Source organism: Pseudomonas sp. GL-B-19 (assembly GCF_019956415.1).
GTDB lineage: Bacteria > Pseudomonadota > Gammaproteobacteria > Pseudomonadales > Pseudomonadaceae > Aquipseudomonas.
The window spans coordinates 57,215-113,190 of the sequence record NZ_JAHBDK010000017.1; the positions used below are offsets into that span (position 1 = coordinate 57,215).

Genomic DNA, 55,976 nt, shown 5'->3' on the forward strand with positions numbered 1-55,976 from the left:
TTCGCTGCGGGGGTCAGGTCAGATTGGTTGGTGGCAAACAGCACATCGCCCGCATCGCTGAGGGTGATGACTTCCGATTGCACAACAGGTTCTTTCACGCCGCCGGGGTATTGCGGCTGCGGACAACCATGTTGTTCGACGGGCGTATTGGCAGGAGTATCGGGGCAACGATCACGTCGATCGAAGACACCATCGCCATCTTGGTCGCCATCCTGGGCGTAACAGATCAAGCCGCCGGTCAAGATTCCGAGCGCTGCGCCTCCGGCCGCCCATGCACCACTTTCGATGGCGCCCAAACCTCCGCCCACAAGACCGCCAATGACGCTGCAGATCGGCCAGTTTTCTTGATTGAGAGGGGCAGTGCCATCACTGTGAGTTGCGCAACCGGTCAACAGGCTGCCAAGCAGCAGAACCGGCAGGACGGTCCTTGTGAGAACGCTCATATTGAAAGCTCCTGTGTTACCGGTTTATACCGGTTACACAGGAGTAAAGACCCGCATCCGCGACTGCACAAGCCGCGGAGCGGAGGGGCTTAGCGAGTGATATGGATTTCCGTGCGACGGTTCATCGCGCGGCCGTCAGCAGTTTTGTTATCGGCGACCGGATTGCTTTCACCCGCACCGACCACAGACACGAAGCTGCTGCGTGGCACGCCTTCCTCGATGAGGTATTCAACCACCGAGTGAGCGCGTTTATCCGACAGTTTCTGGTTGTAGGCATCGCTGCCCACGCTGTCGGTATAACCGGTAACAGTCAATTGAGCAGTAGGTGCTTCCGCTTTCAAGCGAGTGGCAATCTTGTTGAGTACCTCTTTGTCAGATGCGGTGAGCGTAGCTTTGTCAAACTGGAAGTGAACATCGCGGATGACGATCGTTTCTTCCTTGACCACAACGGCCTCTTCGACCACTGGCGCAGGTGGAGGGCAACCGTTGGCATCGACTTTCACGCCGTGAGGTGTGCCTGGGCACTTGTCGCGGCTGTCCGGTACACCATCGCCATCTTCGTCGCCGTCACCGTGCACCCAGCAATAGGCCGCTGCCGTGCCGCCGACAAGCAGCGCACCATAGCCTGCCCATGCCGAGCTCTCGGTCGCGCCGATACCCGCACCCACGACACCACCGACCAACGCACAGGTCGGCCAGTCGGTTTTCTGCAAACCTGCGCAACCAGTCAACACACTGGTTAGCAGAACCAAGGGTAATGCTGTCCGAACTATGCTCATCTAGTTTTCTCCTGAGGGATCGGCTTAGAACCGATTCTGGTAGTAAAGACCCGAGTATTAATCTGCGCCAGCAACAGGCCATGGCTGTTTTAAAGGTGTTCACCACGGATTGGCGTATTTGCTATAAACCTGCGCTAGGCCCGCACGTTCAGGCAGGCTAGTCTTGGCGCTCTGATTGAGGATCTTTGATGATTGCAGGTATTTCTTCGCGCACGCCGCAGCAGGCGCTGGCTGCTTTGCTGGACCGTTACGCCCCCGCGCAGCTCTTGTTGATCGGCGCCAGTGAGTTCCCCGCGCTGGAGGCATTCAAGCTTGCCCACCCGGATACGTGTGTGGCCCATGCGGCACCGGGGCCGTTGCCGGAGGAACTGGCGGCGCGCCGGTTTGACCTGGCGCTGGCGGTCGATTGCCTGGAACATCTGCCCAAGCGCGATGGCCTGAACCTGCTCGGCGGGATCCGCAACCTCAACGCCAGCCGCATTGCCGTGCTGGCGGACCTGTCGGCCAGCGGTTGGCAGGAGACGGATTTCTTCTCCCTGGCCCTGCAAGCGAGCGAGCGCTTCCAGCGTGACGAGCAAGTGTTGACCCTGTTCACCTACGATCTGCTTGAATACAAGCAAGTACCCGACTGGCTCAACTCACGTTTTTGGGCCAATCCGGAAAACTTCGGGAAATATTGGTGGTAATGCAATGAGTACATCCATTTGCCCTTGTGGCAGCGGCACCCTGCTCGATGCCTGTTGCGGTCATTACCATGCCGGGCATCCGGCGCCGTGCGCCGAAGCCTTGATGCGTTCACGCTACAGCGCCTACGTGTTGGGGCTGATCGACTACCTGGTGGCGACCACCCTGCCGGCGCAACAGGCCGGCCTGAATCGTCAGTCCATCAGCGACTGGAGTGCGCAAAGCACCTGGCTGGGCCTGGAAGTCGAAAGCTCCGAAGTCTTTGGCGGCCAGCCGGAACACGCCTTCGTGACCTTTACCGCGCGCTGGCACGATGGCAGCGGCGAACACAGCCACCGCGAGCGCTCGTCATTCGTGCAGAACGCCGGCCACTGGTACTTCATCGACCCCACCGTGCAACTCAAGGCCGGGCGCAATGACGCTTGCCCATGCGCCAGCGGGCAAAAATTCAAGAAGTGTTGTGCGGGTTATTTCAACAATTGAGGTGACGCCCTGTAGCAGGTTGAAGGGAGATACACGACCATGATCACCCGGCGACACGCACTTTATCTGCTCAGCCTGCTTCTGTTTTTGGGGCTCACCAGCTGTGCGTCCTGGTTCGAAGATGATGAGCCGGACCCCGAGGTACATCTGGTCAAAGTTGAAGTCGTGCGGGCAAAACTGCTGGAACAGCAATTTCTCCTGCACTTTCGTATCGACAACCCCAACGACAACGACTTGATCGTGCGCAGCCTCGAATACCGCATTCACTTGGGCGACATCCTGCTGACCGAAGGCGAGTACGACAACTGGTTCACGATCGGCCCCAAACACAGCGCCTACGTAAAAGTGCCGATCCGCACCAACCTGTGGCCCAAGGTACGAGACCTGGTGAAAATGCTGAAAAAACCCGACCAACCCATTCCCTATCGTCTGGAAGGTGAACTGAAAACCGGTTTTTTCATCCCTCATGACGTGCACCTGGCGCGCAATGGCGTGATAATCGCCGCCGATTTAATTCCGGAGCAACCCCGATGACCCAGCAACCCCACGTCCATGGCCCTGACTGCAACCACGATCATGACCATCACGACCACCATGATCACGACCATGGCCATGTTCACGGCCCGAACTGTGGCCACGCCCCCCAGGAACCGGTGCGCAACGCCCTTAAAGACGTCGGCCGCAACGACCCTTGCCCATGCGGCAACGGCAAGAAATTCAAGAAGTGCCACGGCGCTTGATGCTTCGGGCGAAGATATTTTTCGCCTGTTGAATCGCCTTCGCGAGCAGGCTCGCTCCCACACTGGACCGCGTTTCCCTGTGGGAGCGAGCCTGCTCGCGATGACTGACTTGAAGTCACCCCTTCAGGATCTGCGCAGTGCTGACGACCGTCGCATATTCCCCGTGCAAATTCCCCAGCGACATCGCATGCACGTCTTCGGCTGATCGGGCATTACCAAAATAATCCGCCTTATCGAAGGTAAAACACGCATCCTCCGCCACCCACGTTTCAAACCCCAGATTCCCGGCTGTTCGCGCAGTGGACTCCACCGAGTTGTTGGTTGCGACGCCAACAATCACCAATTGATCAATTCCCGCCTCGCGCAAACGTGCCTCCAGCCCCGTTGCACAAAAAGCATCCGGCACCTGTTTCTGGATCAGCTGTTCGCCAGTCATTGGCTCAAACCGTTGCTGAAATTCCACGCCTGATTGCTGCGGCCAGAACACTGAGTCCGGCGAGCGCGACAGGTGCTGCACATGAATCACCGGTCGCCCGGTTCGACGCCAAAACGCCAACAAATCAAGGATTCGTTCCTCGGCCTGTGGATTATTTCGGCGACCGAGTCGCGGATGCAGAATGCCTTTTTGTTGATCAATGATGATCAGCGCTGCGTGGGTCTTGAGCTCCATGCCGGTTTCTCTCATGCGGGGGATCATTGAATTTCACGCACTTCAGCATCACCTCCTCTAACAGGCAAGTCATTGAACACTGGAGGACTTCCCGACCGTATTGCGACAGTTCAATCAGACAAATCCTGAAATAACCCCGCCCGCCGCTTGCGCGCCCTCCTCCTGCTCACTAACGTAGCGCCTTTATTGCGCCTCTACCCCCGCAGGAGCTTTGCCATGGCCTCGCCAGCCCTTACACATTTTCTTCCCCGGTTCGGCGTTGCCGCAGCAGTAGCCAGTGTTTTGAGCCTGACCGGTTGTCAGACCATGAACGCTCAGGACACCCTTCCGCCGACCTCCGGTGTGCAGCCGCTCAAGGGCTTGGCGCAGAACGTTTCGGTACGTCGCAATGCCATGGGCATGCCGCTGATCGAAAGCAACAGCTACCACGACGCGTTGTTCGCCTTGGGTTACGTCCATGCCAGCGATCGCATTACGCAAATGGTGACGTTGCGCCTGTTGGCCGAAGGTCGTCTGGCGCAAATGTCCGGCGCTGACTTGCTGGATGCCGACCGCTATATGCGCGCGGTCAACCTGAAAAAAAATGCCGGCGAGCTGTATAAAGCTTCTTCGCCACGCCTCAAACGCTTCTTCGAAGTCTATGCTCGCGGCGTCAACGCCTACCTGTTCCGCTACCGCGACAAGCTGCCGGCGGACCTCGCGGCCACCGGTTACAAGCCGGAATACTGGAAACCGGAAGATTCGGCGCTGATTTTCTGCCTGCTGAACTTCAGCCAATCAGCCAACTTGCCGGAAGAAATTTCCTCGTTGATGCTGGCTCAGACCGTCACCACCGACAAACTTGCCTGGCTGACGCCGTCCGCGCCCGATGAAAAGCTGCCGCTGGCTGAAGCCGAAAAACTGCAAGGCATCAAGCTCAATGGGGCCATCCCTGGGTTGGCCGAGATCAATAAAGCCACGGGCCAACTGTCCGACCTGAATCTGTTGGGCGCCGGCTCGTCAAACAACTGGGCGATCGGCCCGCAACGCAGCCGCAGTGGCAAAAGCCTGCTGGCCAGCGACAGTGATGGTTCGCTCGGTGTGCCGTCATTGTTCAGTTACGTGCAGATCCGCGCGCCGAAATATCAGGCCTCGGGCGTGACCATTGCCGGATTGCCAATGGTGCTCGGAGGTTTCAACGGCAAAGTGGCCTGGAGCATGACCGCGGTCATGGGCGACAACCAGGACCTGTTCCTGGAAAAAATCAAACGCCAAGGCAACGGCCTCACGTACGAAGTGGCCGGCAAATGGCAGCCCGCAGTCGTGCGCAACGAAACCTACTTTGTCAAAGGCCAGCGGCCAGTTCGCGAAGCAGTGTACGAAACCCGTCACGGTCCGCTGCTCAACAGTGCCCAAGGCACGACACTGGCGAACGGTTTCGGTCTGGCCCTGCAAATGCCGAACTTCACCGACGACAAAACCCTGGACGCTTTTTTCGACCTGTCCCGGGCCCAGACCGTCGAGAAAGCGTCGGATGCCAGCCGCGAAATCCGCGCCATCGCACTGAACCTGGTCTTCGCCGACGCCAGCAACATCGCCTGGCAAGTCACCGGCCGCTACCCGAACCGCCGCGAAGGCGAAGGCCTGCTGCCGTCGCCGGGTTGGGAAGGTCGCTACGATTGGGACGGTTACGCCGACCCGATGCTGCATCCCTACGACCAGGACCCGGCCCAAGGCTGGCTCGGCACCGCCAACCAGCGCGTCATTCCCCATGGCTACGGCATGCAATTGTCCAATTCCTGGGCGGCACCGGAGCGTGGCGAACGCCTGGCCGAACTGGCGGGCGCGGGCAAACACGACACGCGTAGCGTGATCGTGATGCAGTATGACCAGACCACCACTTTCGCCGCCAAACTGAAGAAAATGTTTGAAGCCCCGGGCATGGCCCAGCCACTCAAGCAGGCGATTGAAGCGTTGCCGGTTGCCGATCGAGCTAAGGCTCACGAGGCGTATACGCGCCTGATAGCGTTCGACGGCAAGCTCGCCGCGACCTCCGCCGATGCAGCGATGTATGAATTGTTCCTGCAGGAAAGCATGAAACAAATCTTCCTCGACGAACTCGGCCCGCAAAGCAGCCCGGCGTGGAAAGCCTTCGTGGCCAACGGCAAGTTGTCCTACGCCGCTCAAGCCGATCATCTGCTGGGGCGCGAAGACAGCCCGTTCTGGGATGACGCGCGCACGCCGCAAAAAGAAGACAAGCCTGCGATTCTCGCACGCAGTCTGGCAGCGGCGATCAGCACCGGTGACAGTCAGTTGGGCGGCGATCACAAAGCCTGGCAGTGGGGCAAACTGCACCGCTACGAATGGAAAAACGCCAACGGCCAGACCGTTCGCGGGCCGGTCGCGGCGGGCGGTGACCACACCACGCTGAACACGGCGGCCTTCGCTTGGGGTCAGGACTTCAATACCACGCTGGCACCGGCCATGCGCTTTATCGTGGACTTCGGCCAGGCAGAGCCGCTGATGGGCCAGAACAGCACCGGTCAATCGGGCAACCCTGCCAGCCCTAACTATCTCAACAGCATCGAGCCTTGGCTCAAAGGGCAATACATGAGCCTGCCGATGCAGCCACAGAACTTTGACAAGGTGTACGGCAAGACGCAATTGACCCTGACACCCGGCAAATAACCCCCCGATCCTGTGGGAGCGAGCCTGCTCGCGAAGAGGCCCAGTCAGCCACCATTTCTGGTGACTGACACACCGCCTTCGCGAGCAGGCTCGCTCCCACATGGGAATGTGATTGTTCAATGAAATTCAGATAGAACTTCTGGCTTCACGCCAACCTCATAGCTAACAAGCCCCCCCATCTTGGCAACGACATGGATCTTGTTATCGCGCGTCCTGAAGGTCTGTATTGCCCGGCCGGGGATTTCTATATCGACCCGTGGCGGCCTGTCGAGCGCTCGGTCATCACCCACGCTCACAGCGACCATGCCCGCAGCGGCAATCAACATTACCTGGCGGCATCAGCCGGCGAAGGCATCCTCCGTGCCCGCCTCGGTGCAGACATCAACCTGCAAACCCTGCCGTACGGTCAGCCCCTCAAACATCATGGCGTCACCCTGAGTTTTCACCCCGCCGGCCATGTGCTCGGTTCGGCCCAAGTGCGACTGGAATATGGTGGCGAAGTCTGGGTCGCCTCGGGGGATTACAAGACCGAAGCCGACGGCACCTGTGCGCCCTTTGAACCGGTGCGTTGCCACACCTTCATCACCGAGGCGACCTTCGGCCTGCCGATTTATCGCTGGCAACCTCAGGCGCAGGTATTTGCCGAGATCAATCAGTGGTGGCAGGCCAACGCCGCCGCCGACATGGCCAGCGTGCTGTTCTGCTACTCGTTCGGCAAAGCGCAGCGAATTCTCCACGGCATCGACCCCAGCCTCGGCCCCATTCTGGTGCATGGCGCCGTGGAACCGCTCAATCAGGTCTATCGCCAGAGCGGCGTTTACCTGCCGCCAACGATCTATGCCGGCGAGGTTCAAAAGAGTGACCCGATGATGCGCAAAGCGCTGGTTATTGCACCACCGTCAGCGGGCGGTAGTACCTGGATGCGTCGTTTCGGCGAGTACAGCGACGGCTTCGCCAGCGGCTGGATGCGCTTGCGCGGCACCCGCCGCCGGCGCGGTGTCGACCGGGGATTTGTGCTGTCCGACCATGCCGATTGGCCGGGTCTGCTCTGGGCCATTGAACAAACCGGCGCTGAGCGGGTAATGGTGACCCACGGTTCGGTCGCCGTCCTGGTGCGCCATCTGCGTGAACAGGGCCTTGATGCACAGAGTTTCAACACCGAGTACGGCGACGACGAGGAAGAAAACGCCAGGGTCGAACCCGAGCAAGACAAGGTGTTGCCATGAAGGCGTTCGCCGAGTTGTATGCCGAACTCGACACCACCACGTCGAGCAACGCCAAACTGGCCGCCATGCAACATTACTTTTCCCAGGCTGCACCGCAAGACGCCGCGTGGGCGGTTTATTTTTTGTCCGGCGGACGACCTCGGCAATTGGTGCCCGTGCGTGTGTTGCGTGAGCTGGCGGTAACGTTTTCCGGCCTTCAACCCTGGCTGTTCGAAGAGAGTTATCAAGCGGTGGGCGATCTCGCAGAAACCATCTCGCTGGTGCTGCCCGAATCACCGTATCGTTCCACCGACGGATTGGCGGTATGGATTGAAGACAAGCTGCTGCCCTTGCGCGGTGAGCCCCCCGAAGTGCTTGCCGAACAATTGCCCAGCCTCTGGTCGCAACTGGACCGCACCAGTCTGATGCTCTGCATCAAACTGATCACCGGCAGCTTTCGTGTGGGTGTCTCCAAGCTGCTGGTGACCCGCGCACTGGCGGCCATGGCCGGGCTCGACAGCAAGCGCGTGGCCCAGCGAATGGTCGGTTACACCGACCTGTCCCATCGGCCGAGCGCTGCCAGTTACCTGAAATTGATCGCGGCTGAATCCAGTGATGAACACGCCCAGCGTGGAGGGCAGCCTTATCCGTTTTTCCTGGCTCATGCGATGTCGCAACCGGTCGAGCAATTTGAAGTGCTGCTCGGCCCCGCGAGCCAATGGCTGGTGGAATGGAAATGGGATGGTATCCGTGCTCAGGTGGTCAAGCGCGACGGGCGTCTGTGGATCTGGTCGCGGGGTGAAGAGTTGGTGACCGAACGCTTCCCCGAACTTGAGCATCTGGTGCATGGTTTGCCCGACGGCACCGTGATCGACGGCGAAATCGTTGCCTGGAAAACGGCCGGATCCGACACCGAGGATGCATTTGATCCAACCGTACCTGCCACGCCAGCCGCGCAACCGTTTGCCCTGTTGCAACAGCGCATCGGACGCAAAATCCTCAGCAAAAAAATCCTCGACGATGTACCCGTGGTGGTCCTCGCTTACGACCTGCTGGAATGGCAAGGCGCCGACTGGCGCAATCGACCGCAGGCCACGCGTCGCACTCAGCTGGAAACGGTCGTCGCCACCTGCAACAGCCCGGCGTTACTCGCCTCACCGATACTCACCGGCGAAAACTGGTTCGACCTCGCTCGCCAACGGGAAGCCTCGCGCCGTCTCGGCGTCGAAGGCATGATGCTCAAGGCGCGGGATGCGCTGTACGGCGTCGGCCGAACCAAAGACATGGGTGTGTGGTGGAAATGGAAAGTCGACCCGTTCAGCGTCGACGCGGTGCTGATCTATGCGCAACGCGGCCACGGCAGACGGGCCAGTCTCTACAGCGATTACACCTTCGCGGTGTGGGACGCGCCGCCCGATGCCAGCGAACGCAACCTGGTGCCCTTCGCCAAGGCCTATTCCGGGCTGACGGATGAAGAGATCCGTCAGGTCGACAACATTGTGCGCAAAACCACCGTCGAGAAATTCGGCCCGGTCAGCAGCGTGAAACCGAGCCTTGTCTTTGAGTTGGGGTTCGAAGGCATTGCCCGGTCAAAAAGACACAAGAGCGGGATCGCCGTGCGTTTTCCGAGGATGCTGCGCTGGCGTCAGGACAAGACGGTTGAAGAGGCTGACGACCTCGGCACATTACAGAATTTACTGAGCTGACCTGATCTCTTTGTGGGAGCGAGCTTGCTCGCGAAGAGGGCGCATCAGTCGAGATGGTTGTGGCTGACACTCCCTCTTCGCGAGCAAGCTCGCTCCTACAGGGATTTGTGCCATCCTGAAACAACTTGGTGCAGCGCTTTCATGGCGCCCGTTTTCGTGCACAATTGCCGCGCAGTCATTTCTTGTATGACCTTTTAAAACGCTTGTTCGGGACTCTGGTTCGGAAATTGCTACTTTCATCAGGTCTTACGCTTTCCAGTAACAATAATTCTGCGCCACAAGCGCTCATATTGGTTCTTAAGGGATTGAATAATGAAAAAAGCATTGCTGACCTTTTCTGCACTGGCGTTGTGCATGGCTGCGGGCTCCGCGCTGGCCAAGGAATACAAAGAATTGCGTTTTGGCGTTGACCCTTCCTACGCACCGTTCGAGTCCAAAGCGGCCGACGGTAGCCTGGTCGGCTTCGACATCGATCTGGGGAACGCGATCTGCGCCGAGCTGAAGGTCAAGTGCAAATGGGTCGAAAGCGATTTCGACGGCATGATTCCGGGCCTCAAGGCCAATAAATTCGACGGTGTGATCTCTTCGATGACCGTCACCCCGGCCCGCGAAAAAGTCATCGACTTCTCCAGCGAGCTGTTCTCCGGCCCAACCGCCTACGTGTTCAAGAAAGGTTCTGGTGTGACGGCGGACGTCGCTTCGCTCAAGGGCAAAACCGTCGGCTACGAACAAGGCACCATTCAGGAAGCCTATGCCAAAGCCGTTCTGGACAAGGCCGGCGTGAAAACCCAGGCCTATGCCAACCAGGACCAGGTCTATGCCGACTTGACTTCCGGTCGTCTCGATGCAGGGATTCAGGACATGCTGCAAGCCGAACTGGGCTTCCTGAAGTCGCCACAGGGCGCCGACTATGATGTCAGCAAGCCAGTCGACAACGAACTGCTACCAGCCAAAACTGCCGTCGGCATTAAGAAAGGTAACACCGAGCTGAAAGCACTTTTGGATAAAGGTATCAAAGCGTTACACGATGATGGCACCTACGCCACCATTCAGAAGAAACACTTTGGCGATCTGAATCTGTTCAGCGGCAAATAATGCCCGGCGCCCATCTCGCGATGGGCGCTTTTTTCATCCGATCAGGTTGCTGATTTATGTTCGAAAACCTATTACAAAATCTGGGGCTCTCTGCCTTCAGCCTCAAGGGCTTCGGTCCGTTGCTGATGCAAGGCACCTGGATGACGATCAAGTTGTCGGCATTATCGCTATTGGTAGCCGTGTTGCTCGGGCTACTCGGCGCCAGTGCCAAGCTGTCAAAAGTCAAACTGATGCGCGTGCCTGCCCAGCTTTACACCACACTTATTCGCGGCGTTCCGGACCTGGTCCTGATGCTGCTGATTTTCTACAGTCTGCAAACCTGGCTGACGTCGCTGACCGATTACATGGAATGGGAATACATCGAGATCAACCCATTCAGCGCCGGGGTCATCACCCTTGGCTTCATCTATGGCGCGTATTTCACCGAAACCTTCCGTGGTGCGATTCTCGCCGTCCCACGGGGCCAGGTCGAAGCGGCCACCGCTTATGGCCTCAAGCGCGGCCAGCGTTTCTGGATCGTGGTGTTCCCGCAGATGATGCGTTATGCCCTACCGGGTATCGGTAACAACTGGATGGTGATGCTCAAGGCCACCGCGCTGGTGTCGATCATCGGCCTTGCCGATCTGGTCAAGGCTGCGCAGGACGCCGGTAAAAGCAGCTATCAGCTATTTTACTTCCTGGTACTTGCCGCGCTGATCTATCTGGTAATCACCAGTGCGTCCAACTTCATTCTGCGCTGGCTTGAACGTCGTTACTCCGCCGGTACCCGGGAGGCCGTACGATGATCGAACTTCTGCAGGAATACTGGAAACCTTTCCTCTATAGCGACGGCAACAACATCACCGGCCTGGCCATGACGATGTGGCTGCTCAGCGCCTCGATCTTCATCGGTTTTCTGGTGTCGATCCCGCTGTCCATCGCCCGGGTATCGCCGCATTTCTACATCCGTTGGCCGGTGCAGTTCTACACCTATTTGTTTCGGGGTACGCCGCTCTATATTCAGCTACTGATTTGCTACACCGGGATTTACAGTCTGGCTGCCATTCGCGCCCAACCGGTGCTGGATGCGTTCTTTCGCGATGCGATGAACTGCACCATCCTGGCCTTCGCCCTGAACACCTGTGCCTACACCACGGAGATTTTCGCCGGGGCGATTCGCAGCATGAACCACGGTGAAGTCGAAGCCGCCAAAGCGTATGGTCTGACCGGCTGGAAGCTGTATGCCTACGTGATCATGCCGTCGGCCCTGCGTCGCTCGTTGCCTTATTACAGCAACGAAGTGATCCTGATGCTGCACTCGACGACCGTGGCGTTCACCGCGACCATTCCGGACGTATTGAAAGTCGCTCGGGACGCCAACTCGGCGACCTTCCTGACCTTTCAGTCGTTCGGCATTGCCGCACTGATCTACCTGACCGTGACCTTTGCGCTGGTTGGCCTGTTCCGTCTCGCCGAACGGCGATGGCTGGCCTTCCTCGGGCCGAGCCACTAGGACCCGCTTTAGGAATAAAGAGACATGCGCCACCAGATTCATGACCTGCTGGCCCCGGTGCCGGGGACCGCACGACAGATTCACAGTTTTCATTACGGCCCCACGTCGGCCAAAGGCAAGATCTACATTCAGTCGTCACTGCATGCCGATGAGATGCCTGGCATGTTGGTGGCCTGGCACCTCAAGCAACGCTTGGCCGAACTCGAAGCCGCCGGCCGGCTGCGCAGCGAAATCGTGTTGGTCCCCGTGGCCAATCCGATCGGTCTGGAACAAGTGTTGTTGGAGGTTCCGCTGGGGCGCTTCGAACTCGAAAGCGGTCAGAACTTCAATCGCTGGTTCGTCGATGTGAGCGAAGCGGTCGGCAATGAGATCGAAGGCCAACTCGGTGACGATCCACAGCGTAACCTCGGGCTGATCCGCGACAGTTTGCGCAACGCCCTGGCCAAGCAAACCGCCAGCACCCAACTGCAATCCCAGCGCCTGACCCTGCAACGCCTGGCCTGCGATGCGGACATGGTGCTGGACCTGCATTGCGATTTCGAAGCCGTCACGCACCTTTACACCACACCGGAAGCCTGGTCGCACGTCGAGCCCTTGGCGCGATACATCGGTGCCGAGGCGAGCTTGCTGGCCACCGATTCCGGCGGCCAATCGTTCGATGAATGTTTCACCCTGCTCTGGTGGCAGTTGAGGGAGCGCTTCGGCGATCGCTTCGACATTCCGCTGGGCAGTTTATCGGTGACGGTCGAATTGCGCGGCCAGGGTGACGTCAATCATCCGCTGGCCAGCCTCGATTGCCAGGCGCTGATCGATTACCTGATTCACTTCGGTGCCATTGCCGGCGAACCGGCGCCACTGCCTGAGCTGCCCTACCCGGCCACGCCGCTGGCGGGAGTGGAACCTGTAGCCACTCCTGTCGGTGGCTTGCTGGTGTTCACCGCGCTGCCGGGGGAGTACCTGGAAGCCGGGCAACTGATCGCCGAAATCATTGACCCGATCAATGATCGCGTCACCCCCGTTCATTGCACCGCCGCCGGGCTGATGTACGCCCGCTCGCTGCGACGCATGGCCACTGCCGGCATGGTGATCGCGCACGTCGCGGGCGCCGAAGCCTATCGCAGCGGCTACCTACTTTCGCCTTGAGGATGCATGCCACATGTACAAACTGACCATCGAAGGCCTGCATAAAAGCTATGGCGATCATGAAGTCCTCAAAGGCGTTTCGCTCAAGGCCAACACCGGTGACGTCATCAGCCTGATCGGTGCCAGCGGCTCGGGCAAAAGTACGTTCCTGCGCTGCATCAACTTTCTGGAACAACCCAACGACGGCGCCATGAGCCTCGACGGGCAGAACATCCGCATGATCAAGGATCGTCACGGCATGCACGTGGCCGATGACAATGAGCTGCAACGGATCCGCACCCGCCTGGCCATGGTGTTCCAGCACTTCAACCTGTGGAGCCACATGACCGTGCTGGAAAACATCACCATGGCCCCGCGCCGGGTGTTGGGTTGCAGCAAGGAAGAGGCCGAAGACCGTGCCCGACGTTATCTGGACAAGGTCGGCCTGGCCCCGCGCGTTGCCGATCAGTACCCGGCGTTCCTGTCCGGTGGCCAGCAACAGCGGGTAGCCATTGCCCGGGCGCTGGCCATGGAACCGGAAGTCATGCTGTTTGACGAACCGACGTCGGCGCTCGACCCGGAACTGGTAGGTGAAGTATTGCGAGTGATCCAGGGCCTGGCCGAAGAAGGCCGGACCATGATCATGGTGACGCACGAAATGAGCTTCGCCCGCAAAGTCTCCAGCCAAGTGCTATTCCTGCACCAGGGGCTGGTGGAAGAAGAAGGCGCGCCGCAAGACGTGCTGGGCAATCCGAAGAGTGAGCGGTTGAAGCAGTTCCTGAGCGGCAATCTGAAATAATCCATCACCCGTAGGAGCAAAGCTTGCTCGCGCAGAATGCGACTCGGTTAATTAACGACCGCGTTTTCGTTCATCGCGAGCAAGCTTTGCTCCTACTTTTGGGTATCAGACAACAGGCGCCGGAGGCGGCTCATCCGGCAAGGTGGGTTCGCCAGGTTCTGTCGGTTGTTCGTTCGGGGTATCGGGGTCTGGTTGACCGGGAATGCCCCCCGCCATGTTGACGGGCGGATGTGCCAACAAGGACCAGGCCAAAACGCCAACCTGATTGGGCTCAAGCCTTGCCAGTTCGGCACTTATTCGCGGATCGATCTTCATAAAGCACTCCTGGGCGATGGCCCGACCCGCCTTGCGCGAATCGGAACGTACACTCCATAGAGTGTACGCTCGCTCAGGAATTCCCACGGTTTGTCAGACGGCTGACTCAGGTCCGCGGCAGGGTTACGCCACGCTGGCCCTGATACTTGCCGCCACGGTCCTTGTAAGACACTTCACATTCTTCGTCAGACTCAAGGAACAGCATCTGTGCCACGCCTTCGTTGGCGTAGATTTTCGCCGGCAGATTGGTGGTGTTGGAAAACTCCAGGGTCACGTGACCTTCCCACTCAGGCTCGAGCGGCGTGACGTTGACGATAATGCCGCAGCGCGCGTAAGTGCTTTTACCCAGACAGATGGTCAATACATTGCGCGGAATACGGAAGTACTCGACGGTGCTGGCCAGGGCGAAAGAGTTTGGCGGGATGATGCACACGTCGCTGTGGATGTCGACGAAACTGCCGGCATCGAAGTTTTTCGGGTCGACGATGGCCGAATTGATGTTGGTGAACACCTTGAAATGATTAGTGCAACGTACATCGTAGCCGTAGCTCGACACGCCATAGGAGATCACACGGCTATCGTCGCTGCCACGCACCTGGCGCTCAACGAAGGGTTCGATCATGCCGTGCTCTTGCGCCATGCGGCGAATCCACTTGTCCGATTTGATGCTCATGGCGGGTGTCCTGAATAGCGAGGTGGAAAAATTCTGTCCGGCATCTTACCGGGCGCGCGCTCCGGGTTCAAAGTCTGGGGCGCAATTCTCGCGGATCCCCCCTGAATTCAGGGCCTTTCCCCAAATTCGATAGACCGTCAGTCCTGAATTCAGAGAAACCTTCGCAAGAAGCATTGGCACGTTCGGGAAAAAGGGTTAAGGTGGCGCCACTGTGCTGCTTGTGTCACTGAGAATCTCTACACGATATGTTGAATTTCGATCCAACCATCTACAAGAATTTTTCCTGCTCTTTGCACTCAGTCTCGGCCAGGGTTCTTCCTGAGTCGCAGTTATCTTTGTTCAAGGAGTTACACCATGTCTAATCGCCAAACCGGTACCGTTAAGTGGTTCAACGATGAAAAAGGCTTCGGCTTCATCACTCCACAATCCGGTGACGACCTGTTCGTTCACTTCAAAGCTATCCAATCCGACGGCTTCAAAAGCCTGAAAGAAGGCCAACAGGTTTCTTTCATCGCTACCCGCGGTCAGAAAGGCATGCAAGCTGAAGAAGTTCAAGTTATCTAACTTGTACTTGCTTTAGTAAAAAGCCCCGCCCTTAAAAGCGGGGCTTTTTTGTGCCTGAATGTTTTGTATCGCCCCATCTCAGCTTCACCTCTATATGATTCGCGCCCTGGAAAATCACATGGAAGAAGCAGGATGCAATTCATCTCTTGGAAGTCAATCAGCTCCGCGCTGCTCGTACTGACGCAGCCACTCACAACCTACGCTGAAACACCCCCCGACCACCCAACAGTGATCGTCGGCATGAACCCTCGCGCAACCTATTTGGCGAAGGGTCCCGAGGTCAATGGTCACGCCGCAATTCAGCTTAGAGCTGCAGCGCTCCTGACGCTTTCAACTCCTCACGCTTGCGGGAGTAATGAGATCTACCTCACTCCGGAGTCCGCAGGCATCCCAGACGAGTCGTTTCGTCGCGCCCTCGACGAAGTCCAGGAACTGATTGACCAAAAAATTCCACTCTTGATAACGCTTTCGGCTTGCGAACGTAAACGAGCGTTTTTTGAGAAAGTGCGCCCCTGCACTCCAGAAGAGTGCGGCGAACTGATGACACCTTTGGTCAATGGCAAGCTCTATCTCGACGAGCATTTTGCGCCGATCGGCAAAGGCCAAGCGTCCTTCTATTTGAAGATGCCAATGCCCTACGACACTGACCTTAAGGCATGGAAAGCGGAAATTTTCTACATCGACACCCAAACTCTACGTCGCGACTATTTCGTCAACGCCGAGGATTTTGTTTCAGGCAGTCCCGTCTTCATCTCCAAAGCGTACTACCCAAGCGGAAAACTCCGTCGGGTCCAGCAGAACGATGCAAATGGCTTGCGCCAAGGCGAAGCCATTACACAATCCGAAAACGGTATCGTCATCAAGCGTGAAAACTATCTGAACAACAAACTGGAAGGCTCGCAGACTATTTATCACGACAATGGCAAGATCGCAGAGTCGTACAACTGGTACCAAGGCAAGCGGGTGGATGGCGAATACCCGGAATACGACGAAAACGGAGCACTGATCGGCAGCACCAATTACAAAAATGATGTCTGGGACGGCCCCGCCTTCAGCTACTACCCTAGCGGGAAGCTGAAAAGTCGAACAATTTTCGTCTCAGGCAAAGCTCAAGGGCCAAGCCCTAGGTACTTTGAAAACGGCGCCATCGAAACCACCCGAGACTATCTGGACGGCGGCCCTGACGGTTGGCTGATTGACTATTTCATCAGTGGAAAAACCAAAGAAAAGGCGTTTTATCAGAATGGAACTCGGCGTAGCTATGCCCGCTGGAACGAGCAAGGTATACAAACGTTTCAATGGCAACGGGACGAAAAAAATAGAAAACAGGGCGACTTCAAGGAATGGTTCAGCGATGGCCAATTAAGGGACCATAAAATCTATAAGGACGACAAATTAGAAGGACTCGCCCTCACCTGGCACGATAACGGCCAGCTAGCATCATCCTCGCCCTATTCGGACGGAAACCCTCACGGCCTGAGTCAATATTGGAAAAGAGACGGAAGTCTTAGCTCTGAATGTCGGTACGAGGCCGGAGTTCGCCAAGGGAAATGCACCTACCCGGGCAGAAGCTGATAATCCGCTCACTCCAAACATTGAAAAACGCAGAACGGATTGACTACCGATCCAAGAAAAAGCCCCGCAACCTGATTGGTTCGGGGCTTCAATGCAAGCGATACAGTTCTTACCAGGCCACGCCAAACCCTGCGGTGTAGCGGGTCTGATCCAAATCAGCGTCTTCGGTACCGCTGACGACGTCGCGCTCGGCCTTCAGGTTAAGCGACGCCCATTCGGTCACCTTGTAGCGCAAACCCATTTCAGTATCGAGTGCGTAATTGGCCACGTCTGACAACGGCTTGCCCACTTCACCATTGGTGAAGAACTCCACCTTCTTGCCAATCAGATAGCGGTTGTAATCCCACGTCATCGCCAAGGCATAGAAGTTGTCCTTGTTGCCGTCCGTGAACTCATAGTCCGTACGATTGACCAGCGAGCCCAGGGAGAATGCGCCCAATTCGTCGTCCCAGAACTGGTAACCCGGACCGGTACCCAAGGTGCGCTGACGGGAAAGGTTTTCGACTTTGTCGCGCTTATAGACTGCCCGGCCTTGCCAGAACCATTTCTCGGTCAAGAAGCGGTCGAGCGAGTATTCAGCCCGCCAGTTGTCAGTCGTAACGACGCCATCCTGGAATTCGCGGTTGTACTCGCCTTCCGCTGTGTGCCGCCATTTACCATGGCGCGCAGTCGTCTTGAAGTTGATGCCGTAGTCATCTGTATCGTTTTCCGCCCGCTGGTAATCCAGCGCTGCGTCGATGTTCCCCTTCCACACCAGATCTTCGACCACCGGCTTGGGCTTTAGAATCTGCTGAATACTGGCCAGTTCCACCGTCTTGGGAGCCTCGCCATTTTCCAGCGTCACCTTGCCGTCGCCGGCAGCATGCAGTGACTTGGCCTTCTCGCCCGTGTACGCATCCTGCTTGACCAGCAACTCCTGATCGCTTTCCAGGGTTTTGACCTGTTTCCAGTCGATCGGGACCGCGCCGGCGTACTCCGTCTGGATCACCAATTTGCCGCCATCGAACAACGTGATCTTGCCGCTCAACTTGTCACCGTTCTTCAACCAGACGGTATCGGCGAGCAAGGGTGTGGCAGCACTCAGGACTGCGAGGCAAAGCAGGGTTCTGGACAACATAAGCAAAAACAGACTCAAGTTTGCGATAAAAAGTCGGCATTATCCTCTGGAATAAGACCCTAGCAAGGACTGACTCGACTATTTCTATTGAGTTCATTTCTCAAACAGTGATCCGGGATTTACTCTACAAACGGCAATGCGACCTTTTTTCAGGAATTGCGGACGTGACCGAACCAACCTCTGAATCCGACAATGCGGCGCAAATCCGACGCACGGCGCTCTACCTGACCCTGGCCCAAGTGCCTGAAGGCAAAGTGGTGAGCTATGGTCAACTCGCGGAGCTGGCCGGACTCGGTCGCGCTGCCCGCTGGGTCGGACGCACGTTGAGCCAATTGCCGGGCGACACCAAACTGCCCTGGCATCGGGTTCTCGGTGCCGGCGGTCGGATCAGCCTGCCTGTGGGCAGCCCTTCGGGGGATGAGCAGCGCGCGCGATTGCGCTCGGAAGGTGTCAGCATCCAGAATAATCGTGTTGATATTCAGCGCCATGGCTGGCGCCCGGTAGAGCACAGCGGTTAGAGTGCGCGCTTTGTTTCCGTAATTCTTGAGGCAGACTCCAGCCCATGCCCCGTAAAACCTGGCGCGCCGCGCTCGCCGCCTATGCCAGCCCCTCGACGCTTGTGTTGTTGCTGCTTGGTTTCGCCGCCGGCCTGCCCTACATGCTGGTGTTTTCGACGCTTTCCGTCTGGCTTCGCGAGGCAGGTGTAGCTCGCGAAACCATTGGTTATGCAAGTCTCATTGGCTTGGCCTACGCCTTTAAATGGGTCTGGTCCCCCCTGCTCGATCAATGGCGCCTGCCATTTCTCGGCAAGCTGGGGCGACGACGCTCTTGGCTGGTGCTATCGCAGGCGCTGGTGATTCTCGGCCTGGTAGGCATGGGTTTTTGCGACCCACAAAAGCATTTGTCCTGGCTGATCGCCATCGCGGTGGTGGTCGCCTTCGCCTCGGCGACGCAGGACATTGCGGTCGACGCCTATCGCCTGGAAATCGCCGAAGACAGTCGCCAGGCGGCACTCGCCGCCAGCTACATGTCGGGTTATCGGATCGCCGCGCTGCTTGCGACTGCCGGCGCGCTGTTCTTCGCCGAGGGCTTCGGCTCCACCGGTTTCAATTATCAGCATTCGGCCTGGGCGGGTACCTACGTGCTGTTCGGCGCCCTGATGGTTCCAGCATTGATCACCTCGGTGTTCATGCGCGAACCACCCGTGCCACTGCGCACACAGCTTCAGGCCGGCCGTTACAGCTTTGTGCATCAACTGGCGTCAGTGTTTGTGCTGATCGTGTTGCTGGTGTCCGTGCCCGCCATGTTCACTCAGCTCTACTACACCGACTTCGCCAGCGTCCTGTTCGAAGGCGTGAGCCTGCTCGACCTGGTACTCGAAGACCGGGCGCTTCTGCGGGCGATCCTCTACATCACGCTGACCGCCCTGTGCCTGTCGAGCATGGGCCGCCGCGGACTGGCGCCGGTGCTGACGCCGGTCAACGACTTCATTCTGCGTTACCGCTGGCAAGCCTTCCTGCTGCTGGGGCTGATCGCCACGTACCGGATGTCCGATACGGTCATGGGCGTGATGGCCAACGTGTTCTACATTGACCAGGGTTTCACCAAGGATCAAATCGCCAGCGTCAGCAAAATCTTTGGCTTGATCATGACCCTGGTCGGCGCCGGCATGGGCGGCCTGCTGATTGTGCGCTTCGGCATTCTGCCGATTCTGCTGATCGGCGGCATTGCGTCGGCCGGCACTAACCTGCTGTTCCTGATGCTCGCCGACATGGGCGCCAACCTGAACATGCTGATCCTCACCATTTCCCTGGACAACTTCAGCTCGGGCCTGGCGACATCGGCGTTCGTCGCCTACCTGTCGAGCCTGACCAACCTCAAGTTTTCCGCCACCCAGTACGCCCTGCTCAGCTCGATCATGCTGCTGCTGCCACGCCTGATCGGCGGCTACTCGGGGGTCATGGTCGAGAAGTTCGGCTATCACAATTTCTTCTTGATCACCGCCCTGCTCGGCGTTCCGACACTGCTGTTGATCGCCCTCCACTGGTTCCAGGAGAGCCGTCGCGCAGGTCCGACACCGACGCCAGAGCCCGCTCCGCCCCAAATCGTGGAAGAATCGCAGGAATCATCGCAAAGGGCGGTGTGATTCCCGCCCTCCTGCCACACCACCGACCGCATGCCTGTACGCCAGCGGATCTCGCCCGTACAATGCTCCGTCATTTCTCGTCATCAGCAACCGACAACGGCCAACCATGCGCACCAGTCAATTTTTGCTCGCCACACAGAAAGAAACGCCTTCCGACGCGGTCGTGATCAGCCATCAGCTGATGCTGCGCGCCGGCATGATCCGCAAACTCGCCTCGGGCCTCTACACCTGGCTGCCGATGGGCTTGCGAGTGATGCGCAAGGTCGAAGCCGTCGTTCGTGAAGAAATGAACGCCGCGGGCTCTCTTGAAGTGTTGATGCCGAGCACACAACCGGCTGAGCTGTGGCAGGAATCCGGTCGTTGGGAAGAGTACGGCCCTGAATTGCTGCGCTTCAAGGATCGCCATGGTCGTGATTTCTGCGCAGGCCCGACCCACGAAGAAGTGATCACCGATCTGATGCGCAACGAGTTGAGCAGCTACAAACAGCTGCCGATCAACCTGTACCAGATCCAGACCAAATTCCGCGATGAAATCCGCCCACGCTTCGGTTTGATGCGCGGTCGTGAATTCATCATGAAAGACGCCTATTCGTTCCACGCTGACCAGCCTTCGCTGCAAGTCACCTACGACCGCATGCACCAGGCTTACTGCAACGTGTTCACCCGTCTGGGCCTGAAGTTCCGCCCTGTAGAAGCCGACAACGGCTCCATCGGCGGTGCCGGCTCCCACGAGTTCCACGTACTGGCCGAATCCGGCGAAGACGACATCGCCTTCAGCAATGGCTCCGACTACGCCGCGAACATCGAGAAAGCCGAAGCCGTGCCACGGGAAACTTCCCGCCCAGCACCCGCCGAAGAGCTGCGTCTGGTCGATACACCAGACACCAAAACCATCGCCGCGCTGGTGGAAAAATTCGATCTGCCGATTGAAAAGACCATCAAGACCCTGATTGTGCGCGCCGAAGAAGCAGGCAAGCTGATTGCCCTGGTCATCCGTGGCGACCACGAGCTCAACGAAATCAAGGCTGCCCAGCAACCTGGCGTTGCCAGCCCGCTGGTCATGGCCACCGACGCTGAACTGCGCGACGCCATTGGCGCCGGCGCTGGCTCTCTGGGCCCGTTGAACCTGCCACTGCCGATCATCATCGACCGTTCCGTCGAACTGATGAGCGACTTCGGCATTGGCGCCAACATCGACGACAAACACTACTTCGGCGTGAACTGGGAGCGTGATCTGCCGGTTCCGACCGTTGCCGACCTGCGTAACGTGGTGGCCGGCGACCCAAGCCCTGATGGCAAGGGCACCTTGGAAATCAAGCGCGGCATCGAAGTCGGGCACATCTTCCAGCTGGGCAACAAGTACAGCAAAGCGATGAAGTGCGAAGTGCTGGGCGAGAACGGCAAGCCGGTCACCCTGGAAATGGGCTGTTACGGCATCGGCGTTTCCCGCGTGGTGGCGGCCGCCATCGAGCAAAACAACGATGCCAACGGGATCATCTGGAGCGACACGCTTGCGCCGTTCCAGGTTGCGCTGGTGCCACTGCGCTACGAAACCGAACAGGTTCGCGAAGCCACCGACAAGCTCTATGCAGAACTGACTGCAGCCGGCTTCGAAGTTCTGCTGGACGACCGCGACAAGAAGACCAGCCCGGGCATCAAGTTCGCGGACATGGAGCTGATCGGCATTCCTCACCGGATCGTGGTCAGTGATCGTGGCCTTGCCGAAGGCAATCTGGAATACAAGAGCCGCACCGAACCTGAAGCGCAAGCGCTGCCGGTCGCCGACGTGCTGTCTTTCCTCCAGGCCCGTATCCGCCGCTGACACCAGATAGAGAAGTCATGTTCAAGCGAAACACCTTAGGCCTCGGTGGTGCCGCCCTGTGCGGCACCCTGCTGGTCAGCGGCTGCGCCAATCAGATGTCGCAACGTAGCGAGCACGAGGAACGTGTCGAGCGCAAATTGCTCGATCACAGCCTGCAGATCGATGTCGGTGATCCCAAGGTGCTTGATCTGCCGCAACGTCGGGTGAAAATCCACGAGCAGAAGACCTTCGAAGTCACCGAATTCGAAGTCACTCGCAACTATGATCGCTACACACCTTACCAACCCTGGCGGGAGGTCTATGAGATCCCGCTGGGCGCGGTGGCTGTAGTGGCCGGTGTCGGCGCGAACGTGGTCAACGTGTTTACGCTTGGCAACCTGCCGGACAGCGTGACCAAGGATTGGCTGAGCTACGGTTTCGCCGGGCTCAACCCGTTCATGAACGTGCAGTCTCACGGTCGTGCGCAACAAAACCTGGCCGGCATCGACGAAGTTCAGCTCGACAAACGCACCGAATACTCGAGCCTGCCATGGAGCGAGCGTCCGGTGGAGGTCAAGGCCGGCAAGGAAACGTTCGAGCTGAGCACCGACAAAAACGGCGTTTTGCGGGTGAATCTGCTGGACAGCCCGTTTGCCGAACATGACATCAACCATTTAACCCGCCTGCTGATCAGCGTCGAAGATGGCAACGACGATGTGCACACCAACACATCCCTGGAAGTCAGCAGTTCTTTGCGTGGCAAGTTGCTCGAAGCCCACGGGCTGATTTACGACGATCTCGAAGACGACGAAGTGAGCCAGTGGGTACACCGGGTCAAGCGCCTGTCGGAACTGGGTCTGGAAGAAGAAGCCAGCGAGCTGGAGCAAAGCCTGATCGAACTGACGCGCAACGATCCCGAGTTGCAGACCGAATTCCTCAAGTCGTTGACCAAGGATGCCGGGCGCCTGGTTGCGGATCCGGGGCCGAATTAAAAGCTAAAGCTAAAAGCTTCGCGAGCAGGCTCGCTCCCACATTAGTCCGCGTTCGTCTGAACAACTCGGTCAACTGTGGGAGCGACGGTGCGACGATTCGACCTGCTCGCGAAGGCGGCCTGACATTCACTTCAACATTAAGATCTGCCCACTACCGCTCAAACAACTCCATCTGCTCAAACCCGCCCCGCAAATCCTCAAGCCTTACCCCAACCCCCAGCAACCGCACCGGTTTCCCGCCGCGATTGAACGCCTGGGTCAGCAGCAACTGATAACTCCCCAAATCCCGCCCTGCCCCGGCCTGCTCCAGTGTGGTCTGGGTAAAGTCATGGAATTTCACTTTGACGAACGGCTTGCCCGGCCGATAGCTGCTGTCGATTCGCGCCATGCGGCCCGCAAGGGTTTCCAGCAGCTCAGGCAATTTATCCAGACAGCTCACCAGATCCGGCAAGTCCACGTCGTAGGTGTTTTCAACACTGATCGACTGCCGACGACTGTCGTTGTGGACCAAACGCTCATCGATCCCACGGGCCAGGCTCCAGAGTCGTTCGCCGAAACTGCCGAATTCGCGCACCAGCGCCAATTTGTCCCACTCGCGCAAATGCGAGCAATCAACAATGCCGAGTCTGCCCAGTTTGTCGGCAGTGACTTTGCCTACACCGTGCAACTTGCTCACTGGCAAGCCGCTGACAAAGTCTTCCACTTGATCCGGGGTGATGACGAACAAGCCATTGGGCTTTTTCCAGTCACTGGCGATCTTGGCCAGAAACTTGTTCGGCGCCACACCGGCCGACACGGTGATGTGCAACTGATTGGACACTCGCCGACGGATGTCCTGGGCGATACGCGTAGCACTGCCGCCGAAATGCGCGCTGTCCGATACGTCGAGGTAGGCCTCATCGAGGGACAGCGGTTCGATCATGTCGGTGTAATCGCGAAAGATCGTGTGAATTTCCTTCGAGGCTTCTCTATAAGCCTCCATGCGCGGCTTGACGATGGTCAGGTCCGGGCACAGCTTCAACGCATGCCCGGAAGACATGGCCGAACGTACGCCATAGGCCCGCGCTTCATAGTTACAGGTTGCGATCACCCCCCGTCGATCCGCCGAACCACCCACTGCCAACGGTTTACCGGCCAGGCGCGGGTCGTCACGCATCTCGATGGCGGCGTAGAAGCAGTCACAGTCGACGTGGATGATTTTTCGCTGGGTCATATAAAAGCGCAGTTCGAGACGAAGAAAAGGAGCGTTGGCGAGTCAGATAGGCAGTATCTCACCGACACCTGTATATAGCACCAGTACTCGGAATGTTCTTTTTCACTCGTAGGAAAGTACGCCGTGCATTTATTTTTTCAATCGAACGCAACCTGCCAATAGAGCTACAAGCCTTGCCACGCCTGCCTTACAGCCATTTACGCCACCCTATTTTCAAGCTAAGCGGTTGAACAGGAAGAGGTTTTTCCAATATTGAAGGTTGACACCCCGGCGATCCTCTGTAGAATGCCGACACACAGACGCGGGATGGAGCAGTCTGGTAGCTCGTCGGGCTCATAACCCGAAGGTCGTCGGTTCAAATCCGGCTCCCGCAACCAAACATCAAAAAAGGCTACTCGAAAGAGTGGCCTTTTTTGTGCGTGTTTGTTTTGTATTCAGAGCGAAGCAAGCGAGCATTTGGGCTGATGTGGTCTGAAATGAGAAATCGTTCCAATTCCGAAACTTAGCTCTCCCTACGACCGTTCGCCGCTCAACTACACTTATTTGACCCTTCTTGGGATTAACGGTTGACACCTCGCCGTTCGCCTGTAGAATGCCGCCACACAGACGCGGGATGGAGCAGTCTGGTAGCTCGTCGGGCTCATAACCCGAAGGTCGTCGGTTCAAATCCGGCTCCCGCAACCAAACATCAAAAAAGGCTACTCGAAAGAGTGGCCTTTTTTGTATCTGCCGAAAAAGTCCTTTCGCAACAATGATCTGTCACAGTGCCGGGAAGCGTCAGGGATCTTCAAACTACTGAGTCCAGACTATGCTGAAACTCAGGCAGCCCCCTCTTCGACTCATGACGCACCATCGCCGGAACCCGGTGAGAGGCGTTAATATTCGTGATTATTTTTATCTACAAGGATTGGTAACTTGGCTCGATACCTCCATCCTGTCGCGCACGATCCAAGAGGTGATTGATGCGCGCCAACTCGTCTGATCCACAAGACACTGTCACAGCAACACAGCCGATCAAGGCCGAGCGTTTGCGCCTGCTCGATCTGATCAGCAAATATCGTCAGCCCATCGGTCTGGCGGTCACTCTGCTGTTGTTCGCTATCGCGCTGATTGCCTGCCGTCATCTGCTGAGCGAACTCGATCTGTACGCTTTGCACGACTCGATTCTGGAAGTCCCGAAACCGGCATTGCTGGGCGCCTTGGGTGCGACCGTGGCCGGCTTCATTATTCTGTTGGGTTACGAATGGTCCGCCAGCCGCTATGCCGGCGTAACGCTGGCGCCGCGAATCCTCGCACTCGGCGGGTTCACGGCCTTTGCCATCGGTAACGCCATTGGCCTTTCAATGCTCTCGGGGGGCTCGGTTCGTTACCGTTTATATGCACGTCATGGTCTGGGGGCCTCAGAAGTCGCTCACATGACGTTGTTTGCCAGCCTGTCGCTCGGTTGCGCACTGCCACCGCTGGCCGCCCTGGCAACCCTCAGCAACCTGCCTGCCGCCTCTGCAGCCTTGGGTCTGTCGGAGACTGTGCTCGGCGCGATTGCTGCGGCAGTCTTGCTGCTCTTCAGCGTCCTGGCCATCGGCATCTACCGCCGTCGCCTGCCGGAACAGCCTTCCCCTGACAACCTGCTGGTCAAAGTCGGCCGCCGCACTTTGCGCCTGCCCGGCCGCCGCCTGACTTTCCTGCAACTGATCATCACCGCCCTGGACGTGGCTGCCGCCGCGACCGTGCTCTATCTGTTACTGCCAGAAGCTCCGCCCTTCGGCGCCTTCCTGCTGGTGTACTTGCTGGCATTGGCTGCGGGCGTGCTCAGCCACGTGCCGGGCGGGGTCGGCGTATTCGAAGCGATCCTGCTGGCAGCCTTTGCCGATTCACTCGGCGCGGCACCACTGGCCGCCGCCCTGCTGTTGTATCGACTGATCTATGTGGTGTTGCCCCTGCTGGTGGCCTGCCTGTTCCTGCTGATCAACGAAGGCCAGCGCCTGTTTCAGTCGCGTCAGTCCCTGCGTGCAGCTTCGGGCCTCGCGGCACCGATTCTGGCGGTGCTGGTGTTCCTGTCCGGCGTGGTCTTGCTGTTTTCCGGCGTGACCCCGGAAATCGACACCCGCCTGGAACACGTCGGTTTTCTGATTCCCCATCGCCTGGTCGATGCCTCGCACTTCGGCGCCAGCCTGATCGGCGTGTTGTGTCTGTTACTGGCTCAAGGCTTGCGTCGACGCCTGTCTGCCGCCTGGATGCTGACCACCATTTTGCTGCTGGTCGGCGCCCTGCTCTCCCTGCTCAAGGGTTTTGACTGGGAAGAAGCTTGCCTGATGACCCTCACAGCCAGTTTGCTGGGAGTTTTCCGCCGCTCGTTCTATCGCCCGAGCCGCCTCACCGAACTGCCGTTCTCGCCGCTGTATCTGGTGTCCAGCCTGTGCGTGCTGGGCGCCTCGATCTGGTTGCTGCTGTTTGCGTATCAGGACGTTCCGTACAGCCACCAACTCTGGTGGCAGTTCACCCTCGATGCCGATGCGCCGCGTGGTTTGCGCTCGCTGCTGGGCGCCGCCGTGCTGCTGGTCGTGGTATCCCTGACATGGCTGCTGCGCACCGCCCGCCCGGTCATTCACTTGCCGACGCCGGATGAACTGGACCGCGCGGTAAAGATCCTCATGAGTTCCGCCCAACCGGATGGCGGCCTCGCCCTGACCGGTGACAAGGCGCTGCTGTTCCACCCTAACGATGAGGCGTTTCTGATGTACGCTCGCCGTGGACGCAGCCTGGTGGCGTTGTATGACCCGATCGGCCCGACCCAGCAACGGGCGGAAATGATCTGGCAGTTCCGCGATCTCTGCGACGTCCACCACGCCCGCCCCGTGTTTTATCAAGTACGCGCCGAGAACTTGCCGTACTACATGGACATCGGCCTGACCGCAATCAAACTGGGCGAAGAAGCCCGGGTCGATCTTCATCGCTTTGATCTCGAAGCCAAGGGCAAAGAGATGAAGGACCTGCGCTACACCTGGAACCGTGGCACTCGCGATGGTCTGTCGCTGGAGATCCATGAGCCTGGGCAAGCGCCGATGGATGAACTCAAGGTCATTTCCGATGCCTGGCTGACCGGCAAGAACGTGCGCGAGAAAGGCTTCTCTCTCGGCCGCTTCAGCGATGATTACCTCAAGCACTTCCGCATTGCGGTGATCCGTTTCGAAGGTCGCCCGGTGGCATTCGCCAATCTGCTCGAGACCTACGGCCATGACCTGGCCAGCCTCGACCTGATGCGTGCGCACCCGGACGCGCCGAAGCTGACCATGGAATTCATGATGGTCGGCCTGATTCAACATTATAAAAAACATGGATACGCGCGTTTCAGCCTGGGCATGGTGCCGTTGTCGGGGTTGCAACCCCGTCGTGGTGCACCACTGACTCAGCGTCTGGGCTCGATGGTTTTCCGCCGTGGTGAGCAGCTCTACAACTTCCAAGGCTTGCGCCGCTTCAAAGACAAGTTCCAGCCTGACTGGGAACCCCGTTATATGGCCGTGCCCGCCGGACTCGATCCGCTGGTTGCCCTGGCCGATACTGCTGCCCTGATTGCGGGCGGCTTGACTGGATTGGTGAAACGCTGATGATTCAACGCTCCTTGCGGTACGTACTGGCCACACTGGTAGTGCTGGCCCTGATTCTCGGTGGCGGTTTCTGGTACATGAAACGCCCGGCACCGGCACCGACGCTCGAACTGTTGACGCCCGCTGGTGGCGCCGTGATGACCCGTGTGATTCCCGGCACCACGCCGAAAGCCCAGGTACTGGTGGCGGTCAATGAAGACCAGAAGCTCAGCGACCAACAACTGATGACCCTGAGCCGCTCCGGTTCGGCGCAGATTGTTCAAGTGATTCTGCCTAAAGACTGCCTGCTGCAAAGCCGCGCGCTGCAATCGGGCTTGAGAGAACTCAAAGGCCCGGCAACCTTGGTCAGCGGTATCGGCCCCGGCGCCGTACTGGCCTGGCGCTGGCTGTCCGAGCAAAAGAATGACAAGGCTCAAGCCATCTCCGTCGACCTGGCCCTGGAAAAACCAGGCTGCACCCACCTGCTGCCGAAAACCGCTGCTCACGGCCACTGGCTGGTGGCGTGGAACGACAACCCGGACGACACCAGCGCCGGCTTCGTACGCGATCAACCCAACGCCGAAACCAGCATCAGCGACTACGACATCAACCTGCCGCAAGTGCTGAACAACGAACTGCGCAAGCTCCTCGTCGGTGGTGACAAAGCCGCTGGCGGTCTGCAAATCCCGGTTGTCGAAGTACCGGCTGGCCAAGCCAAGGACACCGTCACCCTGTTCCTCTCCGGTGACGGCGGCTGGCGCGACCTTGACCGTGACGTCGCGGGCGAGATGGCCAAGATCGGTTACCCGGTGGTCGGCATCGACACCCTGCGCTACTACTGGCAGCACAAGAGCCCGGAGCAAAGCGCCCTGGACCTCGCCGAACTGATGCAGCACTACCGGCAGAAATGGGGCACCAAGCGCTTCATCCTGACCGGTTACTCGTTCGGCGCCGACGTGCTGCCAGCGATCTACAACCGCCTGGCCGAATCGGAACAACAACGCGTCGACGCCATCATCCTGCTGGCCTTCGCCCGCACCGGCAGCTTTGAAATCGAAGTCGAAGGCTGGCTCGGCAATGCCGGCAAAGAAGCCGCCACCGGCCCGGAAATGGCCAAGCTGCCACCTGAGAAAGTGGTGTGCATCTACGGTGAAGAAGAAGTCGACGAAAGCGGCTGTACCGACAAGACCGCCGTGGGCGAAGCAATGAAACTGCCTGGCGGCCATCACTTCGACGAGAACTACCCGGCGCTGGCCCAGCGTTTGGTGGATATCATCGAGAAGCGGCAAGCCAAGGAAGAGGCGACGGTTCAGGAGTGATCTGAGCCACGCCACGAAAAAGCCCCCGTAGCCGTTTGGTTGCGGGGGCTTTTTTACATGTACAAACTTGAAGCGCTTCCAGCTAGCCGGACGTTATGTCGAATTCGACTCAGATTCCATTTTCCCAAAAAGTTTTCTTTTTGGGCGTGCAGTCTGGCGATCTTGAACAAAAGCAAAATGTCTTGACTCTTCATCAAGCTAGAAACTCCAAGTGTCCACATTCCATAAAACGTGGACACTTTTTTCTTTGAAAATATCGATCCGTCAAGACCGCTCGATAGGTCCTGACCTCGCGACCAGCCCGGACAAAGACCAATCTGAAGAAGAACTGCCTGAAAGCAAGCAACACCGCCGTTCCCCTGTGGGAGCGAGCCTGCTCGCGATGGCGGACTGAGATTCACTATTGGTGTTGCCTGACAGACCGCTATCGCCGGCAAGCCGGTCTCACTCCCACAGGGATGGTCAGTGGATTCAAGTGATCGGACAAAAAAACCCCCGCCACCTTCACGGCAACAGGGGCTTCCTACTTATAGGCGGCGCTCTGCGGCGCCATATACCTCTTCGTCACGTCGGGCCCCGACTGCGACGATCAACACCTGAATCGCCTTGCCATCGACTCGATAAACAATCCGCGTGTCACCGGTCCGGATCCGTCTACAGCCTGCAAGACTGGCTCTTAGGGGCTTGCCGCTCTTGTCCGGCTCACCATTGATAATCCGCTCTTCGATAACATCAAGAATGCGGTTCGCCGCCACAGCTCCCAGCAGATCCAGATCCTTCTGGACCTCCGGATGATAGATAACGCCCCAAACCATCCACAGCTCCTTTAGTCTTTCTTGGCGTACCGCGCCCGCATATCGTCGTGGCTGACAGCCTTGGCCTGATCAAAACCGATCAGTCGCTCTCGGGCCGCTGCTTCAACCCGAAGGTCCTCAAGCTCGTCAAGCATTTCCTGATACGCATCGACATTGATAATGACCGCTGCGGGCTGGTTGTCTTTGAAAATGACCAGTCGTTCGGTGGCTCGGCTGGAAATCTCCTTTAGCCTCGCACTAAACCCCCTGACCATCGCAGTCACCGAAATCGCTTGGTCAGCACGCTCCAGTAATGCCGTCATACTCACCTCTCTACACAATCATGCAAATTTGAACACACAGTTCTACGCAGAGTATTGCGTCGAATTAGACATACAGCAAGCTGCAAAAACCGCGAATTTATCATTCAGCGTTTTTCATCCTGAGAAAAAGTGAGCCGAAGGACGTGTAAACGCTCTCACCGTGTTTAGTTTCGTTTACTTCTGGTGTCGCAATATCGGATGACGCCCGCAGACCTTGTAGGCAAACTCCGAATCTTGCGTTTGGGCACTTTGCCGCCTTGTTGCGTTTTTCTTCGACGGGATACTCTCCGGACGTCGCTGCAGATGCAGTGATCGGGTGTGGTAACCCGGCAAAGCAAAGTGCAACAGCGCTCCCATCACGATTTCATGCGTTTTTACGTCTGTAATCCAGTGTCATGGCGGCTGTGCGTGGGAGACCTTCGGGTCTGCCGGTTCCTTTGCTCTTCCGGTTTACCACCCTGCGTACAGCTGCCACCCATTCGTGTGGTAACGAATGCGGCAGCTCCTCGTTTTAAGGAGCGAAACAATGAGCAAAACAAATCCGTCCACACCTTCAGACCTGAAAACCATCGGCTTCACCCCCTTTGTCTACTGCTCGAACCAGGCGTTATTCAACGTCCGCGCCGGCGTCCCTATCGCTGATGCATTGTCACAAGCCTCCGACCTGCTATTCCTCGCCAAATCATTCACCGAGGATGCCGCCTACGCCAAAGAAACTGATCGTCACGCCTGGGCCGCGCATTACCTGACGGCAATGGGTAAGGCTGTGATTGATGATGTGTTGAAGGTCCTGACCCCGCGACCAGCCCGGACAAAGACCGAATCCGAAGAAGAACTGCCTGAAAGCAAGTGAGCGCCCAGACTCGAAAACACCGCAGATCCCATGTGGGAGTGGGCTTGCCCGCGATGACGGCGGCAGATCCAGCATTGATGTGACAGACATACCGCTATCGCGGGCAAGCCCGCTCCCACATGGATCTTCGCTGGATTGGGATCAAATGCCAGACACAAAAAAGCCCCCGTTACCTTCACGGCAACGGGGGCTTTTTGATGGGGCTTACATTTCTACCTGAGTACCCAACTCAATCACCCGATTCAACGGCAGATTGAAGAAGCGCAAATTGCCATTAGCATTCTTCAACATAAAGGCAAACAACCCTTCCCGCCAGCGCGCCATGCCTTCCAGCTTGGAGGCAATAACCGTCTCGCGACTGAGGAAATACGTGGTGCGCATCGGGCTGAAGTCCAGGTCATCGAGGTGACACAGCTTCAGCGCTTGCGGCACGTCTGGCTCGTCGATGAAGCCAAAATGCAGGATCACCCGGAAGAACCCTTCGCCGTAGGAATCGACTTCGAAGCGCCGGGTTGGCGGCACCCGAGGAATGTCTTCGTACACCACGGTCAGCAGCACCACTTGCTCGTGCAGTACCTGGTTATGCAGCAGGTTGTGCAACAGCGCGTGAGGCACGGCATCCGGGCGCGCAGTCAGGAATACGGCGGTGCCCTGCACGCGATGCGGCGGTTGCACGGCGATACTGCTGATGAAAATCGGCAGTGGCAACCCGCCTTCATCCATACGCTCAACCAGCAATTGCTTGCCGCGTTTCCAGGTGGTCATCAGTACGAACAGCACGATACCGGCGATGACCGGGAAGGCCCCGCCCTGGACGATTTTCGGCACGTTGGCGGCGAAGTACAGGCCGTCTACCAACAGGAAACCGATCGACAACGGCACCGCAAGGACCGGTGGCCATTTCCACAGCAGCAACATCACCGCCGACACCAGGATGGTGGTCATCAGCATCGTGCCCGTCACCGCCACGCCATAGGCCGAGGCCAGGGCACCTGAGGATTCGAAACCCAACACCAACAGAATCACGCCGACCATCAATGCCCAGTTCACCGCGCCAATGTAGATCTGGCCTTGTTCGGCGCTGGAGGTGTGTCGAATGTGCATGCGTGGAATGTAACCGAGCTGGATCGCCTGACGGGTCAGGGAGAACGCACCGGAAATCACCGCTTGCGAGGCGATCACCGTGGCCAGGGTCGACAAGCCCACCAACGGAATCAGCGCCCAGCTTGGCGCCAACAGATAGAACGGGTTACGAGCCGCTTCCGGGTCACCGAGCAGCAGCGCACCCTGACCAAAGTAGTTCAGCACCAGCGCCGGCAGCACGAGGATGAACCAGGCGCGGGCAATCGGCTTGCGACCAAAGTGGCCCATGTCGGCGTACAGCGCTTCGGCACCGGTCAACGCCAGCACCACCGCGCCGAGAATCGCCACGCCCATGCCCGGGTGCACCACGAAGAAACGCACGCCCCACACCGGGTTCATCGCTTGCAACACTTCGGGGTGTTGCATGATGCCGTAGACGCCCAGCGCGCCCAGCACCACAAACCAGGTGACCATGATCGGCCCGAACAGAATGCCGATGCGCGCGGTGCCGTGGCTCTGGATCAGGAACAGCGCCACCAGCACGATCAACGACAGCGGGACGACCCAATGATCGATGCCCTCGAACGCCAACCCCAGGCCTTCAATGGCCGAGAGGACGGAAATCGCCGGAGTGATCATGCTGTCGCCGTAGAACAGCGCCGCACCGATCAGCCCGCAAACCACCAGCAAGGTGCGCAACTTCGGATGCCCAGACGCCGCCCGCCTGGCCAGCGCGGTCAGGGCCATGATCCCGCCTTCGCCCTGGTTGTCGGCGCGCAGCACGAATAACATGTATTTGATCGAAACGACCCAGATCAGCGACCAGAAGATCAGCGCCAGTATCCCCAGCACGCCGTCATGGTTGACCGGCACGCCGTAGCCACCGGAAAACACTTCTTTGAGGGTGTACAGCGGGCTCGTGCCGATATCGCCATAAACCACCCCGACCGCCGCGACCAGCATGCCGATCGGCTTCGCTGCCGAATGCTCGGCACCCGCCGCCTGACTACTTGCCTGACCCATCCACCACTCCTACTACCCAGATCGGACTTATTTGGAAGAAGCGCTATGCTTTGCCACGCAGCATGCGCTGTTTTACGTCAGGTTACAGACGATTTGTTGACTGTAAAAATTCGGTAAAGCCTAACGGCGCGAAGCATAGCGCAGCACTCGTCGTATTTCCCTGCATAAAGCTGGTCAAGTGAGCGACTCATCGCTAGAATTGCGCACTTTTTGATCAGAGGCGCGACAAAGCGCCCGTTTGTCGCCTTGCCGACTTCGGCTGGAGGCGTCACAAATACCGAGGTTAGACATGTCCACCACTCCTGTGCCGGCCAATCCAAAGGTTGGCTTCGTATCCCTGGGTTGCCCCAAAGCACTGGTCGACTCCGAGCGCATCCTTACCCAGCTGCGTATGGAAGGCTATGACGTTGTGTCCACTTACGAGGACGCCGACGTCGTGGTGGTCAACACCTGCGGTTTCATCGACTCGGCCAAGGCTGAATCGCTGGAAGTAATCGGCGAAGCCATCAAGGAAAACGGCAAGGTCATCGTGACCGGCTGCATGGGCGTCGAAGAAGGCAACATTCGTAAGGTGCACCCAAGCGTGCTGGCCGTGACCGGTCCGCAGCAGTACGAGCAGGTGGTCAACGCCGTGCACGACGCCGTACCGCCGCGTCAGGATCACAACCCGCTGATCGATCTGGTGCCGCCGCAAGGCATCAAGCTGACCCCGCGCCACTACGCCTATCTGAAGATTTCCGAAGGCTGCAACCACAGCTGCAGCTTCTGCATCATCCCGTCGATGCGCGGCAAACTGGTCAGCCGTCCGGTCGGTGACGTGCTCGACGAGGCCCAGCGCCTGGTCAAGGCCGGCGTGAAAGAGCTGCTGGTGATTTCCCAAGACACCAGCGCCTACGGCGTCGACGTCAAATACCGCACCGGTTTCTGGAACGGCGCGCCGGTGAAAACCCGCATGACCGAACTCTGCGAAGCCCTGAGCACCCTCGGCGTCTGGGTTCGTCTGCACTACGTTTACCCGTACCCGCACGTCGACGAGTTGATCCCGTTGATGGCCGCCGGCAAGATCCTGCCGTACCTGGACATCCCGTTCCAGCATGCCAGCCCTAAAGTCCTGAAAGCCATGAAACGCCCGGCCTTCGAAGACAAGACCCTGGCACGTATCAAGAACTGGCGCGAGATCTGCCCGGACCTGATCATCCGTTCGACCTTCATCGTCGGCTTCCCCGGCGAAACCGAAGAAGATTTCCAGTACCTGTTGAACTGGCTGACCGAAGCCCAACTCGACCGCGTCGGCTGCTTCCAGTACTCCCCGGTCGAAGGCGCACCGGCCAACCTGCTGGACGCGGCCATCGTGCCGGACGACGTCAAGCAGGACCGTTGGGACCGCTTCATGGCGCATCAACAAGCGATCAGCTCGGCGCGCCTGCAAATGCGCGTCGGCCGTGAAATCGAAGTGCTGGTGGACGAAGTCGACGAGCAAGGGGCCGTTGGCCGCTGCTTCTTCGATGCCCCGGAAATCGACGGTAACGTGTTCATCGACAATGGCAGCAACTTGAAGCCGGGCGACAAAGTCTGGTGCAAAGTGACCGATGCCGACGAATACGACCTGTGGGCTGAACAGATCTAAACGCAAAAAATACGAAAAGCCCCGCTCTCTTGACGAGATGCGGGGCTTTTTTACGTCTATCGTTTTGTGGGAGAAAGGATTCGCATCATCAACTGCAAAAGGGGCAGCCGGCCATGCGCCAACATTCGGTCATCCACACGCCGAAACACAGTGACTACGAAGAACTCACTCAGGTCTGGGAAGCTTCGGTACGCGCCACCCATGACTTTCTGCCGGACAGCTACATCCTGTTGCTCAAGGACCTGGTGCTGACCCGCTACCTCGATGCGGTGATGCTTATTTGCACCAAAAACCCGCGCCAGCGCATCACCGGGTTCGCCGGGGTCGCCGCCGGCAAGATCGAAATGCTCTTCATCGATCCGGTTCATCGCGGGCAGGGCCTGGGCAAACAGTTGCTACGCTATGCCCTGGAACACCTGAATGCCGATAAGCTCGACGTCAACGAACAGAACTCACAAGCGCTGGGGTTCTATCTCAAACAAGGTTTTGAAGTGATCGGTCGCTCTGAGTTTGACGGCATGGGCCAGCCTTATCCGCTGTTGCACATGCGCCTGCGCCAACATCAGCAGCATTCGCGGCATGCCTGACACAACGCGGACACGTGTAGGAGTGAGCCTGCTCGCGATAGCGGTGTGTCATTCAACAGATAAATTGACTGAACTACCGCAATCGCGAGCAGGCTCACTCCTACAAAAAGCCAAAGCACTGAAATGGAGCCGGGATTAACCGGCGCCAGGCAGGTACAATGCCCACCCCTTTTTTGTTACGGCCCTGTCATGACTGACCCGATTCGTCTCTCCAAACGCCTCATCGAACTCGTCGGCTGTTCCCGTCGGGAGGCTGAGCTGTTCATCGAGGGCGGCTGGGTGACCGTGGACGGTGAAGTCATCGATGAGCCGCAGTTCAAGGTCGACACTCAAAAAGTCGAACTCGATCCAGAGGCCAAAGCCACCGCGCCAGAGCCGGTGACTATCCTGTTGAACGTGCCCGTGGGCATGGACGCGGACACCGCCATGGCCACCCTGAGCGCCGAGACGCTGAGCGAAGAACACCGCTTCAGCAAACGTCCGCTCAAGGGCCATTTCCTGCGCCTGACCGCCAGCACCGACTTGCAGGCCAATGCCAGCGGGTTGCTGGTGTTCACCCAAGACTGGAAGATCCTGCGCAAGCTCACCGCCGATGCCAGCAAGATCGAGCAAGAGTATGTGGTCGAGGTTGAAGGCGACATGGTGGCTCACGGCCTCAACCGCCTGAACCACGGCCTGACCTACAAGGGCAAGGAACTGCCGCCAGTCAAAGCCAGCTGGCAGAACGAAAACCGCCTGCGTTTTGCGATGAAGAACCCGCAACCGGGCGTGATCGCCCTGTTTTGCCAGGCCGTCGGCCTGAAGGTCGTCGCCATCCGCCGCATCCGCATCGGCGGCGTGTCCATCGGCAAAGTGCCGCTGGGACAATGGCGCTACCTGTCCGGCAAAGAGAAGTTCTAAGACTTCTCCCGCCGCCACACATTTCGGCGCCGCTGTCTGATGCGGCGCCCACTGCTGAATATCAGGATTGCACACCATGATTCACAACGACGTACTGCGCAGCGTTCGCTACATGCTGGACATCAGCGACAAGAAAGTCATCGAGATCATCAAGCTCGGCGGCATGGACGTGACCCTGGCCGACCTGCTGACTTATCTCGACAAGAAAGAGGAAGACGAGGAAGGCTTCGTCCGCTGCCCGGACGACGTCATGGCGCACTTCCTTGATGGCCTGGTGATCTTCAAGCGCGGCAAGGACGAAAGCCGTCCACCGCAGCCGATCGAAATCCCGGTGACCAACAACATCATCCTGAAAAAACTGCGTGTAGCCTTCGAACTGAAAGAAGACGACATGCACGCGATCCTCAAGGCTGCCGAGTTCCCGGTGTCCAAGCCTGAGCTGAGCGCGCTGTTCCGCAAGTTCGGCCACACCAACTACCGCACGTGTGGCGACCAGTTGCTGCGCAACTTCCTCAAAGGCCTGACCCTGCGCGTTCGCCCGCAGTAAGCGTCCCGTCCCCTGCAGGAGCACAGCTTGCTGGCGATGGCGATCTTCAAAACGCCATCGCCAGCAAGCTGTGCTCCTACAGAGGCGGTCGCAGGTCAGGCTGTATAGCGCTTCATTCCTCGCAAAAATAGTGGCTCCGCTGACGGCGGCTGACGACTAGGGTGTATTGACCCTTAAGCGTTCAGGATTCGCCATGCACCCGTATTTTTCCCTGCAAGGCCGCACCGCACTGGTGACCGGCGGCACCCGTGGTATCGGCAAAATGATCGCCAAGGCTTATGTCGAAGCCGGCGCAACCGTGTACGTCTGCGCCCGGGACGCCGAAGCCTGCCGGCAAACGGCTGACGAGTTGAGCGCGTTCGGGCGCTGTCACGGGGTGGCGGCCAATCTGGCCACCGAAGAAGGCGTACTTCAACTGGCTACGCGACTGGGTGAGCAGATCACTCATCTGGATATTTTGGTGAACAACGCCGGCACTACCTGGGGCGCGCCACTGGAGAGCTATCCGGTCAAGGGCTGGGAAAAGGTCATGCAGCTCAACGTGACGTCGGTGTTCAACTGCATTCAGCAGTTTTTGCCGCTGTTGCGCAAAGCCGGTTCTGAGGCCAATCCAGCGCGGATCATCAACATCGGCTCGGTCGCCGGAATTTCTTCCTTTGGTGAACAGGCGTATGCCTACGGCCCGAGTAAGGCAGCCTTACATCAATTGTCGCGGATTCTGGCGCGGGAGCTGGTGAGCCAGCACATCAACGTCAACGTGATTGCGCCGGGACGTTTCCCGAGCAAGATGACGCAGCACATTGGCAATGATGAACAGGCGCTGGCGGACGATACGGCGTTGATTCCGATGAAGCGCTGGGGGCGAGAGGAAGAGATGGCGGCGCTGGCGATCAGCCTGGCGAGTACGGCGGGGGCGTATATGACCGGGAATATTATTCCGCTGGATGGGGGGTTCAGCCTTTAGATCGGCGGCGCGGCTTTCGCGAGCAGGCTCGCTCCCACAGGGGAATGCATTTCAACTGTGGGAGCGAGCCTGCTCGCGAAGAAGCCCTTGTAGCCGCCACAGATCCAGGGACGATCAGGTTATCATGCCCACCCTCTCCCGCTTTGACCAAACACCATGACCTACAGCGTTTCCCCCATCGGCTTCGTGCGCTCCTGCTTCAAGGAGAAGTTCGCCATCCCGCGCCAGCCGCAACTGGCCCCGGCCGCTCGCGGTGTTCTGGAGTTGGTCGCGCCGTTCGATCAGGGTGATGCAGTGCAAGGCCTGGAGCAGGTCAGCCACGTCTGGTTGCTGTTTCTGTTCCATCAGGCCCTGGAAGAAAAACCCCGTTTGAAAGTCCGCCCACCTCGTCTCGGCGGCAACAAATCCATGGGCGTGTTCGCCACCCGCGCCACGCATCGACCCAATGGCATCGGGCAATCCGTGGTCAAGCTGGACAAGGTCGAAGCCAATCGCCTGTGGATATCCGGCATCGACCTGCTGGACGGCACGCCGATTCTCGACATCAAACCCTACGTGCCTTACGCCGACATCATCGACAGCGCCTCCAACAGCATCGCCAGCGCCGCGCCGCAGCTGATTCCCGTGCAGTGGACGGATGCGGCGCTGCAACAGGCTCATGACCATGCTCAGCGCCTTGAAGAACCCTTGGTGGCGTTGATCGAGCAATGTTTGGCACAAGACCCACGCCCGGCCTACCAGATTCCTACGCCTGAACGGGAATATGGCGCGCAGTTCTGGGATCTGGATGTGCGTTGGCATTATCCCGAGGCCGGGGTGATTCGTGTGCTCGAAGTCATTCCCGCGAAAATCTAAACGCCAAAAACAAAAAGCCCGCGCTGCCTTTTCAGGCAACGCGGGCTTTTCTTTGCGCTACACATCTGCTGTAGGAGCTGGCTTGTGTAGGAGCCTGGCTTGCCAGCGATAGCGGTTTGTCTGCCGACATTATCGGCAACAGACAGATTGTCTTCGCTGGCAAGCCAGCTCCTACACAAGCCAGCTCCTACAAGTGACCTACGGTCACTTCTCGACGAACGCACGCTCGATCAGGTAATCACCCGGCTCGCGCATCCTCGGCGAAACTTTCAGGCCGAAGCTGTTCAACACTTCGCTGGTCTCGTCGAGCATGCTCGGGCTGCCGCACAACATGGCGCGGTCATCCTGCGGGTTGATCGGAGGCAGGCCGATGTCGCTGAACAGCTTGCCGCTGCGCATCAGGTCGGTCAGACGACCTTCGTTCTCGAACGGCTCGCGGGTCACGGTCGGGTAGTAGATCAACTTGTCACGCAGCGCGTCGCCGAAGAACTCGTTCTGCGGAAGGTGCTCGGTGATGAATTCGCGGTAAGCGACTTCGTTGACGTAACGCACGCCGTGGCACAGGATCACTTTTTCGAAACGCTCGTAGGTTTCCGGGTCCTGGATGACGCTCATGAACGGTGCCAGACCGGTACCGGTGCTGAGCAGGTACAAATGTTTACCAGGCTTCAAGTCATCCAGCACCAGCGTGCCGGTGGGCTTCTTGCTGATGATGATCTCGTCGCCTTCCTTCAGATGCTGCAACTGGGAAGTCAGCGGGCCATCAGGCACCTTGATGCTGAAGAACTCGAGATGCTCTTCCCAGTTCGGGCTGGCGATCGAGTAAGCACGCATAAGCGGGCGGCCGTTGGGCTGTTGCAGGCCGATCATCACGAACTGACCGTTCTCGAAGCGCAGGCCCGGATCGCGGGTGCACTTGAAGCTGAACAGAGTGTCGTTCCAGTGATGAACACTGAGGACACGCTCGTGGTTCATGTTGCTCATGTACGTGGGACTCCTGGAGATTTTGCCTGCGCCATTGATGTGCGCAATTGCATCGCATTCTAAAGGCAGAGACAATATCTGTTAAATGGATTATTAAGATAAGGGTTATCGGTTATATAGATATGCGATTTACTCTCCGTCAACTTCAAGTATTCGTCGCCGTCGCCCAGCAGGAAAGCGTATCCCGTGCTGCGGGCTTGCTGAACCTGTCGCAATCGGCGGCGAGCACCTCGATCACCGAACTGGAACGCCAGTCCAGCTGCCAGCTGTTCGACCGCGCCGGCAAACGGCTGAGCCTTAATGCCCTGGGCAAACAGCTGCTGCCACAAGCGGTGGCACTGCTCGATCAGTCCAAGGAAATCGAAGACCTGCTCAACGGCAAGACCGGTTTCGGCTCATTGGCGGTCGGCGCGACCCTGACCATCGGCAATTACCTGGCCACCTTGCTGATCGGCAGCTTCATGCAGCGCCACCCGGAAAGCCAGGTGAAGCTGCACGTGCAAAACACGGCCAATATCGTGCAGCAAGTGGCTCACTATGAAATTGATCTGGGTCTGATCGAAGGCGACTGCAGCCATCCGGACATCGAAGTGCAGAGTTGGGTCGAGGATGAACTGGTGGTGTTTTGCGCGCCCCAGCATCCACTGGCCAAACGCGGCATTGCGACCATGGAGGAGCTGAGTCACGAGGCGTGGATCTTGCGAGAGCAAGGCTCTGGCACGCGGCTGACCTTCGACCAGGCCATGCGTCACCATCACAGCGCGCTGAACATCCGCCTGGAACTTGAGCACACCGAAGCGATCAAGCGTGCCGTGGAGTCGGGATTGGGGATTGGTTGTATTTCGCGGCTGGCGCTACGCGATGCCATTCGCCGTGGCAGCCTGGTGCCGGTGGAGACACCGGACCTGGACCTGGCGCGGCAATTCTATTTCATCTGGCACAAACAGAAATATCAGACGTCGGCGATGCGCGAATTCCTCGACCTGTGCCGCGCTTTCACCGCAGGGGTTCAGCGCAGCGACGAGATCGTTCTGCCGAACATCGCTTAAAGCAGGATGACAGCCCAGACCAGCGCGATCATGGTTAACGCCACGAACTGAGCAGCGCTGCCCATGTCCTTGGCGTTTTTCGACAGTGGATGCAATTCGAGGGAAATGCGATCGATGGCCGCCTCTACTGCCGAGTTCAGCAACTCGACGATCAGCGCCAACAGGCAGACAGCGATCAGCAGCGCTTGCTCGACGCGGCTGACGTTCAAGAAGAACGTAACCGGAATCAGAATGACGTTGAGCAACACCAGTTGCCGAAAAGCCGCTTCACCGGTGAAAGCTGCGCGCAGGCCATCCAGCGAATAACCGGAGGCATTGAGGATGCGTTTTAGGCCGGTTTGGCCTTTGAAAGGTGACATAGGGTAGGCAACTGACCAGATAGGAGTGGGAACGCTAGATGAAGCAAGGTTAAAAAAGCGTGAATATGGAGCCGTTTAGTGGCTCGCAATTGACTCAAGTTGTTGCAAGAGCAACGCCGCCTGAGTCCGGGTTCGCACATTCAGCTTGCGAAAAATCGCTGTAACGTGGGCCTTGATCGTCGCTTCGGAGACGCTCAGTTCGTAAGCAATCTGTTTGTTCAGCAAGCCCTCACAGACCATTGTCAACACCCGGAACTGCTGAGGCGTCAGGCTCGCAAGGCCCTCACTGGCAGCTTTGGCCTCAGCGGAAACACTGACCGCTTCAAACGCCTGAGGAGGCCAGAATACATCGCCGTCGAGCACCGCGCGTACGGCTTTCTGGATGACACTCAGGTCGCTGGATTTTGGAATGAACCCACTGGCACCGAACTCACGGGACTTGACCATGATCGACGCTTCTTCCTGCGCGGAGACCATCACCACTGGAATTTGCGGGTACTGACCGCGCAACAGCACGAGCCCGGAAAAACCGTAGGCGCCGGGCATGTTCAGGTCCAGCAGCACCAGATCCCAATCAGATTTTTCATCCAGGCGGGCTTCCAGCTCGGCAATGCTCGCCACTTCCACCAGACGAACATCCGGGCCCAGGCCCAGCGTCACGGCCTGATGCAGCGCACTGCGAAACAGCGGGTGATCGTCGGCAATCAGGATTTCGTATGTGGCCATTTTTCAAATGATCCTGTTTTTTCAAACAACTCAAGGCACAGCCACGGAGCTGTACCAACGGGGCACGTTCAACGCCAATCACATAGCTATTCAAGTAAAAATACGGCGTATCAAACCTGGCCGCGCCCCAATCGGCGCCAAGCATGCCCAGCGAAGCCTAGGTGGTCAAGCTGCGCGGCGTTAGACCAATGGCCCAATTTTTCTACAGTATGGGCGTCTCCGGGCAGATGGCCGGCGCAGTGTTTTGCACGAAGGGCATCAGTTCGGCGTGAGCGGGTGTTGCAACGTTCATGTCCAGCTGACGTTTCGCGTCCAGGTAATGCTGGCTGAACACGTCGAAATAAGCGTCCAGAGCCGATGCCGCTGCGGTATCCCCTGCCAGATCGAGACACAGTGCAGCCACTTCTGCGGTGCACAAATGCTCGCTACGGGTCGACCTGCGCAGCCGGTATCGAGACAACTTCTCGGGCAGCAGACTCAGGATCGGCAGGCGATCGAAATAGGGGCTTTTGCGGAAGATCTTTCGGGCTTCTGTCCAGGTGGCGTCCAGCAGAATAAACAGCGGACGCTTCGAACTACCCGTGTCGACGTTGTTGGTGACACGCTCGGGCTCAACGTATTCCCCCGGAAACACCAGATACGGCTGCCACTGCGGGTCGGCCAGTAACGCCAGCAGTTGTTCATCAACCTCCGTGCGTGACCAGATAAACGCATGGTTGTCGCGCACCACATCGGCAATCAGCCAACCGGTGTTACTCGGTTTGAACACTTCCTTGTTGGTCATGATCAGGCACACACCAGAGCGCGCCTCGACTTGCGGGCGCCAGGCGCACAGGCAATGGCTCTCGATCACGCGGCAGGCACGGCAACGTGGTGCCCTCCAGCCCCGGGCCTGAATCGGCTTGATACCCTCTTCTTCTCGCGCATCGCGCAAGCGGGCCACGGCGTTGGCAGCAAAGTGTGGGGTGGCAGGGTTCATCGCAGGCAGCGCCGGCAGGAAAAGAAAATCGACACGAAAAGCACTCGGCAGGGCAAAAAGTGGCGCCAGTTTATCAGAGCCGCCAGCGCAAGCCTGTACCGTCCGGAGCGCGTCCCCTATAATTCGCCGCCACTGAACGCACAGTCATGTGACGGGTCGAAGCACCAGTCACTGAACCAGGAGAGTTTCATGCTGCGCCTAATCGTCCCCACCGCTGCCATTTTGCTGGCGTCGTCCTTCAGCGCTCAGGCTGCGTCCTTGAGTGAGCAGAATCTCAACAGAGAACTGCAAAACGTCGCAGTCCAAAGCAGCGTCGGCACGCCACGGGCAATCAACGAAGATATTCTCGATCAGGGTTACACCGTCGAAGGCAAGCAACTGATCAACCACCTGAGCGTGCAAAAGAGCCACGCCGACAAGATGCGCGCTGACCCTAAAGCCGTGTATTTCCAGTTGGGCGCCTCGGTTTGCAACAACCCGTCGTTCCGCAAACTGATGGCCAAGGGCGCGATCATGCGTTACGACTTCACGGAAGTGAAAACCAACAAGGCGATCGGCTCCGCCAGCTATCAGGAATCGGATTGCCTGCAACCGGCCAAGAAGAAAAAGTAATCACTCGGAATTGGCGCGCCGCTGTTCATCCTCGGCGCGCAGTTCTGCCAGCAATGCCTGCAAGTAACTTGATCGTCGCTTGGTATCCTCCAAGCGTCGGCAGCACTCCTCCTCGAGACTCACATGATGTGTCTCGGCTGATGACTTGAGCAATCGATACAGTTGCGTATCGATCTCCAGAATGACCCTGGTCATAGCGTCCCGCCTCCTTGCTCCTCGCCCTGCTTGAGCGAAAATCCTTCAACTTCTTGAATCGCGCGCCCTGCCATTGACGCAAAGTTGTCGTGTCATACCTGTAGCTTAGTAAATCAGAGCGCCGGAGACTCGGTCTGCGTTCAGACGAACGGTGAAATCACCTTGCAAATCGTCAATAAGCGGTTGCCAGGAAAGACTTTGCGGCGCAATGATCAAGGCAGCGTAAATCTCTGCGAGGGTCTAGATTCATAGTGTTCCCATTCACTTTCCGGGCTGGAAAGGGGCCGCCCGCGACGCGTCTTGTTATGCGAATGTTTCCTTCATCCAAGGGAAAACAGAGCCAGTATGGAAGGAGAAATTGATGCCTTACCAACCGAATGACCTGCTAAGCCGTCATTTTGAAGAAAGCGGCCACGACCTCACCAGCAAGGTCGAAGAACAACTCAACCTGGTTTCACCCAACAGTCCCAACATCCCCATCTACCGCGACATGATCCTGACCGTGCTACGTATGGCTCAAGAAGATCACAACCGCTGGAATGCCAAGATCACCCTTCAAGCCCTGCGCGAACTGGAGCACGCTTTTCGTGTGCTTGAGCAGTTCCGCGGCCGGCGTAAAGTCACCGTATTCGGCTCGGCCCGAACACCGATCGAACACCCGCTGTATGGTCTGGCCCGAGAACTGGGCGCCGCGCTGGCACGCTCGGACCTGATGGTCATCACCGGCGCAGGCGGCGGCATCATGGCGGCGGCGCACGAAGGGGCCGGCAGAGAACACAGCCTCGGCTTCAACATCACCCTGCCCTTCGAGCAGCATGCCAACCCCACCGTGCAAGGCACTGCCAACCTGCTGCCCTTCCACTTCTTTTTCACCCGAAAGCTGTTCTTCGTCAAAGAAGCTGATGCGCTGGTCCTGTGCCCTGGCGGTTTCGGCACCCTGGATGAGGCGCTGGAAGTACTGACACTGATTCAGACCGGCAAAAGCCCATTGGTGCCGGTGGTATTACTGGACGCGCCGGGCGGCAAGTTCTGGCAAGGCGCGCTGGACTTCATTCACCATCAACTGGAGGAAAATCGCTACATCCTGCCGACTGACATGAAGCTCGTGAGCCTGGTTTACAACGCCGAAGAAGCGGTGGAGCAGATCAACCAGTTCTACAGCAACTTCCACTCCAGCCGCTGGCTCAAGCATCAGTTCGTGATTCGCATGAACCACACGCTCAGCGACCAAGCGCTCGAACACATGCAGGACGCATTTGCCGACCTGTGCCTGAGCGATCGCTTTCATCAGCACGCCTACAGCGGCGAGGAGCACGACGAAGCGCAGTTCAGCCACCTGGCGCGACTGGCGTTCAACTTCAACGCGCGTGATCATGGTCGGCTGCGCGAACTGGTGGACTATATCAACCTGCCGGAAAACTGGGCTCACTCCAAACCTCATGCGCAACAGCGCACGCGAGAGCCTTCTAAGGTGACTTGAGGCAAAAAAATGGCCCGCTATCGAAATAGCGGGCCACTTTTTATCAATCATCCATTCCCCGGCCACTGAACAAGCGGCCGATCATCTCCATGGAATATCCCCGATAACTCAGGAAGCGCCCCTGCTTGGCACGCTCCCGAGCGTCTATCGGCAGATGTCCGGAAAATTTACGCCGCCAGGTATCCTCCAGTTGCTCCTGCCAATTGATACCGCTCTCGCGTAACGCGAGTTCAATATCGGCACGTTGCAGGCCGCGCTGGCCAAGCTCCTCGCGAATACGCAAAGGGCCATAACCGGAACGGGCCCGGTAGGAAACAAAGCTTTCGAGGTAACGGGATTCGGACAGCAGGCCCTCTTCCGTCAAGCGGTCGAGTGCGGTGTCGATCATTTCAGGGAGGGCGCCGCGCTGACGCAGTTTACGCGTCAGCTCGACTCGACCGTGCTCGCGTCGTGCGAGCAGGTCCATTGCGGTTCGCCGCACCGCGACGAGTGTATCGAGTACGGCGGTCATCGGATCAATCAGATATCAGCGTCAGCCAGGTCATCAGCAGTCTCTTTGACTGGCGATGCTTTGACATCCGGCGCCGGGGTCAGCAACTTGTCACGCAGCTGCTTCTCAAGCGTCGCGGCGATTTCCGGGTTGTCCGCAAGGAACTTGGCCGAGTTGGCCTTGCCCTGACCGATCTTGGTGCCGTTGTAGGCATACCAGGCGCCGGATTTCTCAACGAAACCGTGCAGAACACCCAGGTCGATCATCTCGCCATTGAGGTAGATGCCTTTGCCGTAAAGGATCTGGAACTCGGCCTGACGGAACGGCGAAGCTACTTTGTTCTTCACGACTTTGACGCGGGTTTCACTACCGACGACTTCATCACCTTCTTTCACCGCGCCAGTACGACGGATGTCCAGACGAACCGAAGCGTAGAACTTCAGCGCGTTACCACCGGTGGTGGTTTCCGGGCTGCCGAACATCACGCCGATTTTCATACGGATCTGGTTGATGAAGATCACCAGGCAGTTGGCGTTCTTGATGTTACCGGTGATTTTACGCAGCGCCTGGGACATCAGACGGGCTTGCAGGCCGACGTGCATGTCGCCCATTTCGCCTTCGATTTCTGCCTTTGGCACCAGAGCAGCTACGGAGTCGACGATGATCACGTCAACGGCGTTGGAGCGCACCAGCATGTCGGTGATTTCCAGGGCCTGCTCGCCGGTGTCCGGCTGGGAAACCAGCAGGTCGTCGACGTTGACGCCCAGCTTGCCGGCGTACTCAGGATCAAGGGCGTGTTCGGCGTCGACGAATGCGCAGGTCGCGCCGGCTTTTTGAGCCTGGGCGATCACGGACAGTGTCAGTGTGGTTTTACCGGAGGATTCAGGACCGTAGATTTCAACGATACGACCTTTTGGCAGACCGCCAATGCCGAGCGCGATGTCCAGCCCCAGAGAGCCAGTGGAGATAGCCGGGATAGCCTGACGGTCCTGATCGCCCATACGCATTACGGCACCCTTGCCGAATTGACGTTCGATCTGACCCAGGGCCGCAGCCAAGGCTTTCTTCTTGTTGTCGTCCATTAAAGTCCTCACGTAATCAATAAGGCCTGACGGCCAACACCTGTATAAGTAGCCAGTATTATTCCACAGCGTTTCAGGATCGCCTACCCCTGATTTGAGATTTCTGCGGCAGCATGGCGCAGCAGCCCCTCTAGCGCGGCCTTCACCGTTTGTCGGCGGACCTCATCGCGATTACCGGCGAAGTGCTGCTCTTCGCTGAACACCCGCTCGCCAGCCCCCCAGGCCAGCCAGACCGTGCCCACTGGTTTACTCGGAGAACCGCCATCCGGCCCCGCCACACCGCTGACCGCCACGGCGAAATGCGCCCGGCTCTTTGCCTGCGCACCTCGCACCATCGCCTCGACCACCTCGCGACTGACCGCGCCCACGGTCGAAAACAACTCCACCGGGACGTTCAATTGCTGGGTTTTCTGCCGGTTGGAGTAGGTGACATAACCGGCCTCGAACCACGCCGAACTCCCCGGAATGCGAGTGATCGCCTCCGAGATGCCGCCGCCAGTGCAGGACTCGGCAGCCGTAACGTGAGCATTGAGAACCTGCATGCGCCTGCCCAGTTCAGCGGCCAATTGGGTGATTTCTTTCACGGTCATCTCCTGAGCGATCGGAAGTGGAATTAGAACTACCGTACACGAGCGTATCGCGCTTGCAAGGCGCAGGATCAATCAAAATGTGAGGGTGTGAAGGCTCTGATCCAGGCGTGACAAGCCTGCAAGGCAATCAGTCCACGGTCAGCGATGCCCGTTCACTGCTGATCAGGACGAGAATCGCGCGGCGGCACTTCGCAAACGCCAATCCGCTTGGCTGCCCAGCGCTCATAAAGCCCGATGGCGACGTCTGCCCCAGCCATGGCTGTGAGGCATCCAAAAGCCCCAGCGGCCCAGATCGACAAGCCAGCGGCATACAGCAGCATGATGGCCGAAATCCCGCAGATCATGCAGGCCCCCGAGCGCAATGCCAGACGCCGCAGCAGTGACCAGCCGCGAGCACCGTCCTTGTCGGCACGCCACATTTCGCCAGACACCCCGCCCACCAGTGCAAGGACAATGACGAGCCAGCTCGGCATGTCCAGCAACGCTTGTTGCTCGATTGTCATGTCTCGCCTCCTGATGTGAGTGATAAGGGGTTCTTTCAAACGGTCAGTAGCCACCCATCTGAACCGTTGAGGCCGGTTCAGCGCTGCCTTTGTCGAGCGGCTTGAGACCAAGAGTATGCATGGATGCATATACAGTCAATGCACAAATGCATTTGCTTCTTCACCGAGAATGCATTGACGCATAAAAACACAACAAACAAAGGCGCCGGCGGTTTTCGACAGGCGAAAAAAAACCGCTGGATGGCGGTTTTTGTCTGAAAGCGGTGAGGTTAGCGGGCGTACATGCCCCACCAGAAGACGTGACCAAGAATGACAATCTGCTCTTCCTGGATTTCCAGGAAGGTATAGTCCTCATCCGGGTGTTCATCGCGGTTGAAGCTACGCAGGCGGATCCCGATCGGCAGGCGATAAAGCTGTTTCACGCGCAATTGACCGTTATGGTTGATCGCATAAAGGTCGCCATCAACGATGTCGCCAATCCCGCACTTGCCCGCATTCACGCCAACGGTTGCGCCATCGCGCAGCACGGGCAACATGCTGTTGCCACGCACCGTCACGCATTTTGCCTGATCGAATTGCACACCATTGTGGCGCAAACTGCGCTTGCCGAAGCGCAGACTAGAGCGTTCGCTCTCTTCGATGACGAATCTTCCTGATCCCGCAGCCAATTCAACCTCGCGAAGAAAGGGGACGGACACTTCATCGTCATCGACGGGCGTATCGTCGTCCCACAGACTTATATCCTTGAGTTCGGAATGCACTGCTTCGCGCCCCTTATTGGCGCTGATCGACACATCCGTGCGGCCACGCAACTGATCAGTGCTGACGGCGAAGTACTCGGCAATCTTCGAGATGTGTTTATCCGAAGGATCGACGATCTTCCCGCCGAGGATCCGCGAGAGTGTGGATTGAGGCACGCCGGTGCGACGGTGAAGCTCCGTGGGGGAGATCCCGTGTTGATCGAGCAGCGCTCTTAAGACGGTAGAAACATTGCGTTTTTGCATACTGCGCATAGTGCGTGTTCTTTTTGTCGAAAACAAATGCTGTTTTGCATATCCGATGCATATCCAGCAGAAATGTGCCGCAGGGCTTTCATGCCTGCGTCGAGCGGACCGCCCATGGTAATCTTGCGCCCATTGCGGAAAAGCCGGGCCAATGCCCCTCCTTTGCCCTACACCTTTCAACGAGTTTTCCTGAATTTCCGATGAATAAAGCCATCTCCGATCTGTCTTCCCACACGCCAATGATGCAGCAGTACTGGCGCCTGAAGAACCAGCACCCTGACCAGCTGATGTTCTACCGCATGGGCGACTTCTACGAGATCTTCTATGAAGACGCGAAGAAAGCCGCCAAGTTGCTGGACATCACCCTGACCGCCCGTGGGCAGTCGGCGGGTCAGGCGATTCCGATGTGTGGGATTCCTTACCATGCGGCAGAAGGCTACCTGGCGAAACTGGTCAAGCTCGGCGAGTCGGTGGTGATTTGTGAGCAGGTGGGTGATCCGGCGACCAGTAAAGGGCCGGTGGATCGTCAGGTGGTGCGGATCATCACGCCGGGCACAGTCAGTGACGAAGCGCTGCTGGATGAGCGCCGGGACAACCTGATCGCGGCAGTGCTGGGTGACGAGCGTCTGTTCGGTCTGGCGGTGCTGGACATCACCAGCGGCAACTTTACGGTGCTGGAAATCAAGGGCTGGGAAAACCTGCTGGCGGAACTGGAGCGGGTCAATCCGGTCGAGCTGATGATCCCGGACGACTGGCCCAAGGACCTGCCGGCGGAAAAACGTCGTGGGGTTCGTCGCCGTGCACCGTGGGATTTCGAGCGCGACTCGGCGCTGAAAAGTCTTTGTCAGCAGTTCTCTACCCAGGACCTCAAAGGCTTTGGCTGCGAGAACCTGACACTGGCCATCGGTGCCGCCGGTTGCCTGCTCAGCTACGCTAAGGAAACTCAACGCACCGCCCTGCCGCACTTGCGCAGCCTGCGTCACGAGCGCCTGGATGACACCGTGGTGCTGGACGGCGCCAGCCGTCGCAACCTGGAACTGGACACCAACCTGGCCGGTGGCCGCGACAACACCCTGCAATCGGTGGTCGATCGCTGCCAGACCGCCATGGGCAGCCGCTTGCTGACCCGTTGGTTGAATCGCCCGCTGCGGGATCTGACCGTATTGCTGGCGCGCCAGACCTCGATCACGTGCCTGCTCGACGGCTACCGCTTTGAGAAATTGCAACCGCAACTCAAGGAAATCGGCGACATCGAGCGGATTCTGGCGCGGATCGGCCTGCGCAACGCGCGCCCTCGCGACCTTGCTCGTCTGCGCGATGCGCTGGGTGCGTTGCCTGAGTTGCAGGTGGCGATGACTGAGCTTGAAGCGCCGCACATCATTCAACTGGCCAAGACCACCAGCACTTATCCGGAACTGGCGGCGCTGCTGGAAAAAGCCATTATCGACAATCCGCCAGCGGTGATCCGTGACGGTGGCGTGTTGAAAACCGGCTACGACAGCGAACTCGACGATCTGCAATCGCTGAGCGAAAACGCCGGGCAGTTCCTGATTGACTTGGAAGCTCGCGAAAAAGCACGCACCGGTCTGTCGCACCTGAAAGTCGGCTACAACCGCATTCACGGTTACTTCATCGAGTTGCCGAGCAAACAGGCTGAGTCCGCGCCGGCAGACTACATTCGCCGCCAGACGCTGAAAGGTGCCGAGCGTTTCATTACCCCGGAACTCAAGGCGTTCGAAGACAAGGCACTGTCGGCCAAGAGCCGTGCGCTGGCCCGAGAGAAAATGCTCTACGAAGCGCTGCTCGAAGACCTGATCGGCCAATTGCCGCCGCTACAAGACACCGCGGCTGCGCTGGCCGAACTGGACGTATTGAGCAACCTGGCCGAACGCGCCCTGAACCTCGACCTGAACTGCCCGCGTTTCGTCAGCGAGCCCTGCATGCGCATTACCCAGGGGCGTCACCCAGTGGTCGAGCAAGTGCTGAGCACGCCGTTCGTGGCCAACGACTTGAGCCTCGACGATAACACTCGGATGCTGGTGATCACCGGCCCGAACATGGGCGGTAAATCCACCTACATGCGTCAGACCGCATTGATCGTTTTGCTCGCGCATATCGGCAGTTTCGTGCCGGCTGCCAGCTGTGAACTGTCCCTGGTGGACCGGATTTTCACCCGGATCGGCTCCAGCGATGACCTGGCGGGTGGCCGTTCGACCTTCATGGTTGAAATGAGCGAAACCGCGAACATCCTGCACAACGCCACCGAACGCAGCCTGGTGCTGATGGACGAAGTCGGTCGCGGCACCAGCACCTTCGATGGCCTGTCCCTGGCCTGGGCTGCCGCCGAGCGATTGGCGCATCTGCGCGCTTACACGCTGTTCGCCACCCACTATTTTGAGCTAACGGTACTACCGGAGGCGCAACCGCTGGTGGCCAACGTTCACCTCAATGCCACCGAGCACAACGAACGCATCGTGTTCCTGCACCACGTGCTGCCCGGGCCTGCCAGCCAGAGTTACGGCTTGGCCGTGGCGCAATTGGCCGGCGTGCCGAGCGAAGTGATCGTGCGTGCGCGTGAGCACCTCGGTCGACTGGAAGCCACCGCCCTGCCCCATGAAGTTCCTGTGATTGCCAAGGGCAAACCGGCCGCTCCGCAGCAAAGCGACATGTTCGCCAGCCTGCCGCATCCGGTGCTGGATGACCTGGCCAAGCTGGATCTGGACGACATGACACCACGTCGTGCGCTCGAAATGCTCTATGCACTAAAGAACCGGATCTAACGCACTTGCCTACAAGCTGTTAGAATCTCGCGCGGTTTGGGATGCTGCTGGCTAATAGCCTGGCCAGCAGACTATCGCTCCCAAACCTGGCGACCCCAACGTGAAGGGGCTCCGCTGCCGCCGCCTGAGGAGAAAATTAGAAATGACCTTCGTCGTCACCGACAACTGCATCAAGTGCAAGTACACCGACTGCGTAGAAGTCTGTCCGGTGGACTGCTTTTACGAAGGCCCGAACTTCCTGGTGATCCACCCGGATGAGTGCATCGACTGCGCACTGTGCGAACCAGAATGCCCTGCCGTGGCCATCTTCTCCGAAGATGAAGTTCCGGAAGGTATGCAGGAATTCATTCAGCTGAACGTTGAACTGGCGGAAATCTGGCCCAACATCACTGAGAAGAAAGAATCGATGCCAGACGCTGAAAAGTGGGATGGCGTCAAAGGCAAGATCAAAGACCTCGAACGCTGATTTTCCGCGCGTTCCCGAAAAGGCCCCTAGCGGGCCTTTTTGCTTTTCTGAAGGTAAAAAAAGGGGCGGTTTGACCCGCCCACATTTTTCCCTATTCCCTGTGTTCCTTTTCATCGTCCTGATGAATCGCTTCCTGCGATGTCCATTCCCCTCATCCTTGAAGGGCGTGTCTGTCCGTCGACACCATTCAGATACTAGAGAGTTCCCTACCAAGAGCAATTGGCCTGGGTCGTCAAAAACATGTGTCATACATTCTTTATAAAATTAAATATGCATATAAATCATGCGGATAGCATGCGACCGCGTAGGAAAATGTACGACTAGCACCTTGTAAAAATAGTGAACACTTACGAAAGAGTAAGAGAAGACCTACAGCGCAAGACGACAAACCTGCGGCAATCCTCACCCACCTTACAGGCAATAAAAAACCCCGAACCAAGCGGGGTCTTTTACTGCCGATTGAGCCTGTCGCTTATTGAAACAGCGACTCGCTCGACAGGCCGTTCTTCTCGAGAATCTCCCGAAGACGCTTCAGGCCTTCCACCTGAATCTGTCTGACCCGCTCCCGGGTCAGGCCGATCTCCAGGCCTACGTCTTCAAGCGTGCTGCTCTCGTGTCCGCGCAAACCGAAGCGGCGTACTACCACTTCGCGTTGTTTGTCCGTCAACTCCGACAGCCATTGATCGATGCTTTGGGACAAGTCGTCATCCTGAAGCAGCTCACAAGGGTCGGTTGGACGGTCATCAGTCAGGGTGTCCAGCAGGGTTTTATCCGAATCCGGACCCAGCGAGACGTCGACCGAAGAAACCCGCTCATTCAAGCCAAGCATGCGCTTGACCTCTCCCACCGGTTTTTCCAGCAGGTTGGCGATTTCTTCGGGTGAGGGTTCGTGATCGAGTTTTTGCGTCAGCTCCCGTGCAGCCCGAAGGTACACGTTGAGCTCCTTGACCACATGGATCGGCAACCGGATGGTCCGGGTCTGATTCATGATCGCGCGCTCGATGGTTTGACGAATCCACCAGGTTGCGTAGGTCGAAAAACGAAAGCCGCGTTCAGGGTCGAATTTCTCCACTGCCCGGATCAGGCCGAGGTTGCCCTCTTCGATCAGGTCCAGCAGCGACAGCCCACGATTGACGTAACGACGGGCGATTTTCACCACCAGCCGCAGGTTGCTTTCAATCATGCGCTTGCGCCCGGCCGGATCGCCACTTTGCGACAGACGCGCAAAATGAACTTCTTCTTCCGGGGAGAGCAATGGGGAAAAGCCGATTTCATTGAGATACAGCTGCGTGGCATCAAGTGCCCGCGTGTAATCGATGTACTTGTGTTGTTTTAGCGAAGCGGAGTGTTTGGATTTGGCACGAACGGAAGAAGGTGGAGCTGCCCCTTCATCATTCGACATCGAATCCGTCTCGATACCGGTCTCCATCAGGAGAACCTCATCGTCGATGTCAAACTCCGGCACTTCTTTACTGAGAGCCATTGTTATAGTCCTTTGGTGAGTTCGACCTCAAGCTCAAGCGACGCCTTTATCCTTGGCAACGCTGGAGCCTGTTCCCTCTACGTGACGGAACAAGCTGGCTAACAAATCAACGACGTGGCAGGAATTGCAGCGGATCTACAGGTTTACCTTGGCGGCGAATCTCAAAATGCAGTTTCACCCGGTCTGTACCCGTTGACCCCATTTCGGCAATTGTCTGTCCGACCTTGACCTGCTGCCCCTCCCGAACCAAAAGCCTGCGGTTATGTCCGTAGGCACTGACGTAGGTTTCGCTGTGTTTGATGATGACTAATTCGCCGTAGCCCCTTAAGCCACTCCCGGCGTATACCACCGTCCCATCAGACGCAGCTAAAACAGGCTGTCCCAAATCTCCGGCGATATCAATTCCTTTATTCAAACTACCGTTTGATGAGAACTTTCCAATCAAAATACCATTAGATGGCCATCCCCAGCCGGTCGGGGCGGGACCAGCAGGAGGCAACGGAGCGGGGGTCTGCTTGCTGGCGACGGACGGTGTAACCACCTCTGTAGTCGTGGTTGCGCCATTCGGCTGGCGCCGGATTACCGTTGTTTTCAGCGACGACGAAGGCGCCGAACCGGACGCATTGGCCACCGCTGTCGGCGTTGATCCGGTGCGACCATCGAAGCGAATTATCTGACCCGGATGGATCGTATAGGGCGTAGGAATGTTGTTGCGTGCGGCGAGGGCTTTGTAGTCCCAGCCGTAGCGAAAAGCGATCGAGAACAGGGTGTCTTTTGGTCGAACGACATACTGACCTGTGGTCACTACCGGACGTTGCGGCGCAGCCTTGTTGCCTTCGACTACGCCTACGCTACTCGATTTGGTGCTGGAGCAACCGACCAGCAAGGTGCTCAAGACGAGGCCAGTCACCAGGCGCTGAAAGCTCGTTGTACTCATACGCTGCGCAATGACTGTGAGACTCACCCGCCGCTCCCTATGTGGTGGCTGAAATTGTGGATTGCCGTATTCCGGCTCGAAATGTCGCAAGTATAACGGGCCGAACCGGCTTTACCTTTAATGAAGCAAAATCGCTCCGCGCACACGTTTGCCTACTGACGATAAATACCGTTTAACCAATCGATGCCGCTGTAAGACACGGCCAATCGAAGAGAATTCAGCGCATAAAAACAAATGCTCAGGCCAGTGGCCCGTTGAGCAATGGCACGAAACGCACCGCCCCCAGAACACGTCGGGAAAAGCCTTGTTCTTCTCGGATGATCAGCATCAATTGCTGCACCTCACCGGAGCCGACCGGGATCACCAGTCGCCCCCCCGGAGCCAACTGATCGAGCAACGCCTGGGGCACATCAGTGGCCACTGCCGTGACGATGATGCCGTTGTAAGGCGCCAAAGCTGGCCAGCCCTCCCAACCATCGCCCCAACGAAACACCACGTTGCGCAGGTTCAGCTCCACCAGGCGTTCCTTGGCCCGGTCCTGCAAAACCTTGATGCGCTCTACGGAAAACACCCGCTCGACCAACTGTGACAGCACGGCCGTCTGGTAGCCCGAGCCGGTACCAATCTCCATCACCTTGTCCAAGGGACCTGCCTCCAGCAGCAACTCGCTCATGCGAGCCACCATATAAGGCTGGGAGATGGTCTGGTTATGCCCGATCGGCAACGCCGTGTCTTCGTAGGCGCGGTGGGCCAGCGCCTCGTCAACGAACAGGTGGCGCGGTGTCCGGCGAATGACTTCCAGCACCTTGGCGTTGGAAACGCCCTCTTCATACAGGCGCTGAATAAGGCGCTCGCGAGTCCGTTGAGAGGTCATCCCGATGCCACGGCGCAACATATCGTCATGTTCACGAGTCATTAGCGCAGCCCCTCCAGCCAGCCATCGAGACTTCTGAAGGCATCATTGAAGGTGCGATCCAGTTGCAGCGGTGTGATTGAAACGTAGCCCTGCATGACTGCATGGAAGTCGGTGCCCGGGCCGCCATCTTCTGCATCCCCGGCGGCGGCGATCCAGTAACCGGATTTGCCCCGCGGATCGACCACCTTCATCGGCGCCGCAGCGCGTGCGCGATGCCCGAGGCGGGTCAGCTGAATTCCGCGGATATGGTCCAGCGGCAAATTGGGAATGTTCACATTCAGTACCGTGCGCGGCGGCAGGTCGAGATCGCCATGGGCTTCGACCAGCTTGCGTGCAAAGTAGGCGGCTGTGGGAAGGTTCTCTACTTGGCGTGAGGCCAACGAAAATGCAAACGAAGGACGCACAAGGAAGCGCCCTTCGAGGGCGGCCGCCACAGTGCCGGAATACAACACGTCATCGCCCAGGTTAGCGCCGAGGTTGATCCCCGAGACGACCATGTCCGGTTCGCGTTCCAGCAAGCCGTTCAGGCCCAGGTGCACGCAATCGGTGGGTGTGCCGTTCAAGCTGATGAAGCCATTGGTCAGCGTTTGCGGGTGCAACG

General features: G+C 58.1%; 56 protein-coding genes, 2 tRNA genes and 1 pseudogene (2 of these 59 running past the window's edge). 34 read left to right on the top strand and 25 right to left on the bottom strand.

Annotation, left to right across the window (positions count from 1 at the left end; all coding sequences use genetic code 11):
- Positions 1–443, bottom strand: partial view of an OmpA family protein gene (locus tag KGB06_RS05150; protein ID WP_223512274.1) — the 5' portion only. 277 nt of this gene lie to the left of the window's left edge; 443 of the gene's 720 nt are visible here — the first part of the coding sequence; it begins with the start codon at positions 441–443; its stop codon lies off the left edge, out of view.
- A gap of 89 nt (positions 444–532) precedes the next feature.
- Positions 533–1,222 carry an OmpA family protein gene (locus tag KGB06_RS05155; protein WP_223512275.1) on the bottom strand — a complete coding sequence of 230 codons (690 nt, stop codon included), beginning with the start codon at positions 1,220–1,222 and terminating at the stop codon, positions 533–535.
- Between the two features lie 188 nt (positions 1,223–1,410).
- Between KGB06_RS05155 and KGB06_RS05160 the strand changes: the two genes are divergently transcribed.
- The 4 genes from KGB06_RS05160 to KGB06_RS05175 are packed head-to-tail and all read left to right on the top strand — an operon-like array spanning position 1,411 to position 3,129.
- Positions 1,411–1,908: a DUF6231 family protein gene (locus tag KGB06_RS05160; RefSeq protein ID WP_046029312.1), complete on the top strand. Its 498-nt coding sequence runs from the start codon at positions 1,411–1,413 to the stop codon at positions 1,906–1,908.
- A gap of 4 nt (positions 1,909–1,912) precedes the next feature.
- Positions 1,913–2,389: a YchJ family protein gene (locus KGB06_RS05165; protein ID WP_223512276.1), complete on the top strand. Its 477-nt coding sequence runs from the start codon at positions 1,913–1,915 to the stop codon at positions 2,387–2,389.
- Positions 2,390–2,428: 39 nt separating this feature from the next.
- On the top strand, positions 2,429–2,923 hold the full coding sequence (locus tag KGB06_RS05170; protein WP_223512277.1) for an LEA type 2 family protein: 495 nt from the start codon (positions 2,429–2,431) through the stop codon (positions 2,921–2,923).
- Positions 2,920–3,129, top strand: a complete 210-nt coding sequence (locus tag KGB06_RS05175) for an SEC-C metal-binding domain-containing protein (RefSeq protein ID WP_150780435.1) — start codon at positions 2,920–2,922, stop codon at positions 3,127–3,129. The genes KGB06_RS05170 and KGB06_RS05175 overlap by 4 nt, the downstream gene beginning before the upstream one ends.
- A gap of 115 nt (positions 3,130–3,244) precedes the next feature.
- On the opposite strand, the gene KGB06_RS05180 is transcribed toward KGB06_RS05175, so the two are convergent.
- On the bottom strand, positions 3,245–3,799 hold the full coding sequence (locus KGB06_RS05180; protein ID WP_223512278.1) for a cysteine hydrolase family protein: 555 nt from the start codon (positions 3,797–3,799) through the stop codon (positions 3,245–3,247).
- 216 nt (positions 3,800–4,015) lie between these two features.
- Here KGB06_RS05180 and KGB06_RS05185 point away from each other — a divergent pair, with 216 nt between their 5' ends.
- The 8 genes from KGB06_RS05185 (at position 4,016) to KGB06_RS05220 (ending at position 13,885) form a co-directional block, all read left to right on the top strand.
- On the top strand, positions 4,016–6,466 hold the full coding sequence (locus KGB06_RS05185; RefSeq protein ID WP_223512279.1) for a penicillin acylase family protein: 2,451 nt from the start codon (positions 4,016–4,018) through the stop codon (positions 6,464–6,466).
- 191 nt (positions 6,467–6,657) lie between these two features.
- Positions 6,658–7,692, top strand: coding sequence for a ligase-associated DNA damage response exonuclease (locus tag KGB06_RS05190; protein WP_223512280.1), 1,035 nt, complete (start codon positions 6,658–6,660; stop codon positions 7,690–7,692).
- Positions 7,689–9,377 (top strand): ATP-dependent DNA ligase, encoded by a 1,689-nt coding sequence (locus KGB06_RS05195; RefSeq protein ID WP_223512282.1) that lies wholly within the window; start codon positions 7,689–7,691, stop codon positions 9,375–9,377. Before KGB06_RS05190 ends, KGB06_RS05195 begins: the two co-directional genes overlap by 4 nt.
- 312 nt (positions 9,378–9,689) lie before the next feature.
- Positions 9,690–10,472, top strand: a complete 783-nt coding sequence (locus KGB06_RS05200) for a transporter substrate-binding domain-containing protein (protein ID WP_223512283.1) — start codon at positions 9,690–9,692, stop codon at positions 10,470–10,472.
- A 56-nt stretch (positions 10,473–10,528) separates the two neighbouring features.
- Positions 10,529–11,257 carry an ABC transporter permease gene (locus KGB06_RS05205; protein ID WP_046029301.1) on the top strand — a complete coding sequence of 243 codons (729 nt, stop codon included), beginning with the start codon at positions 10,529–10,531 and terminating at the stop codon, positions 11,255–11,257.
- Complete coding sequence (locus KGB06_RS05210; protein WP_223512284.1) at positions 11,254–11,964, top strand: ABC transporter permease; 711 nt, start codon at positions 11,254–11,256, stop codon at positions 11,962–11,964. The genes KGB06_RS05205 and KGB06_RS05210 overlap by 4 nt, the downstream gene beginning before the upstream one ends.
- Before the next feature lie 24 nt (positions 11,965–11,988).
- Positions 11,989–13,107: a succinylglutamate desuccinylase/aspartoacylase family protein gene (locus KGB06_RS05215; protein ID WP_223512285.1), complete on the top strand. Its 1,119-nt coding sequence runs from the start codon at positions 11,989–11,991 to the stop codon at positions 13,105–13,107.
- 13 nt (positions 13,108–13,120) lie between these two features.
- Positions 13,121–13,885 carry an ABC transporter ATP-binding protein gene (locus tag KGB06_RS05220; RefSeq protein ID WP_223512286.1) on the top strand — a complete coding sequence of 255 codons (765 nt, stop codon included), beginning with the start codon at positions 13,121–13,123 and terminating at the stop codon, positions 13,883–13,885.
- Between the two features lie 105 nt (positions 13,886–13,990).
- On the opposite strand, the gene KGB06_RS05225 is transcribed toward KGB06_RS05220, so the two are convergent.
- Entirely contained in the window at positions 13,991–14,200 is a 210-nt protein-coding gene (locus KGB06_RS05225; RefSeq protein ID WP_223512287.1) for a hypothetical protein, read from the bottom strand.
- Between the two features lie 106 nt (positions 14,201–14,306).
- A complete protein-coding gene (gene dcd, locus KGB06_RS05230; protein ID WP_007904652.1) occupies positions 14,307–14,873 on the bottom strand; it encodes a dCTP deaminase in 567 nt (188 codons plus the stop codon).
- A gap of 354 nt (positions 14,874–15,227) precedes the next feature.
- On the opposite strand from dcd, the gene KGB06_RS05235 reads away from it, so the two are divergent.
- Together KGB06_RS05235 and KGB06_RS05240 are read left to right on the top strand one after the other, a co-directional pair.
- Positions 15,228–15,437 (top strand): cold-shock protein, encoded by a 210-nt coding sequence (locus KGB06_RS05235; RefSeq protein WP_002554837.1) that lies wholly within the window; start codon positions 15,228–15,230, stop codon positions 15,435–15,437.
- Between the two features lie 132 nt (positions 15,438–15,569).
- Entirely contained in the window at positions 15,570–17,012 is a 1,443-nt protein-coding gene (locus tag KGB06_RS05240) for a toxin-antitoxin system YwqK family antitoxin (protein WP_223512288.1), read from the top strand.
- A gap of 109 nt (positions 17,013–17,121) precedes the next feature.
- Here the strand turns inward: KGB06_RS05240 and KGB06_RS05245 are convergent, their stop codons facing one another.
- Positions 17,122–18,129 (bottom strand): DUF481 domain-containing protein, encoded by a 1,008-nt coding sequence (locus tag KGB06_RS05245; protein ID WP_223512289.1) that lies wholly within the window; start codon positions 18,127–18,129, stop codon positions 17,122–17,124.
- 164 nt (positions 18,130–18,293) lie between these two features.
- Here KGB06_RS05245 and KGB06_RS05250 point away from each other — a divergent pair, with 164 nt between their 5' ends.
- The 4 genes from KGB06_RS05250 (at position 18,294) to KGB06_RS05265 (ending at position 23,068) form a co-directional block, all read left to right on the top strand.
- A complete protein-coding gene (locus KGB06_RS05250) occupies positions 18,294–18,647 on the top strand; it encodes an MGMT family protein (protein WP_223512291.1) in 354 nt (117 codons plus the stop codon).
- A gap of 44 nt (positions 18,648–18,691) precedes the next feature.
- The gene (locus tag KGB06_RS05255; RefSeq protein ID WP_223512293.1) at positions 18,692–20,275 is read left to right on the top strand and encodes an AmpG family muropeptide MFS transporter; all 1,584 of its coding nucleotides are present in this window, start codon (positions 18,692–18,694) and stop codon (positions 20,273–20,275) included.
- A 106-nt stretch (positions 20,276–20,381) separates the two neighbouring features.
- Positions 20,382–22,097: a proline--tRNA ligase gene (locus tag KGB06_RS05260; protein ID WP_223512295.1), complete on the top strand. Its 1,716-nt coding sequence runs from the start codon at positions 20,382–20,384 to the stop codon at positions 22,095–22,097.
- 17 nt (positions 22,098–22,114) lie between these two features.
- Positions 22,115–23,068, top strand: a complete 954-nt coding sequence (locus tag KGB06_RS05265; protein WP_223512297.1) for a hypothetical protein — start codon at positions 22,115–22,117, stop codon at positions 23,066–23,068.
- 151 nt (positions 23,069–23,219) lie between these two features.
- On the opposite strand, the gene dinB is transcribed toward KGB06_RS05265, so the two are convergent.
- The gene (dinB, locus tag KGB06_RS05270; protein ID WP_223512298.1) at positions 23,220–24,281 is read right to left on the bottom strand and encodes a DNA polymerase IV; all 1,062 of its coding nucleotides are present in this window, start codon (positions 24,279–24,281) and stop codon (positions 23,220–23,222) included.
- Between the two features lie 300 nt (positions 24,282–24,581).
- On the opposite strand from dinB, the gene KGB06_RS05275 reads away from it, so the two are divergent.
- The 4 genes from KGB06_RS05275 (at position 24,582) to KGB06_RS05290 (ending at position 29,184) form a co-directional block, all read left to right on the top strand.
- Positions 24,582–24,658 (top strand) — tRNA-Met (locus KGB06_RS05275).
- A 230-nt stretch (positions 24,659–24,888) separates the two neighbouring features.
- Positions 24,889–24,965, top strand: a tRNA-Met gene (locus tag KGB06_RS05280).
- A gap of 278 nt (positions 24,966–25,243) precedes the next feature.
- Entirely contained in the window at positions 25,244–27,886 is a 2,643-nt protein-coding gene (gene mprF / locus KGB06_RS05285) for a bifunctional lysylphosphatidylglycerol flippase/synthetase MprF (protein WP_223512299.1), read from the top strand.
- Entirely contained in the window at positions 27,886–29,184 is a 1,299-nt protein-coding gene (locus tag KGB06_RS05290; protein WP_223512300.1) for a virulence factor family protein, read from the top strand. The genes mprF and KGB06_RS05290 overlap by 1 nt, the downstream gene beginning before the upstream one ends.
- A gap of 99 nt (positions 29,185–29,283) precedes the next feature.
- Here KGB06_RS05290 and KGB06_RS29975 read toward each other — a convergent pair.
- The 3 genes and pseudogenes from KGB06_RS29975 to KGB06_RS05300 all read right to left on the bottom strand — a co-directional run.
- Positions 29,284–29,405 (bottom strand): annotated as a pseudogene (locus tag KGB06_RS29975) (MarR family transcriptional regulator); the annotation flags it as partial.
- A 306-nt stretch (positions 29,406–29,711) separates the two neighbouring features.
- Positions 29,712–29,999 (bottom strand): type II toxin-antitoxin system RelE family toxin, encoded by a 288-nt coding sequence (locus tag KGB06_RS05295; RefSeq protein ID WP_111450975.1) that lies wholly within the window; start codon positions 29,997–29,999, stop codon positions 29,712–29,714.
- A gap of 11 nt (positions 30,000–30,010) precedes the next feature.
- Positions 30,011–30,301: a Phd-YefM gene (locus KGB06_RS05300; protein ID WP_027925020.1), complete on the bottom strand. Its 291-nt coding sequence runs from the start codon at positions 30,299–30,301 to the stop codon at positions 30,011–30,013.
- A 526-nt stretch (positions 30,302–30,827) separates the two neighbouring features.
- Between KGB06_RS05300 and KGB06_RS05305 the strand changes: the two genes are divergently transcribed.
- The gene (locus KGB06_RS05305; protein ID WP_223512301.1) at positions 30,828–31,154 is read left to right on the top strand and encodes a DUF3077 domain-containing protein; all 327 of its coding nucleotides are present in this window, start codon (positions 30,828–30,830) and stop codon (positions 31,152–31,154) included.
- A gap of 204 nt (positions 31,155–31,358) precedes the next feature.
- Here the strand turns inward: KGB06_RS05305 and KGB06_RS05310 are convergent, their stop codons facing one another.
- Entirely contained in the window at positions 31,359–33,260 is a 1,902-nt protein-coding gene (locus tag KGB06_RS05310; RefSeq protein WP_223512302.1) for a potassium transporter Kup, read from the bottom strand.
- Positions 33,261–33,549: 289 nt separating this feature from the next.
- On the opposite strand from KGB06_RS05310, the gene rimO reads away from it, so the two are divergent.
- The 6 genes from rimO to tsaA all read left to right on the top strand — a co-directional run bounded on the left by rimO (position 33,550) and on the right by tsaA (position 38,740).
- Positions 33,550–34,887, top strand: a complete 1,338-nt coding sequence (gene rimO / locus KGB06_RS05315) for a 30S ribosomal protein S12 methylthiotransferase RimO (protein ID WP_223512304.1) — start codon at positions 33,550–33,552, stop codon at positions 34,885–34,887.
- 113 nt (positions 34,888–35,000) lie between these two features.
- Positions 35,001–35,474: a GNAT family N-acetyltransferase gene (locus KGB06_RS05320; RefSeq protein ID WP_223512305.1), complete on the top strand. Its 474-nt coding sequence runs from the start codon at positions 35,001–35,003 to the stop codon at positions 35,472–35,474.
- 189 nt (positions 35,475–35,663) lie between these two features.
- A complete protein-coding gene (locus KGB06_RS05325) occupies positions 35,664–36,374 on the top strand; it encodes an rRNA pseudouridine synthase (RefSeq protein ID WP_150780411.1) in 711 nt (236 codons plus the stop codon).
- 76 nt (positions 36,375–36,450) lie between these two features.
- Entirely contained in the window at positions 36,451–36,921 is a 471-nt protein-coding gene (locus tag KGB06_RS05330) for a DUF1456 family protein (protein WP_223512306.1), read from the top strand.
- A gap of 193 nt (positions 36,922–37,114) precedes the next feature.
- Positions 37,115–37,885, top strand: a complete 771-nt coding sequence (locus KGB06_RS05335; RefSeq protein ID WP_223512307.1) for an SDR family oxidoreductase — start codon at positions 37,115–37,117, stop codon at positions 37,883–37,885.
- Between the two features lie 156 nt (positions 37,886–38,041).
- On the top strand, positions 38,042–38,740 hold the full coding sequence (gene tsaA / locus KGB06_RS05340) for a tRNA (N6-threonylcarbamoyladenosine(37)-N6)-methyltransferase TrmO (RefSeq protein ID WP_223512308.1): 699 nt from the start codon (positions 38,042–38,044) through the stop codon (positions 38,738–38,740).
- A 204-nt stretch (positions 38,741–38,944) separates the two neighbouring features.
- Here tsaA and fpr read toward each other — a convergent pair whose 3' ends face one another.
- Positions 38,945–39,724, bottom strand: coding sequence for a ferredoxin-NADP reductase (fpr, locus tag KGB06_RS05345; protein ID WP_008054100.1), 780 nt, complete (start codon positions 39,722–39,724; stop codon positions 38,945–38,947).
- 122 nt (positions 39,725–39,846) lie between these two features.
- Here fpr and KGB06_RS05350 point away from each other — a divergent pair, with 122 nt between their 5' ends.
- Positions 39,847–40,773 (top strand): LysR family transcriptional regulator, encoded by a 927-nt coding sequence (locus KGB06_RS05350; RefSeq protein WP_007947183.1) that lies wholly within the window; start codon positions 39,847–39,849, stop codon positions 40,771–40,773.
- Here KGB06_RS05350 and KGB06_RS05355 read toward each other — a convergent pair.
- The 3 genes from KGB06_RS05355 to KGB06_RS05365 all read right to left on the bottom strand — a co-directional run bounded on the left by KGB06_RS05355 (position 40,770) and on the right by KGB06_RS05365 (position 42,837).
- Positions 40,770–41,132, bottom strand: a complete 363-nt coding sequence (locus tag KGB06_RS05355; protein ID WP_223512309.1) for a diacylglycerol kinase — start codon at positions 41,130–41,132, stop codon at positions 40,770–40,772. The two genes, KGB06_RS05350 and KGB06_RS05355, sit on opposite strands and share 4 nt — an antisense overlap.
- A gap of 75 nt (positions 41,133–41,207) precedes the next feature.
- Positions 41,208–41,858 carry a response regulator transcription factor ErdR gene (erdR, locus tag KGB06_RS05360; protein ID WP_223512310.1) on the bottom strand — a complete coding sequence of 217 codons (651 nt, stop codon included), beginning with the start codon at positions 41,856–41,858 and terminating at the stop codon, positions 41,208–41,210.
- Positions 41,859–42,060: 202 nt separating this feature from the next.
- Positions 42,061–42,837, bottom strand: a complete 777-nt coding sequence (locus KGB06_RS05365) for a tRNA-uridine aminocarboxypropyltransferase (RefSeq protein WP_223512311.1) — start codon at positions 42,835–42,837, stop codon at positions 42,061–42,063.
- Between the two features lie 189 nt (positions 42,838–43,026).
- On the opposite strand from KGB06_RS05365, the gene KGB06_RS05370 reads away from it, so the two are divergent.
- Positions 43,027–43,449, top strand: coding sequence for a PA3611 family quorum-sensing-regulated virulence factor (locus tag KGB06_RS05370; protein WP_223512312.1), 423 nt, complete (start codon positions 43,027–43,029; stop codon positions 43,447–43,449).
- Here KGB06_RS05370 and KGB06_RS05375 read toward each other — a convergent pair whose 3' ends face one another.
- A complete protein-coding gene (locus KGB06_RS05375; protein ID WP_223512313.1) occupies positions 43,450–43,644 on the bottom strand; it encodes a hypothetical protein in 195 nt (64 codons plus the stop codon).
- Positions 43,645–44,005: 361 nt separating this feature from the next.
- Between KGB06_RS05375 and KGB06_RS05380 the strand changes: the two genes are divergently transcribed.
- On the top strand, positions 44,006–45,124 hold the full coding sequence (locus KGB06_RS05380) for a TIGR00730 family Rossman fold protein (protein WP_223512314.1): 1,119 nt from the start codon (positions 44,006–44,008) through the stop codon (positions 45,122–45,124).
- 43 nt (positions 45,125–45,167) lie between these two features.
- On the opposite strand, the gene recX is transcribed toward KGB06_RS05380, so the two are convergent.
- The 5 genes from recX to KGB06_RS05405 form a co-directional block, all read right to left on the bottom strand.
- A complete protein-coding gene (gene recX / locus KGB06_RS05385) occupies positions 45,168–45,635 on the bottom strand; it encodes a recombination regulator RecX (RefSeq protein ID WP_223512315.1) in 468 nt (155 codons plus the stop codon).
- 8 nt (positions 45,636–45,643) lie between these two features.
- Positions 45,644–46,696: a recombinase RecA gene (recA, locus tag KGB06_RS05390; RefSeq protein ID WP_007947175.1), complete on the bottom strand. Its 1,053-nt coding sequence runs from the start codon at positions 46,694–46,696 to the stop codon at positions 45,644–45,646.
- Between the two features lie 83 nt (positions 46,697–46,779).
- Complete coding sequence (locus KGB06_RS05395; protein ID WP_223512316.1) at positions 46,780–47,280, bottom strand: CinA family protein; 501 nt, start codon at positions 47,278–47,280, stop codon at positions 46,780–46,782.
- Positions 47,281–47,438: 158 nt separating this feature from the next.
- The gene (locus KGB06_RS05400) at positions 47,439–47,789 is read right to left on the bottom strand and encodes a phage holin family protein (RefSeq protein ID WP_223512318.1); all 351 of its coding nucleotides are present in this window, start codon (positions 47,787–47,789) and stop codon (positions 47,439–47,441) included.
- A 269-nt stretch (positions 47,790–48,058) separates the two neighbouring features.
- Positions 48,059–48,802, bottom strand: a complete 744-nt coding sequence (locus KGB06_RS05405; RefSeq protein WP_223512320.1) for an XRE family transcriptional regulator — start codon at positions 48,800–48,802, stop codon at positions 48,059–48,061.
- 203 nt (positions 48,803–49,005) lie between these two features.
- On the opposite strand from KGB06_RS05405, the gene mutS reads away from it, so the two are divergent.
- Together mutS and fdxA are read left to right on the top strand one after the other, a co-directional pair.
- Positions 49,006–51,573, top strand: coding sequence for a DNA mismatch repair protein MutS (mutS, locus tag KGB06_RS05410; protein WP_223512368.1), 2,568 nt, complete (start codon positions 49,006–49,008; stop codon positions 51,571–51,573).
- A gap of 142 nt (positions 51,574–51,715) precedes the next feature.
- Positions 51,716–52,039 carry a ferredoxin FdxA gene (fdxA, locus tag KGB06_RS05415; protein ID WP_223512321.1) on the top strand — a complete coding sequence of 108 codons (324 nt, stop codon included), beginning with the start codon at positions 51,716–51,718 and terminating at the stop codon, positions 52,037–52,039.
- A gap of 472 nt (positions 52,040–52,511) precedes the next feature.
- Here the strand turns inward: fdxA and rpoS are convergent, their stop codons facing one another.
- From rpoS to surE, 4 genes are all read right to left on the bottom strand, one after another.
- Positions 52,512–53,522, bottom strand: coding sequence for an RNA polymerase sigma factor RpoS (rpoS, locus tag KGB06_RS05420; RefSeq protein WP_223512322.1), 1,011 nt, complete (start codon positions 53,520–53,522; stop codon positions 52,512–52,514).
- A 106-nt stretch (positions 53,523–53,628) separates the two neighbouring features.
- A complete protein-coding gene (locus KGB06_RS05425; RefSeq protein WP_223512323.1) occupies positions 53,629–54,486 on the bottom strand; it encodes a peptidoglycan DD-metalloendopeptidase family protein in 858 nt (285 codons plus the stop codon).
- A gap of 211 nt (positions 54,487–54,697) precedes the next feature.
- Positions 54,698–55,333, bottom strand: a complete 636-nt coding sequence (locus KGB06_RS05430; protein WP_172901226.1) for a protein-L-isoaspartate(D-aspartate) O-methyltransferase — start codon at positions 55,331–55,333, stop codon at positions 54,698–54,700.
- 41 nt (positions 55,334–55,374) lie between these two features.
- Positions 55,375–55,976: the 3' portion of a 5'/3'-nucleotidase SurE gene (gene surE / locus KGB06_RS05435; protein WP_223512324.1), read on the bottom strand. 148 nt of this gene lie beyond the right edge of the window; 602 of the gene's 750 nt are visible here — the last part of the coding sequence; its start codon lies beyond the right edge, outside the window — the gene reads right to left on this strand; it ends in the stop codon at positions 55,375–55,377.

Bases quoted from the DNA above. Each gene is read 5' to 3' on its own strand.
- KGB06_RS05155 (WP_223512275.1), bottom strand. From the start codon at position 1,222: ATGAGCATAGTTCGGACAGCATTACCCTTGGTTCTGCTAACCAGTGTG.
- KGB06_RS05160 (WP_046029312.1), top strand. From the start codon at position 1,411: ATGATTGCAGGTATTTCTTCGCGCACGCCGCAGCAGGCGCTGGCTGCT.
- KGB06_RS05165 (WP_223512276.1), top strand. From the start codon at position 1,913: ATGAGTACATCCATTTGCCCTTGTGGCAGCGGCACCCTGCTCGATGCC.
- KGB06_RS05170 (WP_223512277.1), top strand. From the start codon at position 2,429: ATGATCACCCGGCGACACGCACTTTATCTGCTCAGCCTGCTTCTGTTT.
- KGB06_RS05175 (WP_150780435.1), top strand. From the start codon at position 2,920: ATGACCCAGCAACCCCACGTCCATGGCCCTGACTGCAACCACGATCAT.
- KGB06_RS05180 (WP_223512278.1), bottom strand. From the start codon at position 3,799: ATGGAGCTCAAGACCCACGCAGCGCTGATCATCATTGATCAACAAAAA.
- KGB06_RS05185 (WP_223512279.1), top strand. From the start codon at position 4,016: ATGGCCTCGCCAGCCCTTACACATTTTCTTCCCCGGTTCGGCGTTGCC.
- KGB06_RS05190 (WP_223512280.1), top strand. From the start codon at position 6,658: ATGGATCTTGTTATCGCGCGTCCTGAAGGTCTGTATTGCCCGGCCGGG.
- KGB06_RS05195 (WP_223512282.1), top strand. From the start codon at position 7,689: ATGAAGGCGTTCGCCGAGTTGTATGCCGAACTCGACACCACCACGTCG.
- KGB06_RS05200 (WP_223512283.1), top strand. From the start codon at position 9,690: ATGAAAAAAGCATTGCTGACCTTTTCTGCACTGGCGTTGTGCATGGCT.
- KGB06_RS05205 (WP_046029301.1), top strand. From the start codon at position 10,529: ATGTTCGAAAACCTATTACAAAATCTGGGGCTCTCTGCCTTCAGCCTC.
- KGB06_RS05210 (WP_223512284.1), top strand. From the start codon at position 11,254: ATGATCGAACTTCTGCAGGAATACTGGAAACCTTTCCTCTATAGCGAC.
- KGB06_RS05215 (WP_223512285.1), top strand. From the start codon at position 11,989: ATGCGCCACCAGATTCATGACCTGCTGGCCCCGGTGCCGGGGACCGCA.
- KGB06_RS05220 (WP_223512286.1), top strand. From the start codon at position 13,121: ATGTACAAACTGACCATCGAAGGCCTGCATAAAAGCTATGGCGATCAT.
- KGB06_RS05225 (WP_223512287.1), bottom strand. From the start codon at position 14,200: ATGAAGATCGATCCGCGAATAAGTGCCGAACTGGCAAGGCTTGAGCCC.
- dcd (WP_007904652.1), bottom strand. From the start codon at position 14,873: ATGAGCATCAAATCGGACAAGTGGATTCGCCGCATGGCGCAAGAGCAC.
- KGB06_RS05235 (WP_002554837.1), top strand. From the start codon at position 15,228: ATGTCTAATCGCCAAACCGGTACCGTTAAGTGGTTCAACGATGAAAAA.
- KGB06_RS05240 (WP_223512288.1), top strand. From the start codon at position 15,570: ATGCAATTCATCTCTTGGAAGTCAATCAGCTCCGCGCTGCTCGTACTG.
- KGB06_RS05245 (WP_223512289.1), bottom strand. From the start codon at position 18,129: ATGTTGTCCAGAACCCTGCTTTGCCTCGCAGTCCTGAGTGCTGCCACA.
- KGB06_RS05255 (WP_223512293.1), top strand. From the start codon at position 18,692: ATGCCCCGTAAAACCTGGCGCGCCGCGCTCGCCGCCTATGCCAGCCCC.
- KGB06_RS05260 (WP_223512295.1), top strand. From the start codon at position 20,382: ATGCGCACCAGTCAATTTTTGCTCGCCACACAGAAAGAAACGCCTTCC.
- KGB06_RS05265 (WP_223512297.1), top strand. From the start codon at position 22,115: ATGTTCAAGCGAAACACCTTAGGCCTCGGTGGTGCCGCCCTGTGCGGC.
- dinB (WP_223512298.1), bottom strand. From the start codon at position 24,281: ATGACCCAGCGAAAAATCATCCACGTCGACTGTGACTGCTTCTACGCC.
- mprF (WP_223512299.1), top strand. From the start codon at position 25,244: ATGCGCGCCAACTCGTCTGATCCACAAGACACTGTCACAGCAACACAG.
- KGB06_RS05290 (WP_223512300.1), top strand. From the start codon at position 27,886: ATGATTCAACGCTCCTTGCGGTACGTACTGGCCACACTGGTAGTGCTG.
- KGB06_RS05295 (WP_111450975.1), bottom strand. From the start codon at position 29,999: ATGGTTTGGGGCGTTATCTATCATCCGGAGGTCCAGAAGGATCTGGAT.
- KGB06_RS05300 (WP_027925020.1), bottom strand. From the start codon at position 30,301: ATGACGGCATTACTGGAGCGTGCTGACCAAGCGATTTCGGTGACTGCG.
- KGB06_RS05305 (WP_223512301.1), top strand. From the start codon at position 30,828: ATGAGCAAAACAAATCCGTCCACACCTTCAGACCTGAAAACCATCGGC.
- KGB06_RS05310 (WP_223512302.1), bottom strand. From the start codon at position 33,260: ATGGGTCAGGCAAGTAGTCAGGCGGCGGGTGCCGAGCATTCGGCAGCG.
- rimO (WP_223512304.1), top strand. From the start codon at position 33,550: ATGTCCACCACTCCTGTGCCGGCCAATCCAAAGGTTGGCTTCGTATCC.
- KGB06_RS05320 (WP_223512305.1), top strand. From the start codon at position 35,001: ATGCGCCAACATTCGGTCATCCACACGCCGAAACACAGTGACTACGAA.
- KGB06_RS05325 (WP_150780411.1), top strand. From the start codon at position 35,664: ATGACTGACCCGATTCGTCTCTCCAAACGCCTCATCGAACTCGTCGGC.
- KGB06_RS05330 (WP_223512306.1), top strand. From the start codon at position 36,451: ATGATTCACAACGACGTACTGCGCAGCGTTCGCTACATGCTGGACATC.
- KGB06_RS05335 (WP_223512307.1), top strand. From the start codon at position 37,115: ATGCACCCGTATTTTTCCCTGCAAGGCCGCACCGCACTGGTGACCGGC.
- tsaA (WP_223512308.1), top strand. From the start codon at position 38,042: ATGACCTACAGCGTTTCCCCCATCGGCTTCGTGCGCTCCTGCTTCAAG.
- fpr (WP_008054100.1), bottom strand. From the start codon at position 39,724: ATGAGCAACATGAACCACGAGCGTGTCCTCAGTGTTCATCACTGGAAC.
- KGB06_RS05350 (WP_007947183.1), top strand. From the start codon at position 39,847: ATGCGATTTACTCTCCGTCAACTTCAAGTATTCGTCGCCGTCGCCCAG.
- KGB06_RS05355 (WP_223512309.1), bottom strand. From the start codon at position 41,132: ATGTCACCTTTCAAAGGCCAAACCGGCCTAAAACGCATCCTCAATGCC.
- erdR (WP_223512310.1), bottom strand. From the start codon at position 41,858: ATGGCCACATACGAAATCCTGATTGCCGACGATCACCCGCTGTTTCGC.
- KGB06_RS05365 (WP_223512311.1), bottom strand. From the start codon at position 42,837: ATGAACCCTGCCACCCCACACTTTGCTGCCAACGCCGTGGCCCGCTTG.
- KGB06_RS05370 (WP_223512312.1), top strand. From the start codon at position 43,027: ATGCTGCGCCTAATCGTCCCCACCGCTGCCATTTTGCTGGCGTCGTCC.
- KGB06_RS05375 (WP_223512313.1), bottom strand. From the start codon at position 43,644: ATGACCAGGGTCATTCTGGAGATCGATACGCAACTGTATCGATTGCTC.
- KGB06_RS05380 (WP_223512314.1), top strand. From the start codon at position 44,006: ATGCCTTACCAACCGAATGACCTGCTAAGCCGTCATTTTGAAGAAAGC.
- recX (WP_223512315.1), bottom strand. From the start codon at position 45,635: ATGACCGCCGTACTCGATACACTCGTCGCGGTGCGGCGAACCGCAATG.
- recA (WP_007947175.1), bottom strand. From the start codon at position 46,696: ATGGACGACAACAAGAAGAAAGCCTTGGCTGCGGCCCTGGGTCAGATC.
- KGB06_RS05400 (WP_223512318.1), bottom strand. From the start codon at position 47,789: ATGACAATCGAGCAACAAGCGTTGCTGGACATGCCGAGCTGGCTCGTC.
- KGB06_RS05405 (WP_223512320.1), bottom strand. From the start codon at position 48,802: ATGCGCAGTATGCAAAAACGCAATGTTTCTACCGTCTTAAGAGCGCTG.
- fdxA (WP_223512321.1), top strand. From the start codon at position 51,716: ATGACCTTCGTCGTCACCGACAACTGCATCAAGTGCAAGTACACCGAC.
- rpoS (WP_223512322.1), bottom strand. From the start codon at position 53,522: ATGGCTCTCAGTAAAGAAGTGCCGGAGTTTGACATCGACGATGAGGTT.
- KGB06_RS05430 (WP_172901226.1), bottom strand. From the start codon at position 55,333: ATGACCTCTCAACGGACTCGCGAGCGCCTTATTCAGCGCCTGTATGAA.